Source organism: Citrobacter sp. Cpo109 (genome assembly GCF_030332565.1).
Classification (GTDB): Bacteria; Pseudomonadota; Gammaproteobacteria; order Enterobacterales; family Enterobacteriaceae; genus Citrobacter; species Citrobacter portucalensis.
Genome location: NZ_JAOWHQ010000071.1, coordinates 115343 through 173013 on the forward strand (window position 1 = coordinate 115343; position 57671 = coordinate 173013).

Annotated in this window: 49 protein-coding genes and 1 riboswitch (2 of these 50 running past the window's edge); of the genes, 18 read left to right on the top strand and 31 right to left on the bottom strand. The window is 53.7% G+C overall.

Annotated features, from left to right (window positions below; translation table 11 throughout):
• Together zapD and yacG are read left to right on the top strand one after the other, a co-directional pair.
• Positions 1-412, top strand: the 3' portion of a protein-coding gene (gene zapD, locus OGY71_RS21220; protein ID WP_003829513.1) for a cell division protein ZapD. The gene continues 332 nt to the left of window position 1, outside the view; only the last 412 of its 744 coding nucleotides appear in the window; the start codon falls outside the window, past its left edge; it ends in the stop codon at positions 410-412.
• Between the two features lie 9 nt (positions 413-421).
• Positions 422-616 (top strand): DNA gyrase inhibitor YacG, encoded by a 195-nt coding sequence (gene yacG, locus OGY71_RS21225; protein ID WP_003018740.1) that lies wholly within the window; start codon positions 422-424, stop codon positions 614-616.
• Between the two features lie 173 nt (positions 617-789).
• Here yacG and mutT read toward each other — a convergent pair whose 3' ends face one another.
• The 23 genes from mutT to leuO all read right to left on the bottom strand — a co-directional run bounded on the left by mutT (position 790) and on the right by leuO (position 28002).
• Positions 790-1179 carry an 8-oxo-dGTP diphosphatase MutT gene (gene mutT / locus OGY71_RS21230; protein ID WP_063941107.1) on the bottom strand — a complete coding sequence of 130 codons (390 nt, stop codon included), beginning with the start codon at positions 1177-1179 and terminating at the stop codon, positions 790-792.
• A 56-nt stretch (positions 1180-1235) separates the two neighbouring features.
• Entirely contained in the window at positions 1236-3941 is a 2706-nt protein-coding gene (secA, locus tag OGY71_RS21235; RefSeq protein ID WP_003829517.1) for a preprotein translocase subunit SecA, read from the bottom strand.
• Between the two features lie 60 nt (positions 3942-4001).
• The gene (gene secM / locus OGY71_RS21240) at positions 4002-4508 is read right to left on the bottom strand and encodes a secA translation cis-regulator SecM (protein ID WP_003829520.1); all 507 of its coding nucleotides are present in this window, start codon (positions 4506-4508) and stop codon (positions 4002-4004) included.
• 283 nt (positions 4509-4791) lie between these two features.
• Positions 4792-5709 (bottom strand): UDP-3-O-acyl-N-acetylglucosamine deacetylase, encoded by a 918-nt coding sequence (gene lpxC / locus OGY71_RS21245; protein ID WP_006686706.1) that lies wholly within the window; start codon positions 5707-5709, stop codon positions 4792-4794.
• Positions 5710-5809: 100 nt separating this feature from the next.
• A complete protein-coding gene (gene ftsZ, locus OGY71_RS21250; RefSeq protein WP_003018753.1) occupies positions 5810-6961 on the bottom strand; it encodes a cell division protein FtsZ in 1152 nt (383 codons plus the stop codon).
• Between the two features lie 62 nt (positions 6962-7023).
• A complete protein-coding gene (gene ftsA, locus OGY71_RS21255; protein WP_003018755.1) occupies positions 7024-8286 on the bottom strand; it encodes a cell division protein FtsA in 1263 nt (420 codons plus the stop codon).
• Entirely contained in the window at positions 8283-9116 is an 834-nt protein-coding gene (gene ftsQ / locus OGY71_RS21260) for a cell division protein FtsQ (RefSeq protein ID WP_003018758.1), read from the bottom strand. Before ftsQ ends, ftsA begins: the two co-directional genes overlap by 4 nt.
• A 1-nt stretch (position 9117) precedes the next feature.
• Positions 9118-10038, bottom strand: coding sequence for a D-alanine--D-alanine ligase (locus OGY71_RS21265; protein WP_284962140.1), 921 nt, complete (start codon positions 10036-10038; stop codon positions 9118-9120).
• Positions 10031-11506 carry a UDP-N-acetylmuramate--L-alanine ligase gene (gene murC, locus OGY71_RS21270; RefSeq protein WP_003018763.1) on the bottom strand — a complete coding sequence of 492 codons (1476 nt, stop codon included), beginning with the start codon at positions 11504-11506 and terminating at the stop codon, positions 10031-10033. The genes OGY71_RS21265 and murC overlap by 8 nt, the downstream gene beginning before the upstream one ends.
• A 51-nt stretch (positions 11507-11557) precedes the next feature.
• Positions 11558-12625, bottom strand: coding sequence for an undecaprenyldiphospho-muramoylpentapeptide beta-N-acetylglucosaminyltransferase (gene murG / locus OGY71_RS21275; protein ID WP_003829528.1), 1068 nt, complete (start codon positions 12623-12625; stop codon positions 11558-11560).
• Positions 12622-13866 carry a cell division protein FtsW gene (gene ftsW, locus OGY71_RS21280; RefSeq protein ID WP_003829529.1) on the bottom strand — a complete coding sequence of 415 codons (1245 nt, stop codon included), beginning with the start codon at positions 13864-13866 and terminating at the stop codon, positions 12622-12624. The genes murG and ftsW overlap by 4 nt, the downstream gene beginning before the upstream one ends.
• Positions 13866-15182, bottom strand: coding sequence for a UDP-N-acetylmuramoyl-L-alanine--D-glutamate ligase (gene murD, locus OGY71_RS21285; RefSeq protein ID WP_286613687.1), 1317 nt, complete (start codon positions 15180-15182; stop codon positions 13866-13868). The genes ftsW and murD overlap by 1 nt, the downstream gene beginning before the upstream one ends.
• 2 nt (positions 15183-15184) lie before the next feature.
• Positions 15185-16267 carry a phospho-N-acetylmuramoyl-pentapeptide-transferase gene (mraY, locus tag OGY71_RS21290; RefSeq protein ID WP_003018774.1) on the bottom strand — a complete coding sequence of 361 codons (1083 nt, stop codon included), beginning with the start codon at positions 16265-16267 and terminating at the stop codon, positions 15185-15187.
• Positions 16261-17619 carry a UDP-N-acetylmuramoyl-tripeptide--D-alanyl-D-alanine ligase gene (gene murF, locus OGY71_RS21295; protein WP_286613689.1) on the bottom strand — a complete coding sequence of 453 codons (1359 nt, stop codon included), beginning with the start codon at positions 17617-17619 and terminating at the stop codon, positions 16261-16263. Before murF ends, mraY begins: the two co-directional genes overlap by 7 nt.
• The gene (gene murE, locus OGY71_RS21300) at positions 17616-19103 is read right to left on the bottom strand and encodes a UDP-N-acetylmuramoyl-L-alanyl-D-glutamate--2,6-diaminopimelate ligase (RefSeq protein WP_286613691.1); all 1488 of its coding nucleotides are present in this window, start codon (positions 19101-19103) and stop codon (positions 17616-17618) included. The genes murF and murE overlap by 4 nt, the downstream gene beginning before the upstream one ends.
• A complete protein-coding gene (gene ftsI, locus OGY71_RS21305; protein WP_206160123.1) occupies positions 19090-20856 on the bottom strand; it encodes a peptidoglycan glycosyltransferase FtsI in 1767 nt (588 codons plus the stop codon). Before ftsI ends, murE begins: the two co-directional genes overlap by 14 nt.
• A 15-nt stretch (positions 20857-20871) precedes the next feature.
• A complete protein-coding gene (ftsL, locus tag OGY71_RS21310) occupies positions 20872-21237 on the bottom strand; it encodes a cell division protein FtsL (protein ID WP_000625651.1) in 366 nt (121 codons plus the stop codon).
• Entirely contained in the window at positions 21234-22175 is a 942-nt protein-coding gene (gene rsmH, locus OGY71_RS21315; RefSeq protein WP_003018789.1) for a 16S rRNA (cytosine(1402)-N(4))-methyltransferase RsmH, read from the bottom strand. The genes ftsL and rsmH overlap by 4 nt, the downstream gene beginning before the upstream one ends.
• A 1-nt stretch (position 22176) precedes the next feature.
• Complete coding sequence (mraZ, locus tag OGY71_RS21320; protein ID WP_003018792.1) at positions 22177-22635, bottom strand: division/cell wall cluster transcriptional repressor MraZ; 459 nt, start codon at positions 22633-22635, stop codon at positions 22177-22179.
• Between the two features lie 613 nt (positions 22636-23248).
• On the bottom strand, positions 23249-24253 hold the full coding sequence (cra, locus tag OGY71_RS21325; protein WP_003018794.1) for a catabolite repressor/activator: 1005 nt from the start codon (positions 24251-24253) through the stop codon (positions 23249-23251).
• A gap of 264 nt (positions 24254-24517) precedes the next feature.
• Complete coding sequence (ilvN, locus tag OGY71_RS21330) at positions 24518-25009, bottom strand: acetolactate synthase small subunit (RefSeq protein WP_003829566.1); 492 nt, start codon at positions 25007-25009, stop codon at positions 24518-24520.
• A 2-nt stretch (positions 25010-25011) separates the two neighbouring features.
• Entirely contained in the window at positions 25012-26736 is a 1725-nt protein-coding gene (gene ilvI / locus OGY71_RS21335) for an acetolactate synthase 3 large subunit (protein WP_003829567.1), read from the bottom strand.
• A 318-nt stretch (positions 26737-27054) separates the two neighbouring features.
• Positions 27055-28002 (bottom strand): transcriptional regulator LeuO, encoded by a 948-nt coding sequence (gene leuO / locus OGY71_RS21340; RefSeq protein ID WP_020996231.1) that lies wholly within the window; start codon positions 28000-28002, stop codon positions 27055-27057.
• Between the two features lie 654 nt (positions 28003-28656).
• Between leuO and leuL the strand changes: the two genes are divergently transcribed.
• From leuL to leuD, 5 genes are all read left to right on the top strand, one after another.
• Positions 28657-28743, top strand: coding sequence for a leu operon leader peptide (gene leuL / locus OGY71_RS21345; RefSeq protein ID WP_048998978.1), 87 nt, complete (start codon positions 28657-28659; stop codon positions 28741-28743).
• 90 nt (positions 28744-28833) lie between these two features.
• Positions 28834-30405 (top strand): 2-isopropylmalate synthase, encoded by a 1572-nt coding sequence (gene leuA / locus OGY71_RS21350; RefSeq protein ID WP_003829569.1) that lies wholly within the window; start codon positions 28834-28836, stop codon positions 30403-30405.
• Positions 30405-31496 carry a 3-isopropylmalate dehydrogenase gene (gene leuB / locus OGY71_RS21355; RefSeq protein ID WP_003829570.1) on the top strand — a complete coding sequence of 364 codons (1092 nt, stop codon included), beginning with the start codon at positions 30405-30407 and terminating at the stop codon, positions 31494-31496. The genes leuA and leuB overlap by 1 nt, the downstream gene beginning before the upstream one ends.
• A 2-nt stretch (positions 31497-31498) precedes the next feature.
• Positions 31499-32899: a 3-isopropylmalate dehydratase large subunit gene (gene leuC / locus OGY71_RS21360; protein WP_003829571.1), complete on the top strand. Its 1401-nt coding sequence runs from the start codon at positions 31499-31501 to the stop codon at positions 32897-32899.
• Positions 32900-32909: 10 nt separating this feature from the next.
• Positions 32910-33515, top strand: coding sequence for a 3-isopropylmalate dehydratase small subunit (gene leuD, locus OGY71_RS21365; RefSeq protein ID WP_003829572.1), 606 nt, complete (start codon positions 32910-32912; stop codon positions 33513-33515).
• Positions 33516-33560: 45 nt separating this feature from the next.
• On the opposite strand, the gene idnR is transcribed toward leuD, so the two are convergent.
• From idnR to sgrT, 5 genes are all read right to left on the bottom strand, one after another.
• The gene (gene idnR, locus OGY71_RS21370) at positions 33561-34553 is read right to left on the bottom strand and encodes a DNA-binding transcriptional regulator IdnR (RefSeq protein WP_032934258.1); all 993 of its coding nucleotides are present in this window, start codon (positions 34551-34553) and stop codon (positions 33561-33563) included.
• Positions 34554-34635: 82 nt separating this feature from the next.
• Entirely contained in the window at positions 34636-35919 is a 1284-nt protein-coding gene (locus OGY71_RS21375; RefSeq protein ID WP_003829574.1) for an MFS transporter, read from the bottom strand.
• Between the two features lie 57 nt (positions 35920-35976).
• Entirely contained in the window at positions 35977-36741 is a 765-nt protein-coding gene (gene idnO / locus OGY71_RS21380) for a gluconate 5-dehydrogenase (RefSeq protein WP_003829575.1), read from the bottom strand.
• Positions 36742-37019: 278 nt separating this feature from the next.
• On the bottom strand, positions 37020-38198 hold the full coding sequence (locus OGY71_RS21385; RefSeq protein WP_003829576.1) for a sugar efflux transporter: 1179 nt from the start codon (positions 38196-38198) through the stop codon (positions 37020-37022).
• Between the two features lie 108 nt (positions 38199-38306).
• Positions 38307-38435, bottom strand: coding sequence for a glucose uptake inhibitor SgrT (gene sgrT / locus OGY71_RS21390; protein ID WP_003829577.1), 129 nt, complete (start codon positions 38433-38435; stop codon positions 38307-38309).
• Between the two features lie 99 nt (positions 38436-38534).
• On the opposite strand from sgrT, the gene sgrR reads away from it, so the two are divergent.
• The 4 genes from sgrR to thiQ all read left to right on the top strand — a co-directional run bounded on the left by sgrR (position 38535) and on the right by thiQ (position 43617).
• Entirely contained in the window at positions 38535-40190 is a 1656-nt protein-coding gene (sgrR, locus tag OGY71_RS21395; protein ID WP_003829578.1) for an HTH-type transcriptional regulator SgrR, read from the top strand.
• Between the two features lie 47 nt (positions 40191-40237).
• A riboswitch (TPP riboswitch) is annotated at positions 40238-40335 on the top strand.
• 30 nt (positions 40336-40365) lie between these two features.
• Entirely contained in the window at positions 40366-41349 is a 984-nt protein-coding gene (gene thiB, locus OGY71_RS21400; protein WP_164563131.1) for a thiamine ABC transporter substrate binding subunit, read from the top strand.
• Positions 41325-42935 carry a thiamine/thiamine pyrophosphate ABC transporter permease ThiP gene (gene thiP / locus OGY71_RS21405; RefSeq protein ID WP_003829581.1) on the top strand — a complete coding sequence of 537 codons (1611 nt, stop codon included), beginning with the start codon at positions 41325-41327 and terminating at the stop codon, positions 42933-42935. Before thiB ends, thiP begins: the two co-directional genes overlap by 25 nt.
• Positions 42919-43617, top strand: a complete 699-nt coding sequence (thiQ, locus tag OGY71_RS21410) for a thiamine ABC transporter ATP-binding protein ThiQ (protein WP_003829583.1) — start codon at positions 42919-42921, stop codon at positions 43615-43617. Before thiP ends, thiQ begins: the two co-directional genes overlap by 17 nt.
• 85 nt (positions 43618-43702) lie before the next feature.
• Here thiQ and OGY71_RS21415 read toward each other — a convergent pair whose 3' ends face one another.
• Positions 43703-44470: a DedA family protein gene (locus OGY71_RS21415; protein ID WP_003829584.1), complete on the bottom strand. Its 768-nt coding sequence runs from the start codon at positions 44468-44470 to the stop codon at positions 43703-43705.
• Positions 44471-44589: 119 nt separating this feature from the next.
• Positions 44590-45435, bottom strand: a complete 846-nt coding sequence (gene araC / locus OGY71_RS21420) for an arabinose operon transcriptional regulator AraC (protein ID WP_003829586.1) — start codon at positions 45433-45435, stop codon at positions 44590-44592.
• Between the two features lie 339 nt (positions 45436-45774).
• On the opposite strand from araC, the gene araB reads away from it, so the two are divergent.
• From araB to rluA, 6 genes are all read left to right on the top strand, one after another.
• Positions 45775-47484: a ribulokinase gene (araB, locus tag OGY71_RS21425; protein ID WP_286613700.1), complete on the top strand. Its 1710-nt coding sequence runs from the start codon at positions 45775-45777 to the stop codon at positions 47482-47484.
• A 10-nt stretch (positions 47485-47494) separates the two neighbouring features.
• Positions 47495-48997 carry an L-arabinose isomerase gene (araA, locus tag OGY71_RS21430; RefSeq protein WP_003829590.1) on the top strand — a complete coding sequence of 501 codons (1503 nt, stop codon included), beginning with the start codon at positions 47495-47497 and terminating at the stop codon, positions 48995-48997.
• Between the two features lie 105 nt (positions 48998-49102).
• Complete coding sequence (gene araD / locus OGY71_RS21435) at positions 49103-49798, top strand: L-ribulose-5-phosphate 4-epimerase (protein ID WP_126319269.1); 696 nt, start codon at positions 49103-49105, stop codon at positions 49796-49798.
• Positions 49799-49888: 90 nt separating this feature from the next.
• On the top strand, positions 49889-52240 hold the full coding sequence (gene polB / locus OGY71_RS21440; RefSeq protein ID WP_286613702.1) for a DNA polymerase II: 2352 nt from the start codon (positions 49889-49891) through the stop codon (positions 52238-52240).
• 177 nt (positions 52241-52417) lie between these two features.
• Positions 52418-55324, top strand: a complete 2907-nt coding sequence (gene rapA, locus OGY71_RS21445) for an RNA polymerase-associated protein RapA (RefSeq protein ID WP_063941096.1) — start codon at positions 52418-52420, stop codon at positions 55322-55324.
• 11 nt (positions 55325-55335) lie between these two features.
• Positions 55336-55995 (top strand): bifunctional tRNA pseudouridine(32) synthase/23S rRNA pseudouridine(746) synthase RluA, encoded by a 660-nt coding sequence (rluA, locus tag OGY71_RS21450; RefSeq protein WP_003829598.1) that lies wholly within the window; start codon positions 55336-55338, stop codon positions 55993-55995.
• 95 nt (positions 55996-56090) lie between these two features.
• Here rluA and djlA read toward each other — a convergent pair whose 3' ends face one another.
• The gene (djlA, locus tag OGY71_RS21455; RefSeq protein WP_286613705.1) at positions 56091-56906 is read right to left on the bottom strand and encodes a co-chaperone DjlA; all 816 of its coding nucleotides are present in this window, start codon (positions 56904-56906) and stop codon (positions 56091-56093) included.
• A gap of 379 nt (positions 56907-57285) precedes the next feature.
• Between djlA and lptD the strand changes: the two genes are divergently transcribed.
• Positions 57286-57671: the 5' end (the start) of an LPS assembly protein LptD gene (lptD, locus tag OGY71_RS21460; RefSeq protein ID WP_003829601.1), read on the top strand. 1972 nt of this gene lie beyond the right edge of the window; only the first 386 of its 2358 coding nucleotides appear in the window; the start codon lies at positions 57286-57288; the stop codon falls past the right edge of the window.

A 57671-nucleotide genomic window follows, 5' to 3' on the forward strand; every position in this document is an offset into this window, starting at 1 on the left:
GCTGCGCGAAGATCGTCTGATTGGTCTCGTCCGTCAGCGTTTAAGTATTCCTGGCGGGTGCTGCAGTTTCGATCTGCCGACCCTGCATATCTGGTTACACCTGGCACAGTCGCATCGTGACGCGCAGGTTGAAACCTGGCTTGCCAGCCTGAATCCGCTCAATCAGGCGCTGTCGCTGGTACTGGATTTAATTCGCAACTCAGCGCCGTTTCGTAAGCAAACCAGCCTGAATGGTTTTTATCAGGACAACGGCGAAGATGCAGATCTGCTACGCTTGCAGCTGCCGCTTGATTCGCTGCTTTATCCGCAAATTTCTGGTCATAAGAGCCGTTTTGCCATCCGTTTTATGCCGCTGGATAGCGAGAATGGTCAGGTGCCTGAGCGCCTCGATTTTGAACTGGCGTGCTGTTAAGGAGTCAACATGTCTGAACAAACCATCGTCAACTGCCCAACCTGCGGCAAGCCTGTAGTATGGGCTGAGGTCAGTCCGTTTCGCCCATTCTGCAGCAAGCGCTGCCAGTTAATCGATCTGGGAGAGTGGGCCGCAGAAGAGAAACGCATCCCAAGCTCTGGCGATCTGTCAGAAAGCGACGACTGGAGTGAAGAACAGAAGTAATTCTGCTAAAACGATGGGTCGGATTAGGCAACGCCGCATCCGGCATTTTATGTTGTTTTGCCTGATGGCGCTGCGCTTATCAGGCCTACGAACTAAAACGTTGGGCGAGCATGCGTAGCGCCCCCGCCATAATTTGCCGGATGCGGCGTTGCCTTATCCGGCCTACAGCACCATTAGCCAGCTATCAGCTTTTCAATGACCGGTGCATTCGCGGGCGGGAAATCCTGCGCATTCAGAGCATCTTGCGCAATCCACTGCGCCGGTTGCCCCTCTTTTCCCCACGGCTCGCCTTCCCAGCTTTCAACCAGCCAGAACCACAGAGTGATATGCCTGTCCGGAAACTGATACTCCAGCTTTTCGAACAATGAGCTTTGAGTAGGCGTGATCCCCACTTCTTCCTGTAGCTCGCGAATCAGCGCCTGCTCCGGTGTTTCGCCCGCTTCAATTTTCCCGCCGGGGAACTCCAGCTTATTGGCCATGTGGGCATCAGCCGCACGCTGGGTGATAAAAATTTCATGTTGATGATTACGAATAATCCCGACGGCGATTTGCAGTATTTTCATCTTTATCGTCCATAAAAAAGGCGCAGAATTCTGCGCCTTTTCAGTAAGTTATTTTCTTAGCTCAGACGGCCGTGGCACTGTTTGTATTTTTTGCCAGAGCCGCAAGGACACGGATCGTTACGACCCACTTTACGATCGCCAGTTTGTGCTGCCAGCTCTTCTGCCGCGGCAGAATCGTCGCCTTTATGGCTCAATTGCTGCATCTGCGCTAAGCGCTCAGCTTCTTCACGACGCTGCTGCTCCATGGCTTCGACTTCTTCAGGCATACGCACCTGAACTTTGCTCAGGGTGCTGATCACTTCGTATTTCAGTGATTCCAGCATTGACGCAAACATAGAGAAAGATTCACGCTTGTATTCCTGCTTCGGATCTTTTTGCGCATAACCACGCAGGTGGATACCCTGGCGCAGATAGTCCATCGCAGCAAGGTGCTCTTTCCACAGGGAGTCGAGAGTTTGCAGCATCACGCCTTTTTCGAAGTGACGCATCATCTCCGCGCCCACAACTTCCTCTTTACGCTGATAAACTTCGATGGCGTTTGCCAGGATACGTTCACGCAGCGTTTCTTCGTGCAGCTCAGGCTCTTTATCCAGCCACTCTGAAATCGGCATCTCAAGATCGAAGTCGTTTTTCAGACGTTCCTGCAGACCCGGGATATCCCACATTTCCTCCAGAGACTGCGGCGGAATATAGGCATCAATAGTTGCTTTGAAGACATCTTCGCGGATGCTGTTGATGGTTTCGCTAACATCAGTTACGTCCAGCAGTTCGTTACGCTGGGTGTAGATAGCACGACGCTGGTCGTTGGCGACGTCATCATATTCCAGCAACTGCTTACGAATATCGAAGTTGCGGCTTTCCACTTTACGCTGCGCGTTAGCAATTGCTTTGGTCACCCATGGGTGTTCAATGGCTTCGCCAGGCTTCATACCCAGTTTACGCATCATGCCTGACACGCGGTCAGAGGCAAAAATACGCATCAGCGCATCTTCCATCGACAGATAGAAACGGGAAGAGCCCGCATCACCCTGACGGCCCGAACGACCACGCAGCTGGTTATCGATACGGCGAGATTCGTGACGCTCGGTACCGATAATATGCAAGCCACCGGCTGCTAATACCGCGTCATGGCGAACCTGCCACTCGGCTTTAATCTGCGCGATTTGTTCCGGAGTTGGGTTTTCCAGCTCGGCAACTTCCGCCTGCCAGCTACCGCCCAGCACGATATCGGTACCACGACCTGCCATGTTCGTCGCGATAGTCACGGCTGACGGATAACCCGCCTGGGCGACGATTGCAGCTTCGTTGGCGTGGAACTTGGCGTTCAGAACGTTGTGTTTGATACCCGCTTTGCTCAGCTCGTTAGACACTACTTCCGATTTTTCAATGGAGATAGTACCTACCAGTACCGGCTGGCCATTTGCAGTACGCTCTTTAATATCTTCAATGATCGCCTGAATTTTTTCCGCTTCGGTCATGTATACCAGATCCGGTAAATCCTTACGGATCATCGGACGGTTGGTCGGCACAACCACGGTATCCAGTTTGTAGATGGAGCTAAATTCAAACGCTTCAGTGTCGGCTGTACCGGTCATACCGGCCAGTTTTTCGTACAAACGGAAGTAGTTCTGGAAGGTAATAGATGCCAGCGTCTGGTTCTCGTTCTGGATCTCTACGCCTTCTTTAGCTTCAACAGCCTGGTGCAGACCATCGGACCAGCGACGCCCCTGCATGGTACGACCGGTGTGTTCATCGACGATGATAACTTCGCCGTCTTTCACGATGTAATCTACGTCGCGGGTAAACAGCACGTGCGCACGCAGTGCGGCAGTCACGTGGTGCATCAGCATAATGTTACCAGGAGAGTACAGTGACTCGCCCTCGTCCATAATGCCTTCGTTAACCAGCAGCTCTTCAATCAGTACCAGACCACGCTCGGTCAGGTTAACCTGGCGCGCTTTCTCATCAACAGAGAAGTGGCCTTCGCCCTGGAACGTGTCGGAATCTTCCTTCTCCTGACGGATCAGGTGCGGGATGATTTTATTAACTTTTTTGTACATTTCCGAGCTGTCTTCAGCCGGGCCGGAAATGATCAGCGGCGTACGCGCTTCATCGATCAGGATGGAGTCGACTTCATCGACCAGCGCATAGTGCAGTTTACGTTGAACACGCTCTTCCGGACTAAACGCCATGTTGTCACGCAGGTAGTCAAAGCCGTATTCGTTATTGGTACCGTAAGTAATATCGGCGTTATAGGCTTCACGCTTGGCTGGCGCAGGCAGGCCAGACATGTTGATACCAACGGTCATGCCGAGGAATTCAAACAGCGGGCGGTTATTTTCGGCATCACGCTGAGCCAGATAGTCGTTCACGGTAACCACGTGTACGCCCTTCCCGCTTAATGCGTTCAGGTAGGCTGGCAGCGTCGCGGTCAGGGTTTTACCTTCACCTGTACGCATTTCCGCGATGCAGCGATCGTTAAGCACCATACCGCCCAGCAGCTGAACGTCGAAGTGACGCATACCGAACACGCGCTTACTCGCTTCACGCACTACTGCGAACGCTTCCGGGATCAGGCTCTCAACGCTGGCACCTTTTTCCAGACGGGCGCGGAATTCAGCGGTCTTCGCTTTCAGTTCATCATCGGAGAGTTTTTCCATCTCCGGTTCCATCGCATTGATGACATTGACCACTTTACGCATACGACGCAGCGTACGCTCGTTACGGCTACCGAATACTTTCGTTAATAATTTGATTAGCATAATAAAATCTCAAACGCCCCGCGGTGCGGAGTCAAAAATTATAAGTTGGAAGGTTCTTTTTTAGCTGAGGCGTTGAGGACCAGCGCGGATACCCTGCAGCTGGCTAATCCAGACCGGAACGCTAAACGCGGCCTGAGAGGTAAAGTGTGCGTATGTCACGCGACTTACTGTCGCGGGCGGAGTGCCTTCTTGCGTCAGCATCGCGCTGAGCGTATTCAGTAACGCAAGATGGTGCGCCTGGATTGGCAATGGCTCTTCGGCAACGGGCAACGCCTGAGGTGCCATGGCAAAAGAAAGATGGCGGATAACCGTACGAATGGCATGTTGATGCCAGTAATCGACGGTAAAATTTGGGCGCCGATTGGTCGCTTCCAGCAAAGCAAGCTGGCTAAAGTTAACTTTAGCACCTTGATCGTGATTGCTGGCGGTCGCCTTCGCGGGAGTATTAGGTTCAGCAGCATTACCGAGCGCGGGCAGGCCAAAACTAGCCGCGACCATCCCCAACAGGAGATGCGGCCAGAAGTACCGTCTGCCTAACTGTCGCCAGCGCGTCAGTATTCCACTCACGTTATTGCCACCTGATATACCCTGCGTTTGGGGTTACAAATGCAAAACCATTTTTTGCGCACAAATCTTACCATTAATGCGTTCGCACCACAGCAGTAATGACAGCAAGTCGCGGGTAAATATGCTTAAGAAAGCAGCGATCGAACGGTATTTTAATCTACCTGTGGGGAAAAAGTCGCTTCAGATAAGGTGGTTTGCACTCGGAAGATAAAAAAACGACTGGCTCACCTGGCCGGAGAGAGTGCCAGATTTACCAGTCGAATTTATGCGACAGCGTATGTCGTTATGCCAGTACGGTCGATGGTGCTTTGAACGCCAACGGCAGTTCTGCATCGTCCTGGAAGGTCACATATTCCCAGGCTTCCTGTTTTGCCAGGACCGCCTGCAGCAGTTTGTTATTCAATGCATGACCGGATTTATACGCGGTAAATGCACCAATAATGTTGTGACCACACATGAACAAGTCACCGATCGCGTCGAGCATTTTGTGACGAACGAATTCATCTTCAAAACGCAGGCCGTCTTCGTTCAATACGCGATAATCGTCAACAACGATGGCACAATCGAAGCTGCCGCCCAGGCACAGGCCGCGGGACTGCAGATATTCGATATCACGCATGAAGCCGAAAGTACGCGCACGGCTGATCTGACGCATGAACGCATCCGCAGAGAAGTTCATCGCGTAGCGCTGCGTGCTGGAGTCGATCGCCGGATGGTTAAAGTCGATGGTGAAATCCAACGTAAAACCATTATACGGCTTAAACTCAGCCCACTTATCGCCATCTTCGACACGAACGGTCTCTTTGATGCGAACAAATTTTTTGGCGCTGCTCAGTTCTTCAATACCTGCATCAAGCAGCAGATAAACGAACGGAGCGGCACTGCCATCCATGATCGGGATTTCCGGTGCGTTAACTTCAATAACGATGTTATCGATACCTAAACCCGCCAGAGCAGCATTAAGGTGCTCTACGGTTGAAATCCGTACATCATGCTCATTGACCAGACACGTACAGAGCATGGTATCACGCACAGATTTGGCATCGGCCGGGAAATCTACCGGAGGATTCAAGTCGGTGCGACGATAGATGACCCCGGTGTTGGCCGGCGCAGGGCGTAATGTCAGGGTGACTTTTTTGCCGGTATGCAAACCGACGCCAGTCGCCTGAACGATACGTTTAAGAGTCCTTTGTTTGATCATCGTATAATCTCGCCAAATTACCTATCCAACCGAAGTGTACTATACATTCGGTGGGCCAGTTTAGCACAAAGAGCCACAATTCCCAAATTCCAGCTAATTCTTAATCAGCTTGCTTACGCAGGAATGCTGGGATATCCAGATAATCCGGCTCTTTGGTGGTTTGCGGCGTATTGTCGTTAACCACTTTCGCTACCGGTTTCTGCTCTTGCGTCAACGGCGCCATGCCGTGCTGCTGGTAACGATCCATTACCGGCTGCTGTACCTGCTTGTTGGTCACCAGAGTGATTTCAGGACGTTTGTCCATACCAATTCCAGTCGCAACAACGGTGACGCGCAGTTCGTCGTTCATATCCGGGTCCAGGGAGGTACCGATAACCACGGTCGCATTATCCGATGCAAAGGCACGAATCGTGTTACCGACGGTTTCGAACTCATCCAGACGCAGGTCGAAGCCCGCAGTAATGTTGACCAGCACGCCGCGCGCGCCAGACAGATCGATGTCTTCCAGCAGCGGAGAAGAGATAGCCATTTCAGCCGCTTCTTCTGCACGGTCTTCACCGCTTGCCACGCCTGAACCCATCATCGCGTAGCCCATTTCGGACATCACGGTGCGCACGTCTGCAAAGTCGACGTTCATCAGGCCCGGACGAGTAATCAGTTCAGCGATACCCTGGACTGCGCCTTTCAGCACGTCGTTCGCTGCGCCAAACGCATCCAGCAGGGAGATTCCGCGACCCAGCACTTTCAGCAGCTTGTCATTCGGAATAGTGATCAGAGAGTCCACATGTTTGGACAGCTCGGTGATACCCTGCTCCGCGAATGCCATACGCTTCTTACCTTCAAAGTTGAAAGGCTTAGTCACGACAGCAACGGTCAGAATACCTAAATCTTTTGCTACTTCAGCAACCACTGGCGCTGCACCGGTACCGGTACCGCCGCCCATGCCTGCTGCGATAAACACCATGTCTGCGCCGTCAAGCGCTGCACGCAGAGCTTCACGGTCTTCGTCTGCCGCATTACGGCCTACTTCCGGGTTTGCACCCGCGCCCAGACCTTTGGTGATGCCGCTACCAATCTGAATGGTCTGTCCAACCGCCGTTTTACGCAACGCCTGAGCGTCGGTATTCACCGCGAAGAATTCAACACCTTCGATGCGCTCGCGCACCATGTGTTCAACGGCATTACCGCCGCCGCCGCCGACGCCGATGACTTTAATCACCGCGTCATTGGTTAGTTCCATAGGTTCAAACATAGTTTCTCTCTCCGTTGTGCCTGTCGCCTGAGACCGTTAATGTGCGTTGGTCTCTTTAAAAATTAAAACTCTTTTCGCAGCCAGCTATTGAGTCGTTTGATCCACGAGCCAACTGATGCCGTAACGCGTTTTTCAACTTCAGCCTCACCACTCAAATGGGATTCTTTCCCGTAGTGAAGCAGCCCCACTGCCGTTGAATAATAAGGCTCCTGGGCATAATCCGTCAGACCAGTGATATTCAGCGGTGCGCCAATACGTACTTGCGTATGGAACACGCGCTGTGCGCAGGCCGCAAGACCTTCAATTTGCGCAGCGCCACCGGTTAACACAATCCCCGCCGCCAGATGATGTTTCACACCCTGCTGGCGAAGCTGTTCTTGTAATTGCAAAATTTCTTCGTTGACCAGGTTGAGCAGCTCGGTATAACGCGGCTCAATGACCTCTGCCAGGGTCTGACGTTGCAGGCTACGCGGTGGACGACCACCTACGCTTGGCACTTCAACGCTTTCGTCTTTACCCACGATGGAGCCCAGCGCGCATCCATGACGCACTTTGATGGCTTCAGCATCGCTCGGCGGCGTACCAAAGGCATACGCGATATCGCTGGTCACTACATTCCCTGCATAAGGGATCACTTTAGTGTGGCGCAACGCCCCGCCAGTATAAACGGCGATGTCCATTGTACCACCACCAATATCTACCACGCAGACACCCAGCTCACGTTCATCTTCCGTCAACACGGAATAACTGGCTGCCAACCCGGCAAAAATCAGTTGGTCAACTTTCAGACCACAACGTTCAACGGCTTTGACAATGTTCTTCGCCATGTCGTTGTGGCAGGTAATAAGATGGACTTTTGCCTGCATACGCACGCCGGAAAGACCGACCGGATTTTTAATGCCTTCCTGGTAGTCGATGGCGTATTCCTGCGGAATAACGTGCAGAACACGATGTTCATCGCGAACGCGTACGGATTTTGCCGTATGTACTACGTTTTCCACATCTTCCTGCGTCACTTCCTCTTCGGAAATGGGCACCATACCAATTTCATTTTGACAGCTAATATGTTTACCGGAAAGTGCCAGATACACCGAGGAAATCTGGCAATCTGCCATCAGTTCAGCCTGGTCAATGGCGCGCTGTACGCACTTCACCACTGACTCAAGGTCATTCACCCCGCCTTTATCCATACCTCGCGATGGGCAACTGCCCACGCCAATGATATTGACCATACCGTCGGGCAGAACTTCCCCTACTAAAGCGGCTACCTTCGCGGTGCCAATCTCCAGTCCAACTACCAGTTTTCTGTCCGTCGCCTTGATCATTGTTGTTCTGCCTGTGCCTGATTCTGTTGCTGATTAGATTCCTCAGGAGGCAAGGGAACCCAGCCTACTGCCGCTCCTGAGTCATAACGCAAATCAACGTAGCTAATCCGTTTGCCATCGGTTTGCGCCTGCTGCTGTAAAACCGGGTAGAGTTCCACAAAGCGAGCCAAACGTTTTATCGTATCGCCCCTGCCCAGATTCAGCTTAATATCGTTATTCAGCGTCAACTGCCAGGAACGACGAGCGGTCATCGCCGCTTCCTTCAGGGTGAATCTATCCTTAGCCAGCACCTGCCCCATATCGCGGAACCCTTGCAACACTTCACTTGCGCTGCCTTCCGGTCCATACAACATGGGTAATACCTGCTTATTGGCCCGACCGGTTGGAACACTGAACGTATTTCCTTCAGCATCCACCATATGTTGGTCATTCCAACGCGCAATGGGCACATATTCAACCAGATGAATCTTCAATTCATCGGGCCATTGCTTTCTGACGCTCGCCTGTTTAATCCAGGGGAGGCGTTCAATTTGACTCTGAATGATGTTCACATCCTGAGTCATAAAGGTTCCCGGAGCGCCCAGCGCCAGAATGGACTGACGAATATCGTCATTGCGCGTGTAATGCCGTTCGCCGGTTAACACCAGTTTCGATAAAGGCAAACGTTGCGCATCTTCCATCCATCCCAACACTACCCAGCCGCTGACAAACACGGTGCACAGCACCGTCAGCAGGAACAATATTCCTGCAAGACGCGTTCCATTATTGCGGCGTGAGGAGTTTACTTCTTCTTCATCACCGTTTCGCGTGTTCAGCGCAGCCTGCGACATATCAGTCCGCCAACTCCAGAATTCTTACCACCAACTGCGAGAAGCTCAGGCCCGCCTGACGCGCCGCCATCGGCACCAGACTGTGGCTGGTCATACCCGGAGAGGTATTCACTTCCAGCAGATAAAACTGGCCATCGCTGTCCAGCATGACGTCAATGCGACCCCAACCTTTACAGCCCAATGCGGTCCACGCTTTCAGGACTAATTCCTGTAAACGGGCCTCTTGTTCGACTTCCAGACCAGCAGGGCAGAAATATTGTGTCTCATCAGAGAGATACTTCGCCTCATAATCATAGAAGGTTCCCGCGGGTTGGATACGTATTGACGGTAAAATTTCTTCACCAAGCATCGCAACTGTAAATTCCGGGCCACTGAGCCATTTTTCGATCAGTACTTCTTCATCATGCTGAAAAGCCAATGCTAATGCACCATGCAAAGCATTTTCTTCTTCAACTTTTGACATCCCTACGCTTGAGCCTTCACGGCTTGGCTTCACAATCAGCGGCAAACCTAACGCAGAAATCTCCGTAACCACCTCATCGCTAAGACCTTTTTCGAATTCAGCGCGAGTCAATGCGACCCAAGGCGCGACCGGTAAACCAGCCCCCTGCCACAACAGTTTGCTGCGCAGTTTGTCCATCGAAATGGCAGAAGCCATGACGCCACTACCGGTATACGGCAGACCAATCAGCTCCAGCATGCCCTGCAACGTGCCATCTTCACCACCACGACCGTGCAGCGCAATAAACACCTTTTGAAAACCCATCGATTTCAAAAGCGTGACATCAACCTCTTTTGGGTCAATTGGATGAGCATCCACACCACCTTCGCGTAACCCTGCCAGTACGGCCGCGCCGGAATTCAGCGAAACGTCACGCTCTGCGGAGGTTCCCCCTAACAGGACCGCGATTTTATCAGCCATGTTGTTCTTCCTCCGGGTTTTGCGGCTTCAGTTTGATTTCAGCTAAGGAACGCGCGATTTTGCCGATATTTCCAGCGCCCTGCACCAAAATCAGATCGTTGCCGGTTAATACCGGCGCCAACATGTCTGCCACCTGAGCCGGATCGGATACCAGAATCGGGTCGATCTTACCGCGACCACGGATCGTACGGCACAGCGAGCGGCTGTCAGCCCCCGGAATCGCAGCTTCACCCGCGGCGTATACATCCAGCATCAACAGCGCATCGACCTGAGTCAGCACGTTGGCAAAGTCGTCATACAAATCGCGTGTACGCGTAAAGCGGTGCGGCTGGAACAGCATTACCAGATTTTTGTCCGGCCAACCCGCGCGAGCAGCTTTAATCGTGGCATCCACTTCCGTTGGGTGATGACCATAATCATCCACCAGCATCGCCGTCCCGGCTTTACCGTTTACCGGCTCCAGCGGGAATTCGCCGAGGAAGTCAAAACGTCGTCCGGTGCCCTGGAAACTTTCCAGCGCGCGCAGAATTGCGTCGTCTTCAATGCCTTCTTCTGTTGCCACTGCCACCGCCGCCGCCGCGTTCAGCGCATTGTGACGGCCCGGTGCGTTCAACGTCACGCGTAAATCGGCCATCCCCTGACGCAGCAGCGTGAAGTGTCCTTGTGGACCAATCTGCTGGTAATCTTCGACGCGCACATCAGCATCATCGCTGAAACCATAGGTTGTGGTTTGACGACCAACTCGCGGCAACAACTCGCGGATCACCGGATCGTCAACGCACATCACCGCACGACCATAAAACGGCAAGTTGTGCAGGAAATTAATAAACGTCTGCTTTAAATTTTCGAAGTCGCCATGGTAGGTATCCATATGATCGGCTTCGATATTGGTAACAATCGCTACCATCGGCTGCAAATGCAGGAACGACGCATCGCTCTCATCCGCCTCCGCAATTAAATAACGGCTATGACCCAGACGCGCATGGACGCCTGCGGCCTTCACCAGACCGCCGTTGACAAACGTCGGATCCAGCCCCGCTTCTGCGTAGATACTGGAGACCATCGCTGTGGTCGTGGTTTTACCGTGCGTCCCGGCAATGGCGATACCGTGACGAAAACGCATTAACTCCGCCAGCATTTCAGCACGACGGATCACCGGAATACGCGCTTCATGCGCCGCAACAATTTCCGGGTTATCCGCAGAAATCGCGCTGGATACCACCACCACGCTCGCATCACGCACATTTTCAGGGCGATGGTTGAAGAAAATCGTGGCGCCCAGATTCGTCAACTGCTGCGTCACCGGGTTCGGCGCCAGGTCAGAACCACTGATCTGATAACCTTCGTTGGCCAAAACTTCGGCAATACCGCCCATACCAGCACCACCGATGCCGACAAAGTGAATGTGCCGAACGCGACGCATTTCGGGCACGATGGAACGCAGTTTTGCCAGTTGTTGTGTATTCATTCTTTAGCCATTAACTTCTTAGTTCATGCGATGCAAAAGGCATCACCACAATTACGCCCGGGCAGCCCGGCTCACTTCATTAGCAACACGCTCTGTGGCATCCGGTATGGATGCGGCGCGCGCACGTTCTGCCATGGTTAATAAGGTTTCTCGCGACCACCCGGAAAGGGTGTTCGCGACGGCATCCACAGTAAACTGCGGCTGCTCAAGAATTTTAGCGGCGCCCGCTTTCTCAAGCGGCAGCGCATTCCAGTACTGCTGTCGGTCTTTGTGCTGGAAAGGCACAAACAGCGCAGGCAAACCCGCAGCGGCAATTTCGCTTACCGTCAGCGCGCCGGAGCGACAAACTACGACATCCGCCCACGCGTAGGCGGCTGCCATATCATCAATAAACTCAGTGACCTTGTGCTGCGGTTGTCCCGCGTCGGCATACGCCTGTTCAACGGTTTGCTGCGCGCCTTTGCCACTCTGATGCCAGATAGTCACCGCGTCACCAAGCTTTGCGGCAACCTGCGGCATCGTCTGGTTCAATACGCGTGCGCCCTGAGATCCCCCGACGACCAGCACGCGAACCGGGCCTTCACGCCCCGCCAGACGCGCTTCGGGCAACGGCAGCGCCAGAACGTCGGTGCGTACCGGGTTACCCACCACTTCCGCATTCGGGAAAGCGCCAGGAAAAGCCTGCATCACCTTCGTTGCAATCTTCGCCAGCCACTTGTTGGTTAATCCCGCAATGCCGTTCTGCTCATGCAGGACAACCGGGATGCCTAATGACCAGGCAGCCAGACCGCCAGGGCCGGACACATAGCCGCCCATCCCCAGCACCACATCAGGCTTAAACTGCTTCATAATGGCGCGCGCCTGACGCCAGGCATTAAAAATACGCACGGGGGCGGCAAGCAGCGCGTTGACACCTTTACCACGCAAACCGGAGATGCGAATAAAGTCAATTTCAATGCCATGCTTCGGCACTAAGTCCGCTTCCATACGATCGGCGGTGCCCAGCCAACGAACCTGCCAGCCCTGGGCCATTAAATGGTGCGCGACCGCCAGCCCCGGGAACACATGCCCACCGGTACCGCCTGCCATCACCATTAACCGCTTCGGTTGACCACTCATCGTGCACCTCGTGTAAACGCCTGGGCTTTTTCCAGACGCGTTTCATAATCAATACGTAACAAAAACATGATGGCCGTCGACATAATCAACAAACTGGAACCACCATAACTGATCAGCGGTAACGTCAGACCTTTTGTTGGCAGCATACCTGCTGCCGCGCCGACGTTTACCAGGGCCTGGAAGCTGAACCAAATCCCGATGGAGCAGGCTAAAAAGCCTGAAAAACGGTGGTCAATTTCCAGTGCTTTGCGACCGATCGACATCGCGCGAAAAGCGACGAAGAATACCATTAAAAGTGCCAATACCACACCGATATAACCCAGCTCTTCCCCAATGATGGCGAAGATGAAGTCGGTGTGCGCTTCCGGTAAATACTCCAGTTTTTGCACTGAATTACCTAACCCCTGACCCCAAACCTCACCGCGACCAAAAGCCATCAGCGATTGCGTTAACTGGTAGCCGCTGCCAAACGGATCTTCCCATGGGTTCCAGAAGGAGGTTACGCGGCGAATACGATACGGTTCGGCAAGGATTAGCAGCACCACCGCCGAAATCCCCATGCCGATAATGGCAATGAACTGCCACAGTTTCGCACCAGCGAGAAACAGCATCGCCAGCGTCGTGACAAACAGCACCACTACCGTACCAAGGTCAGGCTGCGCCAGCAGTAAGACTGCCAGCACCAGAATCACACCCATCGGTTTTAAGAAGCCGCGCAGGTTGTTACGCACTTCATCGACTTTACGCACCAGGTAGTTAGCGAGATAACAGAACAGCGACAGCTTGGTGAATTCCGCAGGCTGAATACGCAGCGGCCCCAGCGCGATCCAACGCGATGCCCCGTTAACGGAGCTCCCCACCACCAGAACGATCAACAACATGATGATCGAGGCGATCAGCATCGTCGTGCTGTACTTCTGCCAGAACTCCATCGGCAGACGCAGCGTCACCATCGCCAGACAGAACGCGAGGAAGATATACAGCGCGTCACGCTTAGCAAACAGGAAGGGATCGCCCGCCAGACGTTGCCCTACGGGCATTGATGCCGATGTCACCATCACAAAACCGATCGCTGCCAGACCAAAAGTCAGCCACAGCAGCATGCGGTCATACATGATCAGGCTGTCCGCGTCTTTATCACGCGAAGCCATCACCCAGCCTTTAAGTGCCGCGAAGATCCACGCCAGGACACCCAGTCCCGGTACGCGCGGCATTTTCAGACGAGGGAGAGAGAATCGCATCAACCCAACTCCTTCGCTAAACGGGTAAAGACGTCACCGCGTTGCTCAAAGTTCTTGAACTGGTCAAGGCTGGCGCAGGCTGGCGACAGCAGCACCATATCACCCGACTTCACACGCGGTGCGAGCAGACGCATTGCCTGCTCCATGGTTTCAGTGTGTTCCGTAACCTCAGGACGCAGAGCGGCAAGCTGCGCGCCATCGCGACCAAAGCAGTACAGACGAATGCTGTTGCCAGTCAGGTAGCGTTGCAGCGGCGTAAAGTCGGCCGATTTCCCATCGCCGCCCAGCAGCAGGTGCAACGTACCGTCAACGTGCAGACCATTCAGTGCCGCTTCTGTGCTGCCAACGTTGGTGGCTTTTGAATCGTTAATCCAACGCACACCGTTATGATTCAGTACCAACTGGAAACGATGCGCCAGACCGGTAAAGGTAGTCAGCGCTTTCAGGCTGGATGCCCGCGGCAGACCCGCAGCATCCGCCAGCGCCAGCGCAGCCAGTGCGTTGGTATAGTTATGCTGGCCGGTAAGCGTCATCTCTTTCACGTTCAGGACTTTTTCGCCCTTCACCCGCAGCCAGGTTTCACCCTGCTGACGATTGAGATGATAGTCACCCATGTTGATGCCAAAGCTCACGCAGCGCTCATCCGCCCCGCGAATCGGCATGGTCAGCGCATCATCGGCATTAACCACACACACTTTCGCATTCTCATAGACGCGCAGTTTGGCCGCACGGTACTGCTGCAAGCCAAACGGATACCTGTCCATATGATCTTCGGTGACGTTCAAAATGGTGGCGGCTACAGCCTGTAAGCTGGAGGTTGTCTCCAGCTGGAAGCTCGACAGCTCCAGTACATACAGCTCACGTTCGTCATCCAGCAGCATCAGCGCGGGCAGGCCGATATTTCCGCCAACACCCACGTTCACACCAGCCGCTTTCGCCATTTCTCCCACCAACGTGGTGACGGTGCTTTTCCCGTTGGAACCGGTGATCGCGACGATCGGCGCCTGCGCTTCACGACAGAACAGCTCGATGTCACCGACAATTTCGATCCCTGCATCAGCAGCGGCGCTCAGCGAAGGATGCGCCAGGGCAATACCAGGGCTGGCGACGATGAGATCGGCGGCCAGCAGCCAATCATCATTCAGGCTGCCAACATGACGCTCAACCGCTTCCGGCAATTTATCCAGGCCAGGTGGCGTTGCGCGGGTATCCATCACACGCGGCGTCACACCACGCGCCAGAAAGAAATCCACGCATGACAGCCCGGTCAATCCCAGACCGATAATGACGACTTTTTTACCCTGGTAATCAGCCATGATTAACGTACCTTCAGCGTTGCCAGGCCAATCAGCACCAGCATCAGCGAAATAATCCAGAAGCGCACAATTACGCGCGGTTCCGGCCAGCCTTTCAGTTCATAGTGATGGTGAATCGGCGCCATACGGAAGATGCGCTGTCCGCGCAGCTTAAAGGAGCCAACCTGCAAAATGACCGACAGCGTTTCCACAACAAATACGCCGCCCATGATTACCAGCAGGAACTCCTGACGCAGCAGCACGGCAATAATACCCAGCGCGCCGCCCAGCGCCAGCGAACCGACGTCGCCCATAAAGACCTGCGCCGGATAGGTGTTAAACCACAGGAAGCCTAACCCCGCGCCGACAATCGCCGTACAGACGATCACCAACTCACCGGCATGGCGTAAATAGGGAATGTGCAGATAGTTGGCAAAGTTCATGTTACCGGTCGCCCATGCCACCAGCGCAAAACCCGCTGCCACGAACACGGTCGGCATAATCGCCAGACCATCCAGGCCATCGGTGAGGTTTACCGCGTTGCCAGTACCCACAATCACGAAGTACGCCAGCAGCACGTAGAACAGCCCCAACTGCGGCATGACATCTTTAAAGAACGGCACCACCAGCTCGGTAGCCGGGGTATCTTTACCGGCGAGGTACAGCGCAAAGGCTACACCCAGCGCAATCACCGACATCCAGAAGTACTTCCAGCGGGCAATCAGGCCCTTGGTATCTTTTCGCACCACTTTGCGGTAGTCATCGACAAAACCGATAATGCCGTAGCCAATCAATACCACCAGCACGCACCATACGTACGGGTTCGACGGATATGCCCACAACAGAACGGAGATAACAATCGCGGTGAGGATCATGATCCCGCCCATGGTTGGCGTACCACGTTTACTAAAGTGCGATTCAGGACCGTCGTTACGTACAACCTGTCCAAAGGACATTTTTTGCAAGCGGGCAATCATGCGCGGGCCCATCCACAAAGAGATGAACAGCGCGGTCAGCAGGCTGACGATGGCGCGAAACGTCAGATAGGAAAAGACGTTAAAGCCGGAATAATATTTGACCAAATGTTCGGCCAGCCAAACTAACATGTCCCATTCTCCTGTAATGCGCGTACTACCTCTTCCATGGCGGCACTACGTGAACCCTTCACTAAAATCGTCATGACCTGATGTTCTGCAATCAATGCTTTAAGATGCGCGGCCAGCGCGCTTTTATCCGCAAAATGTTCGCCAACGCCACTGGCGTCGCTAATTGCCTGACTCAGTTTTCCTGTACTCAGTACACGGTCGATACCTGCTGCTTTCGCAGCAACACCTACCTGTACATGGCATGCTTCACTTTCTGCGCCAAGCTCTGCCATATCGCCAACGACCAGTACGCGATAGCCCGGCATTTCAGACAGCACCTGCACCGCTGCGGTCATCGAACCGACGTTCGCGTTATAGGAGTCGTCCAGCAGCAGCTGATTTTCTGCGAGTTGAATCGGGAACAGACGTCCTGGTACCGCCTGCAGATCTTTCAAACCCGCTTTGATCGCCTCGTGCGTCGCGCCTACCGCCATAGAAAGCGCCGCCGCCGCAAGGGCGTTAGCGATATTGTGGCGACCCGGCAACGGCAGCAGGACATCAATGCTTCCGGTCGGCGTTTGCAGAGAAAATTCCGTGCCATGCGAGGTCACATGAACGTTGGTCGCAGAAAAGTCGCTGTTGGCCGCATTCGGGGAGAAGCGCCAGACTTTGCGATCGCCGATGATGCTTTGCCAGTTCAACCAGTCGTTGTTGTCGGCATTCATAATGGCGATACCGTTCGCAGACAGGCCGGTAAAAACCTCACCTTTTGCCTTCGCAACGCCCGCCAGAGAGCCGAAGCCTTCCAGGTGCGCGGCGGCCAGGTTGTTCACCAGCGCCGCTTCCGGACGCGTCAGGCCGACGGTCCAGGCGATTTCGCCCTGATGGTTGGCGCCGAGCTCAATCACGGCATAGTCGTAATCGTTATTTAAGCGCAGCAGCGTCATCGGTACGCCGATGTCGTTATTCAGATTGCCCGCGGTATATAGGGTGTTACCACACTGGCTCAGAATGGCAGCCGTCATCTCTTTGACGGACGTTTTACCGGATGAGCCGGTCAGCGCGACAACGCGCGCCGGAACCTGAGCGCGAACCCACGCCGCCAGTTCACCAAACGCCAGACGTGTATCTTTAACAATGAGCTGCGGCAGGTTGGTGTTCAACGGGCGGCTGACCAGCAGCGCACCCGCCCCGCTCTCTTGCGCTTCGTCTGCAAAATCATGGGCATCAAAGCGTTCGCCTTTCAGCGCCACAAACAGGCAGCCCGGCGTCACTTTACGCGTATCGGTTGTTACGGCATCAAGGGTCAGATCGGCCCCTTTCAGTTCGCCACGGAGGATCTCCGCCAGTTGGCTGAGCGTTACGCTAATCATGCGATAACCCCCAGCAGACGCGCTGCGGTCACGCGGTCAGAATAGTCGAGACGCTGCGAGCCAACGATCTGGTAATCTTCGTGACCTTTCCCGGCCACCAGCACCACGTCGTTTTCTTTCGCCTGCATAATGGCGTTTGTCACGGCTTCTGCGCGCCCTTCCATCACCTTCGCCTGTCCGGCATCCAGCATACCCGCCAGAATGTCGTTAATAATGGCGCGTGGCTCTTCGGTACGTGGGTTGTCATCAGTCACCACGACAACATCTGCAAACTGCTCGGCGATTGCGCCCATCAAAGGACGTTTGCCTTTGTCGCGATCGCCGCCGCAGCCAAAGACGCACCACAGTTTGCCTGTACAGTGCAAACGTGCCGCCTGCAGCGCTTTTTCCAGCGCATCTGGCGTATGGGCGTAATCAACCACCACGGTGGTTTTACCCGGCGCGCTGAACACTTCCATACGTCCGCAAACCGGCTGCAATTGTGTCGCCGTTTTCAGTAAATCAGCTAACGGATAGCCCAGTGCCAACAGCGTTGCCAGCGCCAGCAGAAGATTGCTGACGTTAAACGCCCCCATCAGGCGGCTTTCAATTTCGCCGTCGCCCCATGAGGAGGTAAAACGAATCGTTGCCCCGCTGTCGTGATACTTCACGTCAACCGCTTTTAACCAACGACCATGACAGTTCGGGTTGATGTGGTCTTCCATCGAAACGGCAACCGCATCCGGGAGTTTCGCCAGCCAGCGACGACCGACGTCATCATCCGCATTGACGATGGCCTGACCGCAACGGTGCGTGGAATACAGCAGCCATTTCGCGGCTTCGTAATGTTCCATGTCGCCGTGGTAGTCGAGATGGTCACGGCTTAAGTTAGTAAATACTGATGCGGCAAACTTCAGCGCCGCCACGCGATGCTGAACCAGACCGTGTGAAGAGACTTCCATCGCGCCAACCGTTGCGCCCTGCGCTGCCAGCCCCGCCAGCACATGCTGGACATCAACTGCTGAACCGGTGGTATTTTCCGTCGGGATCACTTTGCCCAGCAGGCCATTGCCTACTGTTCCCATTACCGCGCTGGTTTCGCCAAGCAGTTGGCTCCACTGTGCCAGCAATTGGGTGGTGGTAGTTTTACCGTTGGTCCCGGTCACACCGACCAGACGCATTTTCTCAGAAGGCTCGTGGTAAAAACGGCCTGCCAGTGCAGATAAACGTTCGTTAAGCTGACTGAGATAGATGACCGGAACGCCGTGCATTTCACGGATTTCACCATCAGTAGCTTCATCTTTTGCTTCTGCAATAATGGCAGCCACACCTTGCGCTATCGCCTGCGGGATATACCGACGCCCGTCCGCCTGATGACCCAATACTGCGACAAAGAGATCGCCCGATGCAGCCACACGGCTGTCAAGCGTCATCTCCCGCAGTGCTCGCTCCGGTGCACCCGGCACCCATGGAGCAAGAAGGTCGCGCAAATTACGATCTGCCACCTGTTGCCTCGCCTTGATTATTCACAAATTCATTTTTATCGCCCGTTGTCAGCGCATCCGGCTCGATGTTCATGGTACGCAGTACGCCGCCCATGATGGCACCAAAGACCGGCGCGGAAACGGCGCCACCGTAGTATTTACCCGCCTGCGGATCGTTGATAACAACAACCAGCGCGAAGCGCGGCTGACTCGCAGGCGCAACACCTGCGGTATAAGCAATGTATTTGTTGATGTAGCGGCCATCTGGCCCTACTTTTTTCGCTGTACCGGTTTTAATGGCGATACGATAGCCTTTAATCGCCGCCTTCACGCCGCCGCCGCCGGGCAGCGCCACGCTTTCCATCATATGCACGACGGTACGCACGGTATCTTCCGGGAAGATACGCTCGCCCGGAACAGGAGGGTCAACTTTGGTAATCGACAGTGGACGATAAATGCCGTAGCTGCCGATCGTTGCATAGACTCGTGCTAACTGTAACGGTGTTACCATTAGCCCGTAGCCGAAAGAGAAGGTGGCCCTCTCTATGTCAGACCACCGTTGTTTTTGAGGATATAAGCCACTGCGTTCTCCGACCAACCCCAAATTGGTCGCTTTTCCCAGCCCAAAACGTGAGTAAGTATCTACTAACGCTGAGGACGGCATCGCTAACGCCAGCTTGGAAACACCGACGTTACTCGACTTCTGCAAAACCCCGGTGAGGGTTAATTCGCTATAACGCGCCACGTCTTTGATTTCGTGACCATTAATTCGGTAAGGGATAGTGTTGAGGACGGTATTTTCGCGTACCACGCCACGCTGCAGCGCGGTCATCACCACCATCGGTTTAACGGTAGAACCCGGTTCAAACACGTCGGTGATGGTACGGTTACGCATCGCGTCTTTTGGCGTACCGGTGAGATTGTTCGGGTTGTAGGACGGACTGTTGGCCATGGCCAACACTTCACCGGTGTTTACATCCACCAGTACCGCACTGCCTGACTCCGCCTTGTTGAACGCCACGGCGTTATTCAGTTCGCGGTAAACCAGTGCCTGTAAACGCTCATCAATGCTCAACGCGAGGTTATGCGCCGCCTGGCTGTCGGTAGAGGAGATATCTTCAATGACGCGGCCATAACGGTCTTTACGTACAATACGTTCACCCGGTTGTCCGGTGAGCCACTTATCGAAGCTCTTCTCAACGCCTTCAATCCCCTGGCTGTCGACGTTAGTAAAACCGATGAGGTGAGCAGTCACTTCTCCGGAAGGATAGTAACGGCGGGATTCTTCGCGCAGGTGGATACCCGGCAGCTTCAGTTTCTTGATGTAGTCGGCCATGTCAGGGTTTACCTGACGCGCCAGATAGATAAAGCGCCCTTTCGGGTTGGCGTTAATGCGGGAAGCCAGTTGATCGAGCGGGAGATTCAGCGCGGTTGACAGCGCTCTCCAGCGTTCGCCAACGCTCACGCCGCCTGCATCATGTACTTCTTTCGGGTCGGCCCATATCGCTTTAACCGGAACGCTCACCGCCAGCGGGCGACCAGAGCGGTCGGTAATCATTCCGCGTGATGTAGACACTTCCTGGACGCGTAGAGAGCGCATATCACCCTGACGCACCAGCATGTCCGGCGCGATGATTTGCAGCCAGGCAACGCGCCCCAGCAGAAAACCCAGTGCCAGCAAAATACAGCCGCACAGTAACGCAAAACGCCAACTGATAAAGTTGGCTTGTTCTTCCTGGCGTTTTGGTTTGTGCGTTTTTGCCGCTGCTTTCATGCGTCGCGTTTATCCTTATTTTTGTACTACGATATTTTCTTGTGAGGGATCGACATGCTGCATTTGCAGCTTTTCCGTTGCGATCCGTTCAACACGGCTATGGTCGCCGAGCGCGTTCTCCTCAAGGATCAAGTTACGCCATTCGATATCCAGCGCATCTCGCTCCAGAACCAGCTGCTCACGCTGCGCGGTCAGTAACCGCGTATGGTGGGCTGTTGTCACGACGGTAACCGCCGTCAAAATAATGCAAATGAACAGGCAGAGTGGCAGCTTCCCGAACCGCAAAAGATCGTCACCGATCACGCCAGGCAAGGCATGGCGCTCGTTGCTTCCTATCGATCCTTTAACTTTGCTTAGGGCTTCTGTCACTCTGCTGATCATGCGTTCGTCCTCTCTGCGATACGCAGAACTGAACTACGGGCACGAGGATTCTCAGCTACCTCTTCTTCACCCGGCATCATCTTGCCTAGTGCTCTTAACTCACGACCGCCCAGCTTTTTGATCTGCGCTTCGGTCATCGGTATTCCAGCCGGTACCTGAGGGCCACGGCTTTGTTCACGCATAAAGCGTTTCACAATGCGGTCTTCAAGCGAATGGAAACTGATGATCGAAAGGCGACCACCTGGAGCCAGCACGCTGAGCGAGCTTTTTAGCGCCTGCTCTATCTCCTCCAGTTCACTGTTCACCCAAATGCGCACCGCCTGGAAGGTACGGGTCGCGGGATGTTTGAATTTGTCCTTCACCGGCATTGCCGCCGCAATGACTTCCGCCAGCTCTTTGGTGCGGGTCATCGGTTCGATGCGGTTGCGCTCGACGATGGCGCGCGCAATGCGTTTGCCGAAGCGCTCTTCGCCAAAGGTTTTAATCACCCAGGCAATGTCTGCTTCATCGGCGGTTTGCAGCCATTCGGCCGCTGACTGACCGCGTGTTGGGTCCATACGCATGTCTAACGGACCGTCACGCATAAACGAGAAACCGCGCTCTGCGTCATCGAGCTGCGGTGAAGAAACGCCCAGATCGAGTAGAATCCCGTCGATCTTACCGGTCAGTCCACGCTCGGCGACATAGTCAGCCAGCGCAGAGAAAGGTCCATGTACGATGGAGAAACGGGGATCGGTAATCGTTTTTGCAACGGCAATAGCCTGCGGATCGCGATCGATTGCCAGTAAACGTCCCTCTTCGCCAAGCTGGGAGAGGATCAGACGTGAGTGACCACCGCGACCAAATGTCCCGTCAATGTAGATGCCGTCTGGACGAATATTCAGGCCGTTTACGGCTTCATCCAGCAACACCGTTGTATGTTTATAATTTTCCGTCATTTTATAGAGACAAATCCTGCAATCGTTCCGACAACGCGCCAGTAACAGACTGCTCAGCGTCGATATCTTCCTTGACCTGTTGATACCAGGTCGTTTCATCCCACAGCTCAAACTTATTGAACTGCCCAACCAGCATCACTTCTTTCGTTAGCCCTGCGTGTTGCCGCAGAATGGGTGCTATCAGTAATCGACCAGCGTTATCCATCTGACATTCGCTGGCATGACCCAACAATAAGCGCTGTACGCGACGCTCAACTGGATTCATGCTCGACAGACGCGATAGCTTCTGCTCGATTATTTCCCATTCAGGCAGGGGGTACAGCAGCAGGCACGGGTGATGGATGTCAATGGTGCAAACCATTTGACCGGTAGCGCTCTCAAGCAGTTGATCCCGATAACGGGTAGGCACGGATAAGCGCCCTTTACTGTCGAGATTAACTAACGTTGCTCCCCGGAACATGCCAGTCTCACCCCCAATTACCACTTTACCCCACAAATTCCCACTTAAAGGAGTTTACGGAGCGGAGGAAAACCTTGTCAAGCAAGTCACGGCGCTTAGCGGAGCAAAAAACCCATTGTTTACGGCTAATATCAGCGTTGAACAAATTCCGTACAGCAAACGAAGCAAATTAACGTCATGAATATTTGTAAGAAAAAAATCCAACAACTCATCATTGTTTAAAACAACTGAATATCATCCAAAGAAAATATAAAGTGTCAGTTTGCGACGCGAGCGGCATTTTAGGACAATATGCAGCGAGTTAACAGTACCAGTTAATCGGTCTGTACGCCGCGCAGAGTCGAGGTAAGCACCAGATGGCCGCAATACGAGAGCAAAGTGTTTGTTAATTCGGCAAATCCATACAAGCATGTAACAAAATAATACAAGCGTAACGCGTCGTTACGTATCAATAACCCAAAAATGGATAGTTGCATTTTTAATTCGGGGTATTTCAAGAATGAATTTCAGATAATTCTAAAGAATATTCTTAAATATAATGCGGTTATTTCTGAGAATAGAAAAATTGAAGACGTCAGAGGCTTATCCCGCCGACGTCATCAATTGAGGAAACTTAGTTACGGCTGAGAATACCACGACGGTACAGATTACGCCGTATACGCGTTAAACCTGGTTTTGGTTTACGCGGTTCGTCCAGACTTGCCAGTACAATCTCCAGCACGCGTTCTGCGACATCGCGATGGCGCTGTGCCACTGCCAGTACCGGGCACTGTAGGAAGTCGAGCAGTTCGTGATCGCCAAAAGTCGCAATCGCTAAATCAGACGGCAGTTGCCCATCACGACGCAGGGTCACATCCATCACGCCCTGCAACAGGGCAAACGACGTGGTAAACAACGCCTGAGGCATTGGGTGCGTTTCCAGCCATTTATCAAACAACTGCGCAGCTGCTTCCCGCTCATAGCTGTTGGCGTACAGGAAATGGACTTCACGCGGATCGTCCTTCCACGCGGTACGAAAACCCTGCTCGCGCAGGAAACTGACGGATAATTCAGGAAGCGCGCCCAGATAGAGGACGGTTTCAGCAGGGAATTTGCGTAACTCCTCTGCCAGCATTTCCGCATCATCCTGATCCGCACCCACAACGCTGGTAAAATGTTCGCGGTCCAGTGCACGGTCCAGCGCCACAATCGGGAATGAACTGTTTGCCCAGCGTTGGTAGAACGGATGCTCAGGCGGCAAAGAAGTCGACACAATAATGGCATCGACCTGGCGCTGTAAAAGATGCTCAATACAGCGCATTTCGTTATCCGGCTGATCTTCAGAGCAGGCAATCAACAGCTGATACCCACGCTGACGCGCCTGGCGTTCCAGATAGTTTGCGATCCGGGTATAGCTTGTGTTCTCAAGATCCGGGATCACCAGCCCGATAGAACGTGTGCGTCCAGCACGCAGCCCGGCCGCCACGGCATTCGGGTGGTAATTATGCTCACGCACCACCGCCATGACTTTTTCAACCGTTTTGTCGCTTACGCGATATTGCTTTGCTTTGCCATTAATAACGTAGCTTGCAGTCGTTCGCGAAACGCCGGCCAACCGAGCGATTTCATCCAGTTTCACAATTGCCCCTTGCGTAAAATGTACAAACCATAACCTTTTAGATGGCATGGGTTAAACTTCTTAACATCTAAGCGCAGAATAATGACTGCGGCAACCGCTTTTGTCTCTGGTTACTGCTGATTTCGCAAAAAAAAACGCAGCAGGTAGCATCAGCGCAAACGGGTACGTTACATGTAGGCCGGATAAGACGTTTATGCCGCTATCCGGCATGACCTCCACGATGAGGTCTGATATCGCTGTGCTTACCAGGCCTACGGTTGACGATTAGCGCATAATTTTATCGCCACGGGAGAGTCCCACCACACCGGAACGAGCAACTTCCACAATTTTGGCGACTTCACGTAGGGTTGCCAGAAACGCATCCAGCTTGTCGCTGGTGCCCGCCAGTTGTACTGTGTAGATAGACGGCGTCACGTCGATGATTTGCCCGCGGAAAATCTCCGTGTTGCGTTTCACCTCCTCCCGGCCATAACCGCTGGCCTGGATTTTCACCAGCATGATTTCTCGTTCAACGTGGGCACCCTGCCCCAGCTCGCTAACGCGCAGAACATCCACCAGTTTGTGGAGCTGCTTTTCGATCTGCTCAAGGACTTTCTCGTCCCCTACCGTCTGAATCGTCATCCGCGATAAGGTCGGGTCATCGGTCGGCGCGACGGTCAGGCTTTCAATGTTGTAACCACGCTGGGCGAAGAGGCCAATCACCCGCGATAATGCACCCGACTCGTTTTCCAGCAATACTGATAATATCCGGCGCATAATCAGGTCCTCTCCGTTTTGCTTAGCCACATTTCATCCATCCCACCCCCACGAATCTGCATCGGGTAGACATGCTCACTGCCGTCGACGGTGACGTCGACAAACACCAGGCGATGGTTACGCACATGCTCCAGCGCTTCACCCAGCTTGCTCTCCAGTTCATCTGGATGATTAATCTGGATACCGATATGCCCATAAGCCTCAGCAAGGCGCACAAAATCGGGCAGCGACTGCATGTAAGACTGGGAGTGACGCCCGGAGTAGATCATGTCCTGCCATTGTTTGACCATGCCGAGATAACGGTTGTTAAGGTTGAGCACCAGCACCGGCAGTTCATACTGCAGCGCCGTCGACAGCTCCTGGATATTCATCTGAATGCTGCCATCCCCGGTGACGCACACTACCGTTTCATCCGGCAACGCCATTTTCACCCCTAACGCCGCGGGTAAACCGAATCCCATCGTGCCGAGGCCGCCTGAGTTAATCCAGCGACGCGGTTTATCGAACGGATAATAAAGTGCGGCAAACATCTGATGCTGGCCAACGTCAGAGGTCACATACGCCTCCCCTTTCGTCAGACGCCAGATGGCTTCAATCACCGCCTGCGGCTTAATGCTTTCGCTTTGCGTGTCATATTTCAGACACTGACGGGCGCGCCAGTGCTCAATCTGTTGCCACCAGTCACGGTTATCATCCAGTGGCTGCTGTGATTTCTCCTGCTCCAGCAGTTCGAGCATTTGATCCAGCACCAGACGGGCATCACCCACAATCGGAATATCCGCAGTAACGGTTTTAGAAATAGAGGTCGGATCGATGTCGATATGCAGCACGGTCGCATTCGGACAATATTTTGCCAGGTTATTCGTCGTTCGATCGTCAAAGCGAACGCCGACAGCAAAGATCACATCGGAATGATGCATGGTCATATTCGCTTCGTAGGTACCGTGCATCCCTAACATACCCAGCGCCTGACGATGCGTGGCCGGAAACGCGCCCAACCCCATTAGCGAGGAGACAACCGGCAGATTCAGCGCTTCAGCAATCTGAGCTAACTGCTCATGGCAAGCAGCATTGACCGCTCCACCGCCCACATAGACAACCGGTTTCTTCGCCGCGACCAGCGTCTGTAGCGCCCGTTTGATCTGTCCCTTATGTCCCGTCGTCGTCGGATTATACGAGCGCATACTCACCGAGTCCGGCCAGCTATAAGGCAGTTTCTTCGCCGGATTCAGAATATCCTTCGGCAAATCCACCACCACCGGTCCTGGGCGACCGCTTGCTGCCAGCCAGAAGGCTTTTTTCAGCACCTGTGGGATATCTTCCGTTTGTTTGACCAGGAAGCTGTGTTTTACCACCGGGCGGGATATACCTACCATGTCGCACTCCTGGAAGGCATCGTAGCCAATCAGCGACGTTGCGACCTGTCCGGAGAGGATCACCAGCGGAATGGAATCCATGTAAGCCGTTGCGATTCCGGTAATCGCGTTGGTCGCCCCCGGTCCGGAGGTAACTAATACAACACCCACTTCTCCCGTGGCGCGCGCAAGGCCATCAGCCATATGTACCGCAGCTTGTTCATGGCGAACCAGCACATGATCAATACCGCCGACCGTATGCAGCGCATCATAAATATCGAGAACGGCCCCCCCGGGATAACCGAATACCTGCTTCACACCCTGATCGATGAGCGATCGGACGACCATCTCGGCTCCAGACAACATCTCCATGGCTTGCCTCACTCTTATAATGAATTACGGTTTAACAACACATTAACCGCTGACGATGACGCATGGCAATTGACTCCGAAGGGGTGGCACTGGAGTAAATAAGAATAAAAAGGAGGAAAGACGCGAATAAACGGAGAATTAAACCAGCATAAGCAATCAGTATGATAAAAAATCGCTTAAAAATGGGAGCTTACAGCAATTACTCTATTTTTTGACACTTTTGGACAGACGTAAAAAATAGAGTTCAGCATAAAATTTCAGTTATAAACTTAAAAGCAGAATAAACAGGATGTACCGCCCGGTTTACTCTGCCAAATGCTACTGCTTACAAACGGAGACTAACAGCTCTTCCATCCATTGATGCCCTTTATCCCGGCCTGCGGCTTCATGCCATGAAAGATAGCATGTGCGGCTGTTCAATTTTAACGGTAAAGGCAAGATCTGTAGTTCTAAAGAATCGGCAAATTCTTCTGCTAACCAACGTGGCGCAATAGAGACCAAATGCGTTTGCGACACAATATTAAGAACGCTAATTAATGCCATGCCCTGATAAGCCACGCAGGATTGTTTATCCGGTGTGTCATACCACGGTTGGCTGAATGATGCGAAGCGATCAAGTGACACCACCGCATGCTGTTCATTATAGACATCACTTTCCAGTAAAGGGCCGCTAATGCGCGGATGCTTTTTACTTGCCACTAACACCATTTCGTCATTGAATAACGGAATACTAGTAAATTCAGGACGTCGGAACTCTTCATAGCTAATAACGAATTCAGTTTCCTGGTAACGTAATTGATGCTCTGTATTTTGATTGAGTGAAGATTTAAATACGACATGAATGTTTGGTGCAACTTGCTCAACCCGATTATAAATCAATGACGTCAGGATATTATCCAATGGGCTGCACACGCAAAGATTGAATACGCGTTCGCTGCTGGCTGGTTCAAAGCCCGATCCAGGCAGTTCATTTTGCACTAATTGCAATGCCTGGCGAACAGAACCAAATAGCTGGAAGGCTCTTGCTGTCGGCTGGATACCGCGTCCATAACGAACAAAAAGCTCATCATTAAACATCACTTTCAGGCGCGCAACCGCATTACTGACAGCGGGTTGCGACATCCCCAAAGTATGCGCGGCACGGGTAATGTTTTGTTCTTGCATCACCGCATCAAAGACGGTTAATAAATTAAGATCAACCATGCGAAGCTGTGGCTTCCCCATATCTATAATATTTGTTTTATCTATTATTTTTACTTCTGGCATATTTAACTCCACTGTCACTCTAAACTCCCTTTTCCCAGACGGAGTGAAGAAATAATCTCCGTTAATATGATTTACCATACATATAAGATGAGAAAAAGAAAAAACATTAAAATTAGGAAAACATAAAGGCACAAACCTAAATGAACAAAAGACCAATGCGAGCGCAGTGTGGCAGGTGTCACTGCACGGTGATTCATATGTTTAAATTTCAAAAACAATATAACCATAAGCGCGGCGAATACACAATCATACATACAGTGAATGTATATTTAAGTTTTAATTAAATGTTTATATTATTAATACATTAAAAGTTAACATTAATTTATCAATTATGTGGTATCACACCGTTCCAACCCATTCATAGTCACTATAAAAACAAATAAATCATGAGGATAAAAAATCCCAGAGGCGGAGTTTTCTCCAGTTCGCCGTTACAATAAATGCAAATAATTATGCTCAAATATGTCAAACCATGAAAAACATGTACAACCATCAACTGATTAATTTTATGTACCCCAAAAAATTCAGCACAATTCGCTTAAGTTTTGCCGAAACTTCCCCCCTCAAGTGAGGCATTTGCTAGGGTGAGGGTTGACATCAGTCTTCATATCCAGTACCACTAAAAGCATATCGCATTCGCCTGGAGCTTAATTGATGACTTACATTGCTCGTTTCAACGGTCTACTACTACTAAACGCATCTTCATTGCGCGGTAGACTGGTGGACGACATTCAGCATTAAGTCAGCTCCAGTTAAGACAAAAACCCGCGCCGTTGCGCGGGTTTTTTTATGCTCGAAGCAAGGCGCCCTAAGAAACCAAGGACCTAAACCATGAGCCAGCAAGTCATTATTTTCGATACCACCTTACGCGATGGTGAACAAGCGTTACAGGCAAGCCTGAGTGTGAAAGAAAAACTGCAGATTGCGCTGGCCCTTGAGCGTATGGGCGTTGACGTGATGGAAGTGGGTTTCCCCGTTTCTTCACCGGGCGACTTTGAGTCAGTTCAGACCATTGCTCGTCAGGTTAAAAACAGCCGCGTTTGCGCCTTAGCACGCTGCGTAGAAAAAGATATCGATGTTGCCGCAGAATCGCTGAAAGTTGCTGAAGCTTTCCGTATTCATACCTTTATCGCCACCTCGCCGATGCACATCGCGACGAAATTACGCAGTACGCTGGATGAGGTCATTGAGCGCGCGGTCTACATGGTTAAGCGTGCGCGTAATTATACCGATGACGTGGAGTTCTCCTGCGAAGATGCAGGCCGTACCCCTATCGCCGATCTGGCTCGCGTTGTTGAAGCTGCTATTAACGCGGGTGCCAAAACCATTAACATCCCCGATACCGTCGGTTACACCATGCCTTTCGAATTTGGGGCAATCATTTCTGGCCTGTATGAACGCGTACCAAATATCGATAAAGCCATCATCTCCGTACACACCCATGATGATTTAGGTTTGGGCGTCGGCAACGCGCTGGCAGCCGTTCACGCCGGAGCGCGTCAGGTGGAAGGCGCGATGAACGGTATCGGCGAACGCGCCGGTAACTGCTCACTGGAAGAAGTGATCATGGCGATCAAGGTGCGTAAAGATATCCTGAATGTACAGACCCGCATCAATCACCAGGAGATCTGGCGTACCAGTCAGTTAGTCAGCCAAATCTGCAACATGCCTATTCCGGCAAACAAAGCCATTGTCGGTAGCGGCGCCTTTGCCCACTCCTCCGGCATCCATCAGGACGGCGTACTGAAAAACCGTGAAAACTACGAAATCATGACGCCAGAATCCATCGGCCTGAACCAGGTACAGCTGAACCTGACCTCCCGTTCCGGACGCGCCGCGGTGAAACACCGTATGGACGAGATGGGATATAAAGAAAATGAATACAGCCTGGACAACCTGTATGACGCATTCCTGAAACTGGCGGATAAAAAAGGTCAGGTATTTGATTACGACCTGGAAGCGCTGGCCTTCATTAATAAACAGCAGGAAGAGCCAGAGCATTTCCGTCTGGATTACTTCAGCGTGCAGTCCGGCTCAAACGACATCGCCACCGCCTCCGTCAAGCTGGCCTGCGGTGAAGAAGTTAAAGCCGAAGCGGCGAACGGTAACGGTCCAGTCGATGCTATTTATCAGGCTATCAACCGTGTAACTGAGTACAACATCGAACTGGTGAAATACAGCCTGACCGCCAAAGGGCACGGTAAAGATGCTCTGGGTCAGGTGGATATCGTTGCCAACTATAACGGTCGTCGTTTCCACGGCGTCGGTCTGGCGACAGATATCGTCGAATCTTCTGCTAAAGCGATGGTGCATGTGCTGAACAACATCTGGCGCGCCGAAGAAGTCGAAAAAGAATTGCAACGCAAAGCTCAGAACAACGAGAACAACAAGGAAACCGTGTGATGTCGAAGAATTATCATATTGCTGTTTTGCCGGGTGACGGTATTGGCCCGGAAGTGATGGCGCAAGCCCTGAAGGTACTGGACGCAATCCGCAACCGCTTTAATATGCGCATTACCACCAGCCACTACGACGTGGGTGGTGCCGCTATCGATAACCACGGTCAGCCGCTGCCACCTGCAACGGTTGAAGGCTGTGAACAAGCTGACGCCATTCTGTTTGGCTCCGTTGGCGGCCCGAAATGGGAAAACCTGCCGCCAAACCAGCAGCCAGAGCGTGGCGCACTGCTGCCATTGCGTAAACACTTCAAATTATTCAGCAACCTGCGCCCGGCTAAGCTCTACCAGGGGCTGGAAGCGTTTTGCCCTCTGCGCGCAGATATTGCCGCGAACGGTTTCGACATCCTGTGCGTACGCGAACTGACTGGCGGGATTTACTTCGGTCAACCAAAAGGCCGCGAAGGCAGCGGACAACATGAAAAAGCCTTTGATACCGAGGTTTATCACCGTTTCGAGATCGAACGTATTGCGCGTATCGCGTTTGAATCCGCTCGCAAACGTCGCCGTAAAGTTACGTCGATTGATAAAGCTAACGTACTGCAAACGTCTATTCTGTGGCGCGAAATTGTCAATGAAATTGCTAATGAATACCCGGACGTTGAACTGGCGCATATGTACATCGACAACGCGACTATGCAATTAATTAAAGATCCATCCCAGTTCGACGTGTTGCTGTGCTCTAACCTGTTTGGTGACATTCTGTCTGATGAGTGCGCCATGATCACCGGTTCAATGGGCATGTTACCGTCCGCCAGCCTGAATGAGCAGGGTTTTGGTTTGTACGAGCCTGCTGGCGGTTCAGCTCCGGACATCGCCGGGAAAAACATTGCCAACCCTATCGCCCAGATCCTGTCGCTGGCGCTGTTGCTGCGCTACAGCCTGGATGCCAATGATGCGGCAACCGCAATTGAGAGCGCCATCAACCGCGCATTAGAAGAAGGCATTCGCACCGGTGACTTAGCCCGTGGCGCTGCCGCAGTCAGTACCGATGAAATGGGCGACATCATTGCCCGTTACGTCGCAGAAGGGGTGTAATCATGGCCAAAACGTTGTACGAAAAATTGTTTGATGCGCACGTCGTCTTTGAGGCGCAAAACGAAACCCCACTGTTGTACATCGACAGGCATCTGGTGCATGAAGTGACCTCTCCGCAGGCGTTTGATGGTCTGCGCGCGCATGGCCGTCAGGTGCGCCAGCCAGGTAAAACCTTTGCCACCATGGATCACAACGTCTCTACCCAGACCAAAGATATCAACGCGTCGGGTGAGATGGCACGCATCCAGATGCAGGAGCTGATTAAGAACTGTAACGAATTTGGCGTCGAGCTGTACGACCTGAACCATCCGTATCAGGGTATCGTTCACGTGATGGGGCCAGAACAAGGCGTGACGTTGCCGGGTATGACCATCGTCTGCGGCGATTCCCACACCGCTACACACGGCGCGTTCGGCGCACTGGCGTTTGGCATTGGCACCTCTGAAGTTGAACACGTTCTGGCGACGCAGACCCTGAAACAGGGGCGCGCCAAAACCATGAAGATTGAAGTCAACGGTAAAGCAGCCGCTGGCATTACCGCCAAAGATATCGTGCTGGCGATTATCGGTAAAACCGGTAGCGCAGGCGGTACCGGACACGTGGTTGAGTTTTGTGGCGAAGCCATCCGTGCATTGAGCATGGAAGGCCGGATGACCCTGTGCAACATGGCCATTGAAATGGGCGCCAAAGCGGGTCTGGTCGCACCGGATGAAACGACATTTAACTATGTTCAGGGTCGTTTACACGCACCGAAGGGCGAGGATTTTGACCACGCGGTTACATACTGGAAAACCCTGAAAACCGACGACAACGCGACGTTTGATACCGTCGTTACCCTGCAGGCAGAAGAGATCGCTCCGCAGGTCACCTGGGGAACAAACCCGGGTCAGGTCATCTCGGTGAACGATAATATTCCCGACCCGGCGTCATTTGCCGATCCCGTTGAGCGTGCATCAGCTGAAAAAGCGCTGGCGTATATGGGGCTGAAACCGGGTATTCCGTTAACGGAAGTGACTATCGATAAAGTGTTCATCGGTTCCTGCACCAACTCGCGTATTGAAGATTTACGCGCCGCGGCAGAAATCGCCAAAGGGCGCAAAGTTGCGCCGGGTGTGCAGGCACTGGTGGTGCCGGGCTCTGGTCCAGTGAAAGCGCAGGCGGAAGCAGAAGGTCTGGATAAGATCTTTATCGAAGCCGGTTTTGAATGGCGTTTACCGGGCTGTTCCATGTGCCTGGCGATGAACAATGACCGCCTGAACCCAGGCGAACGCTGCGCATCCACCAGCAACCGTAATTTTGAAGGTCGTCAGGGCCGCGGTGGTCGCACGCATTTAGTCAGCCCGGCCATGGCCGCCGCTGCCGCCGTAACCGGTCATTTTGCCGACATTCGCAGCATCAAATAAGGAAACTACCATGGCAGAGAAATTTACCCAGCATACCGGCCTGGTTGTCCCACTGGATGCCGCCAACGTTGATACCGACGCAATTATCCCTAAACAGTTTTTGCAGAAGGTTACGCGCACCGGTTTTGGCGCCCATCTGTTTAACGACTGGCGTTTCCTGGACGAAAAGGGCCAACAGCCGAATCCTGAGTTCGTTTTAAACTTCCCGGAATATAAAGGGGCATCAATTCTGCTCGCACGGGAAAACTTTGGCTGCGGCTCTTCACGCGAACATGCGCCGTGGGCACTGACCGATTACGGCTTTAAAGTTGTTATCGCACCAAGCTTCGCCGACATCTTCTACGGCAACAGTTTCAATAACCAACTGTTGCCGGTGACCCTGAGCGACGCGCAGGTAGATGAAATGTTCGCGCTGGTGAAAGCCAATCCGGGCATTAAATTTGAAGTGGATCTGGAAGCGCAGGTGGTGAAAGCAGGCGATAAGTCCTACAGCTTTAAAATTGACGACTTCCGCCGCCACTGCATGCTGAACGGTCTGGACAGCATCGGGCTGACGCTGCAGCATGAAGCGGCCATCACCGAGTACGAAGACAAGCAGCCAGCGTTTATGCAGTAATCTCTTCCGCTGGTCACCGCACTGTGGCCAGCCCTTTCTCTTCGCCTAAAGCGTATCGCCGTAATAGATTTGGTAGCCAAGATTGACGCTGCCCGGCGCATCTTTCCCGTTCAAACGCTTAATCAGAATATCCGCCGCCGTTTTGCCAATCTCAAAGCGTGGCGTAATCACGCTGGCGATTTTTTGCAGCCGCGCACGACCAATTTCCAGCCCGTGGAAACCGGCAATCGCCATTTTTCCCGGCACATCGTACTGCTGTGCCTGACACTCCAGCAGCGCGCCAACCGCCAGGTCATCGTTGGTACAGAAAATAGCGTCAATATCCGGCTTTTCCCCCATCGCCTGCTGGAACATCTTGCGTCCCAGCGCCACCGACGAAATAGTTTTTGGCGCCAGGTGGTACGCTTCCAGTCCCTGCGCCGCCAGCGCTTTCTCGGTGCCGCGAAAACGGCTGAGGTCTCGGGGGTCATCCATCGAGCCAAAGAAAGCAATGCTGCGTTTACCGCTGTCAATAAAAGCCTGCGTCATTTCAAACGCGGCTTTTTCGTTATCAAACCCAACCTGTATATCAAGATACTGGCCGCTAATATCCATCAGTTCCGCCACCGGTACGCCGCTGGCGCGCACGTACTGGATCATCCGCTCGGTATGCAGCTTTCCCGTGAGGATCAGGCCGTCGATATTGTAAGAGAGCAAGTTCAGCACCTCACGTTCTTCACGCTCGGCATCATATTCGTAGTTGGCGATCAGCGTCTGGTACTGGCAGGCCGAGGTGACGGATTCAATCCCCGCCAGCACGTCGGCAAAGATCTGATTACGAAACGAGGGGATCAGCACACCAATGGTTTTGCTGCGTGCGTTGAGCAGAATTTCCGGGGCGCGGTTGGGGATGTAGTTGTTCTCTTCCATCACTTTCGAAATCAATTCGCGGCTGCGTTGCGACACCTGATTCGGGTCACGCAGATAACGGCTGACCGTCATCTTATTCAGCCCGGCCAGATTAGCGATATCCTGTAATGTCATCCGATTGTTTTTCATGAGGTTCTCTACGACCAACAGCCCATTATGCTCGCAGAGAACCTTATCACAGCCGGTTAGCGACTGCACTCCTCTCTCAACCTTAACGCGTAGCCATCTCAGCCGACGGCGACGTGGTTTCATTTTGCGCACGAACGCAGTACATCAGCACCACCGACGCCAGCAGAGCAATCGCCATGAAGGTGTAGGAGACGCCCGGCCCGCCGGTCACGCCGTTGAGGTAACCCACCAGCCACGCGCCGAGGAATGCCCCTAACGCGCCAAAACTGTTGATCATCCCCATCGACACGCCGGAGACGTTGCGTGGCAGCAGTTCGGGGATCAGCGCAAAGAACGGCCCGTAAGGCGCATACATACAGGCGGCGGCCACAACCAGCAGCGCGTAGGAGAGCCAGAAGGACTGGTTGCCCAACAGCCACGAGGCAAAGAACGCGATAGCGGCAATCAACAGCAGCGGCCAGATAAACAGTTTACGGTTCTGGAACTTATCGGACAGCCAGGAGACGGTCAGCATCAGGCAAATCGCCGCCAGATACGGCACCGCTGCCAGCCAGCCCACCGCCACGATGTCCATCTGAGCTGCATTTTTGAGGATTGACGGCATCCACATCATGAAGCCATACACCCCGATGCTCCACAGCGCATGCACCGCGCAAAGCATAATGACGCTGCGTGAACGCATCGCTTCACCGTAGTTACGCATCGGTTTGATGTCGCGCTGCTCGCGATCCATCGCCTGCTGTAATGCCTGTTTCTCCTGCTCGCTCAACCAGCCCGCATCCGCCGGTTTGTCGCGTACCAGAATCACCCAGCAGAACGCCCAGATCACCGCCGGGATACCTTCGATAATAAACATTTCGCGCCAGCCCCAGGCTTCAATCAGGTAGCCGGAGACTATCGACATCCACAGCACTGTGACCGGGTTGCCGAGAATTAAAAAGGTGTTGGCGCGCGAGCGTTCAGTTTTGGTAAACCAGTTGCTGATATAAATCAGCATCGCGGGCATCACCGCCGCTTCGACGATGCCGAGAATAAAGCGGATCGCCATCAGCGTTGGGATATTGCTGACAAAGCCGGTCGCCGCGGCACAAAGCCCCCAAAGGATCAGGCTGTAAAAAATCATTTTGCGCACGCTATGCTTAACGGCGTACATCGCGCCCGGCACCTGGAAAAAGAAGTAGCCCAGGAAGAATAACGCGCCAATTAACGATGCAGTTCCCTGAGTAATCCCCAAGTCATGTTCAATACCCGCGGCAGCGGCAAAGCCGTAATTGGCGCGGTCAAGATAAGCTAAGCTGTAGGTAATAAAAATAATCGGCATTAAATACCACCAGCGACGTGCTGGCAGTTTTGCGAGCATATTCATACTCACTCCTTGGATTATTGTTTTCGCTGGCAAGCCACGACTGCGGCCCATTATTTATCAGACCGCGGCGAGCATGCCGCCGTCCACAAACAGAAGATGCCCATTCACAAAGTCAGAAGCGGGCGCGGCAAGATAAACCGCCGCGCCGATCAGCTCCTCCGGGTTACCCCAGCGAGCGGCGGGCGTGCGCTGGAACAGCCACGCGGAGAATGCTTCATCGTTGACCAGCGCGGTGGTCATGTCGGTGGCGAAATAGCCGGGAGCAATGCCGTTGACCTGAATATTGTATTCCGCCAGTTCCACGCACATGCCACGGGTTAACATTTTGACCGCGCCTTTTGACGCCGCGTATGGGGTAATGGTTTTACGACCTAATTCGCTTTGCATTGAGCAGATATTAATAATCTTCCCGCGGCGGCGTTGCACCATGTAGCGGGAAACCTGCTGCGACACCAGAAAGACCGATTTCTGGTTTACATCAATCACTTTGTCCCATTCAGCCTCCGGGAATTCGGTGAAGGGATAACGACGCTGAATTCCGGCGTTGTTAATTAAAATATCAATGGCCCCAACTTCCTTTTCGATTTGCGCGATGGCGCGCGCCACCTCTTCCCCGTTGGTGACATCAAATCCATAGCCAACGGCGCGATAGCCTTCGGCCACCAGTTTGTCCGCCGCCGCCTGAGCACGCTGCTGGGTAATATCGTTAATCACAATCTCAGCACCGTGCGCCGCCAGACCGTTGGCCAGCAGGTTACCAATGCCCTGCGCGGAACCGGTAATCAGCGCGCGTTTACCGGTCAGGTCGAATAGGTTTTTCATAAAAAACTCCTTTTTTAATAACTGTTACGCGTAACTGTATACGCGTAACAGTAGAAAAAAGAAGATCCAGGAAGAGGAAAATGATCGTTATGTGATCAACATTACATTTACGTGCAAGATGAAAAAAAGAGGGATAGACCTGATAAGCGTAACGCGATCAGGCCGTAAGGAGAGGTTACCGGATGGCGGCGTAAACGCCTTATCCGGCCTACAAAAACGACAAAAGCGAATACGAAATGTCGTCCGGTCGAGCACAGCGACGCCGGGATTGCACCGGACTAAACATCCTTCACCCGCCCGGTCATCCACAGCGTCACCACCGAAATCACCGCAATTACCCAATAGACGGCATAGTGACCGTAGCTTTGCGCAACAGCCCCCTGAATCACCCCTGCCAGAATGACTCCCGTTGAAATACTGTTGGTAAATAATGTGGTCGCTGATCCCGCACGTCCGGGCATCAGATCCTGAAACCACAGCATGCCTATCCCGGCGATAATACCGATAAATACCGCGTTAAACAGTTGCAGCACCAGCAGCGCCGTACGGCTGTGAAAGAAGATCAAACCAAGATAAAACAGCACGCCTGCCGCGACGGCCGCGATCATCATTCGCCGTTTGCCAAAGCGCTTCACGTAATAGCCCGCAAGAATCATCGCCGGAATTTCCAGTCCAGCTGCCGTCCCCATTAGAATCCCGGCCAGCTTGTCCGGCAAGCCCAGTTCGAGGCTTATCCACAGCGGCATATCGATGATGTACATGGTGTTGCAGGTCCACATCAGCGTGGAGGCAATAAACAACATACGCACATTTTTGTCCTGCCAACCGCCGGTCTGTTCCAGCGGCACGTCTACAGGCTGCTCCACCCGGGCAACTGACGGCAGTATCAGCGCAATCAGCACCAGGCTAATGGCAAAAATCCCTGCGGCAATGGAAAACATCGCCGTAAAGCCGTAATTCAGCGCCAGCATAAAAGCCAGCGGAGGGCCAATTACCCAGGCCAGTGAAAGCTGCGCACGCATCACCGAGCTAAACATCACCACTTCACGCGCGGAGTTATCAGCATATTCCCGCGCCAGCGCAAACAGCTGCGGCATGGCGGTATTCGCCAGCGAGGCCAGCAGCACACCGCAGGTGATCAGCGTAAGATAGTGACGATTAAAGGCAAACAGCAACGCATTGCCAATTGCCATCAGGCAGCAGAACATGATCAACTTACGTCGATCGCCCTGGCTGTCAGATCGTTTCGCAAGGCCAAGGCTGACGACGATCCCGACAATCGCATTGACGGTGTAAAACAGCCCGACCCAAAATGGCTGCGCCCCGACTTCACGGCTCAGGAACAGACTCAGCGTGGGTGCCTGCAATGCCCCCGCCACGCCCATCATAAAAGCGACCAGCATAAATGCCGCGTAAACGCCGTTGAGGCGCCGTCCCATGGTCATAATCCAGAGCATATCTTTCCTTTTAAGCGCAGCTGAAACGAAAAAAGCCAGCAGATAATACCTGCTGGCGCGGCGATTAACACCAATACTCAGTCACACATGATGTCTGCAATTTCCAATTCAGGAGTCAGATGTCATCTCCCACTGCATCAGCTCTTCGAGCATCTTTAAGCGCTGCGGGGCACTCGGGCAAGCCAACCAGGACGATTTTTCTGTCGCGGTAAAGTACTTCAACCAGAACTGACGCATAGATGACCCCTTCGTTGTCTCATCGCTTCATCGGAATCTATTATTGGCTTAATATAGGGATTATAAAATTGCTGAGTTTTCCGCAGGAGTTCCCCTTTTATGTCTTCTGGTCGTTTGCAACAACAGTTCATCCGTCTGTGGCAATGCTGTGACGGTAAGACGCAAGACACGACGCTCAACGAGCTGGCGGATCTACTGAGCTGCTCGCGTCGCCATATGCGTACGCTGCTTAATACCATGCAGGATCGTGGCTGGTTGACGTGGGAAGCTGAAGTTGGACGAGGTAAACGCTCGCGACTGACATTCCTCTATACCGGGCTGGCGCTCCAGCAGCAGCGCGCGGAAGACCTACTGGAACAGGATCGTATCGATCAACTGGTGCAGCTTGTCGGTGACAAAACGGCCGTCCGGCAAATGCTGGTCTCCCACCTTGGCCGCAGCTTTCGCCAGGGTCGGCATATCATGCGCGTTCTCTATTATCGCCCGATGCACAACCTGCTCCCCGGTACGGCATTACGCCGCTCCGAAACCCATATCGCCCGCCAAATCTTCAGTGCCTTAATTCGGGTAAATGAGGAAAATGGGGAACTGGAAGCGGACATTGCCCATCACTGGCAGCAAATTTCACCTTTGCATTGGCGATTCTTCCTGCGCCCGGGGATCCATTTTCATCATGGCCGCGAGCTGGAAATGGAAGATGTTATCGCCTCGCTGAGGCGCATTAACACCCTGCCACTGTACTCACACATCACGCAAATAGTTTCTCCCACGGCCTGGACGCTGGATATCCATCTGGCCCAGCCAGACCGCTGGCTTCCCTGGCTATTGGGGCAGGTCCCGGCCATGATCCTGCCGCGAGAATGGGAAACGCTAAACAACTTTTCCAGCCACCCGATTGGTACCGGTCCGTATGCGGTAATGCGCAACACCAATAACCAACTGAAAATTCATGCATTTGATGATTACTTTGGCTACCGGGCGCTAATCGACGAAGTTAATGTTTGGGTATTACCCGATATCGGAGAAGAGCCTGGCGGCGGGTTGACGCTAAAAGGTCCCACAGAGGATGAAAAGGCGATCGAAAGCCGCCTCGAAGAAGGCTGCTACTACCTGATGTTTGATGCGCGTAGCCACCGTGGCGCTAATCAGGAGGTTCGCGAGTGGGCAAGCCGCGTTCTCTCGCCAACAAATTTAATCTGCCACGCCGATGAACAGTACCAGCGGTTGTGGTTTCCCGCCTACGGTTTGCTTCCCCGCTGGCATCACGCCAAACCTGGCCATGGTGAAAAACCCGCCGGGCTGGAAACGCTGACGATCACCTACTATCGCGATCATATCGAACACCGGATTATCGCGCAGATCATGAAAACGTTGCTGGCGCAGCATCAGGTACAGTTGAATATTCAGGAGATCGACTACGATCAATGGCATGCAGGTGAAATCGTCAGCGATATCTGGCTCAACAGCGCCAACTTTACCCTCCCGCTGGACTTCTCACTGTTCGCCCATTTGTGCGAAGTCCCTTTGCTGCAAAACTGTATCTCGCGGGACTGGGAAAACGATGCGGCTCGCTGGCGAACGGGCGAAATGAGCCTGGCAGCATGGTGCCAACAGCTGCTCGCCACAAAGGCCATTGTGCCATTAATCCACCACTGGCTGATCATTCAGGGACAGCGCAGTATGCGCGGGCTGCGCATGAATACCCTCGGCTGGTTTGATTTTAAATCGGCGTGGTTTGCGCCGCCGGATCCATAAGAGCCAGCTCTTAATTGCTGCCCGGCAACAAAATCACTACACTAACGCCGTTCTCAACGGGGTGCTATGCAATATGCTGGCTGAGAGATACCCGTCGAACCTGATCCGGATAATGCCGGCGAAGGGATTTGAGGCTTATCTCAAGTCCTTTGCCACCCAACTCTTGAGGTGCAAAGTGTTTAAAAAATGTCTTCCGCTTTTACTGCTATGCGCAGCGCCTGCCTTCGCTAAACCTGTACTGACCGTCTATACCTACGACTCGTTCGCAGCTGACTGGGGCCCGGGCCCGACAATCAAAAAAGCCTTTGAAGCTGACTGCAACTGCGAGCTAAAACTGGTCGCGTTGGAAGATGGCGTCTCGCTGCTTAACCGCTTGCGCATGGAAGGAAAAAACAGCAAAGCCGACGTCGTGCTGGGTCTGGATAACAACCTTCTGGAAGCCGCCACACAAACCAAACTGTTTGCCAAAAGTGGTGTTGCAAACGACGCCGTTAACGTACCCGGCGGCTGGAAAAACGATACCTTCGTTCCGTTTGACTACGGCTATTTCGCCTTCGTTTATGATAAGAACAAGCTGAAGAATCCGCCCAAAAGCCTGAAAGAACTGGTAGAGAGCGACCAAAAATGGCGCATCATTTATCAGGATCCGCGCACCAGCACGCCTGGATTGGGTCTGCTGCTATGGATGCAGAAAGTCTATGGCGATAAAGCGCCAGAGGCGTGGCAGAAACTGGCAGCCAAAACCGTCACCGTCACCAAGGGCTGGAGCGAAGCCTACGGCCTGTTCCTGAAAGGTGAAAGCGATCTGGTGCTCAGCTACACCACCTCTCCGGCCTATCACATCATCGCCGATAAAAAAGACAACTACGCCGCAGCCGACTTTAGCGAAGGCCACTATTTGCAGGTGGAAGTCGCCGCCCGTACTGCGGCCAGCAAGCAGCCGGAACTGGCCGAGAAATTCCTGAAGTTTATGGTGTCCCCGGCATTCCAGAATGCGATTCCGACCGGCAACTGGATGTATCCCGTGACGCAAGTCGCCCTGCCGCCAGGATTCGAGCAACTGAATAAACCGGCCACCGCGCTGGAATTTACGCCGCAGCAGGTTGCGACTCAACGTCAGGCATGGATTAGCGAATGGCAACGCGCCGTCAGCCGTTAATCCCCGGCTGGTTGGTTCCAGGGCTTACCGCCGCCACGCTGATGGTGGCCGTTGCCCTGGCCGCATTTCTGGCACTGTGGTTTAACGCCCCGCAGGGAGAGTGGCTCTTGCTGTGGCAAGACGACTACCTGTGGCACGTGGTGCGCTTTTCTTTCTGGCAGGCTTTTTTATCCGCTGTGCTGTCGGTTGTCCCGGCGATTTTCCTCGCCAGAGCGCTCTATCGTCGTCGTTTTCCAGGACGTCTGGCGCTACTGCGTCTGTGCGCGATGACGTTAATCCTGCCGGTGCTGGTCGCGGTATTCGGTATTCTTAGCGTCTACGGCCGCCAGGGTTGGCTGGCTTCGCTCTGGCATACATTCGGGCTGGAGTGGACGTTTTCGCCATACGGTTTGCAGGGCATTCTGCTGGCGCATGTCTTTTTCAATCTACCGATGGCCAGCCGCCTGCTGTTACAGTCGCTGGAGAATATTCCCGGCGAACAGCGGCAGTTAGCCGCTCAGTTGGGTATGCGTGGCTGGCATTTTTTCCGTTTTGTTGAATGGCCGTGGCTGCGTCGTCAGATCCTGCCCGTCGCGGCACTCATCTTTATGCTGTGCTTCGCCAGCTTCGCCACCGTTCTGTCGCTTGGCGGCGGGCCACAGGCCACCACCATCGAGCTGGCTATCTACCAGGCGCTGAATTTTGATTACGATCCTGCCCGCGCAGCCATGCTGGCGTTGATCCAGATGGTTTGTTGTTTGGCGCTGGTGCTCCTCAGTCAACGTCTGAGCCGGGCAATTGCTCCCGGCGCTACCCTGGTACAAGGCTGGCGCGATCCCGACGATCGCCTGCACAGCCGACTGGCTGACGCAATCCTGATTATTCTTGCCCTGTTGCTGTTACTGCCGCCGTTGCTGGCGGTGATTATCGATGGCTTAAACCGCCATGTTCTGGATGTACTGATGCAGCCAGTGCTGTGGCAGGCGCTGGGAACCTCGCTGCGCATCGCATTAGCAGCAGGAGCGTTATGCGTCGTACTCACCATGATGCTGTTATGGAGCAGTCGTGAACTTCGTGCCCGACAGCAACTGCTGGCAGGTCAGATGCTGGAGTTGAGCGGCATGATGATCCTCGCCATGCCGGGCATCGTGTTAGCTACCGGCTTCTTTCTGCTGCTCAATAACACCATTGGGCTTCCCGAATCTGCCGACGGTATTGTTATTTTTACCAATGCGTTGATGGCGATCCCTTACGCGCTGAAAGTGCTGGAAAACCCAATGCGTGACGTCACTGCGCGCTATAGTATGTTGTGCCAGTCGTTGGGCATTGAGGGATGGTCGCGCCTGAAAGTGGTTGAACTGCGCGCCCTGAAGCGCCCGCTGGCGCAGGCGATGGCGTTTGCCTGCGTCCTGTCGATTGGCGATTTTGGCGTAGTGGCGTTATTTGGTAATGAGGATTTCCGTACCCTGCCATTTTATTTATATCAGCAGATTGGCTCTTATCGCAGTCAGGATGGCGCGGTTACGGCGTTATTACTGCTGATCCTGTGCTTTACGCTGTTTACCGTTATTGAGAAATTGCCGGGTCGAAATGTTAAAACTGATTGATATCACATGGCTTTATCACCATCTGCCCATGCGCTTTACGCTGTCGGTCGCGCGCGGCGAGCAGATTGCAGTGCTCGGCCCCAGCGGCGCCGGGAAAAGTACGCTTTTGAATCTGATTGCCGGCTTCCTCACGCCTGCCAGCGGTACCATGATGATTGACGGTGAAGATCACACCACCACGCCGCCCTCACGCCGTCCCGTTTCCATGTTGTTTCAGGAAAATAACCTGTTCAGCCACCTGAGCGTACAGCAAAATATTGGCCTGGGCCTGAATCCGGGATTGAAGCTGAACGCATCGCAGCGGGAGAAAATGCACCACATCGCCCAACAAATGGGGATCGACTCACTGCTGGAGCGACTCCCCGGCGAGCTTTCCGGCGGGCAGAGACAGCGCGTGGCGCTGGCGCGTTGCCTGGTGCGGGAACAACCTATTTTACTGCTTGATGAACCATTCTCTGCGCTCGATCCTGCGCTGCGCCAGGAGATGCTAACGCTGGTCGCCGAGGTCTGTCGTGAGAAGCAGTTGACGTTACTGATGGTTTCTCACAGCGTAGAAGATGCGGCGCGAATTGCGTCCCGCTCGATTGTGGTCGCCGATGGGCGCATCGCGTGGCAGGGCAAAACGGACGATCTGTTAAGCGGCAACGCCAGCGCCTCGGCGCTATTGGGCATTAAAGCATAATGCGTTGCCGGATGACGGCGTGAACGCCTTATCCGGCCTGCAGGTCGCACATTTTGTAGGCCGGATAAGGCAAGCAAAGGTATCGTCAGTAACCCACCACTTTGCGCAGAATATCGATATACACCGGCATCAGCGGATGGCGCAGTAACGCCACCAGCGCGACCACGCCGATCCCGAGCGTTAACGGCGCCAGATACAGCAAACGGCTGCGGGGGAAATACGCCGTTAAGCGATCAACAGCCGCTTTGCCACTGCGCCACAGCCGCCAGCAAAACCACCCGCCCACCCAGAGCAACACCGCCGTCGCCAGCAGCAACCATTTAAAATCCCCGCTCTGCATATCAGAAGGGATATCAATTGCCGCTCCCGCCAGGATCCCCGGCAGGAAGTAGAACGGTGGCCACAGCACGCAGCCAATAATATTCGGGACGATAAATTTAGCGACAGGCAGATCCAGCATGCCTGCTACCATCGGCACCAGCGGGCGCGTCGGTCCGACAAAACGCCCCACCAGAATAGTAAACATGCTGTGCTGATGCAGGGCATGCTCGGTTTTATCCAGCAACGCCTTGTTCTTTTTCATGAACGACCAACGGTGCAATGGCTTTTTAAAGCGCCAGCCCAACCAGAAGGAGATCCAGTCCCCCAACAGACAGCCGACGATGCCCGCAAGCCAGGCATGCCAGAAGTTCAGTTCGCCGCTGCCAATCAGCGCGCCCAACCCCGCCATCATCACGGTCCCGGGCAGAATCAGACCAACCAGCGCCAGCGACTCCAAAAAAGCCACCAGAAGTACGGCGATCAGAGAGTACAGGGCGGACTGGAGAATAAAGTGTTCCAGCAATGCTTGCATAATGTGTCCGTCAAATTTACGAAGCAGGGATTTTGATAACCCCTCTCAACTTCGTCAAGCCATCAATTGTCTGAATAGATTGCGAGTTATGACAACTTTCAGGATACATCATTCACTTTTTATTCACATCCTGCACGAAACTCGCTCGGACTGGCACCGGTACATTTTTTGAAAACACGAGAGAAATAGAGCTGATCGTCAAAGCCAACATTGCGACCTACGGTGGCGATAGGCATACGTGTGGTACTCAGCAGTAGCTTCGCCTGGCTGATGCGCTGGTCCTCGCGCCAGCTTAATACGCTGATCCCCAACTGCTGACGGAACAGATGCGACAAACGGGAAGGCGACAGGCAGACGTGCTGCGCGACGCTGGCGATATCAAAATTGCTGTCCGCCAGGTGATCGCTGATGTACTGGCAGGCATCGCGGACGCGGTTGTCCATGGGCGGGTGTAGCGATTCATTGATGGCTTCCATACGTCGGAGCAACAACTGCTCCAGTAAATTAATCGCCAGCAGTTCGGAATAACGACCCTCTCCCTGCCCAGCGTTAATTATTTGCCCAAACAGCTCGTTAAAATGCGGCTGATGTGCTTCATCCGGGCGGAAAAAACCGGTCTGGCCAAAAATGGCCGGCCAGGTCAGCCACTCCTGCCAGTAGGCGCGCGGGCGAAAGTAAACCCACTGGTGATACCACTCGCTGGCATCAGGATGGCGCCCGTAGTGGTGAATTTCTCCAGGTGGAAACAACAGAATATCGCCAGGCCGGCAGACAAACTGCTTGCCCTGATTATTGATAACCCCTTCGCCACGGATGGTGAGATTGAGGATATAACCCTTCATACCCAGCGGCCTGTCGATAAAAAAATCCAGGTATCCGTTCGCCTCGATGGGGGTTAATCCGGCCACCAAATGCGCGTTAAACGAATAACCTGGCAACAGGGGATCGTTTTGCGTTTCAGCCATAATTTCAATACTCCCTACGTCCTGCCAAGAAACAATTTGTCCATATTACGCCAGACATCATCGCTGTCGCCCCTGCGGGCCGCTGTATTTGCGGCAATGGACCACCAACCCCGCTTGTGAAAAGCTCTTTGTAAAAAACATGTACTACGCCAACGTCAAAACCGGCTAACAAAAGTGTCTATAACTACGGCAGAAATGTCCACATTGATTATTTGCACAGCGTCACACTTTGTGATGCAACAGCATTTTAGTCCATAAGATTAGCGGATCCTGCCTGACGGTTTTTATCGCTACTCACTACTGTTTATCCATACCCGTATTTTTGGATGGAGTAAGACGATGGCGATTGCAATTGGCCTCGATTTTGGTAGTGATTCAGTACGCGCTTTGGCGGTGGAATGTGCCACCGGCGAAGAGATCGCCACCAGCGTTGAGTGGTACCCACGTTGGCAGGAAGGGCAATATTGCGATGGCCCAAACAACCAGTTTCGCCATCATCCGCGCGACTACATTGAATCCATGGAAGCGGCGCTGAAAACCGTACTGACCGAACTGAGCGCTGAGCAGCGCGCGGAAGTGGTCGGTATTGGCGTTGACAGTACCGGCTCAACCCCGGCCCCCATCGATGCAGACGGTAATGTACTGGCGCTGCGTCCGGAGTTCGCGGAAAACCCGAATGCGATGTTTGTCCTGTGGAAAGATCACACCTCAGTAGAAGAAGCCGAAGAAATCACCCGCCTGTGCCATACACCGGGCAAGATCGATTACTCCCGCTATATCGGCGGCATTTATTCCAGCGAATGGTTCTGGGCCAAAATCCTGCATGTAACTCGTCAGGACCACGCAGTTGCCGAAGCTGCGGTTTCGTGGATTGAGCTATGCGACTGGGTTCCGGCCCTGCTCTCCAACACCGTACGCCCACAGGATATTCGTCGCGGTCGCTGCAGCGCCGGGCATAAATCTCTGTGGCATGAAAGCTGGGGTGGTCTGCCGCCAGCCAGTTTCTTTGACGAACTCGACCCCATCCTCAACCGCCATCTGCAATACCCAATGTTTACCGATACCTTCACCGCGGATCTGCCGGTTGGCACCCTATGCGCCGAGTGGGCACAGCGTCTGGGACTACCGGAAAGTGTGGTGATTGCAGGCGGTGCTTTTGACTGCCATATGGGCGCGGTCGGCGCAGGTGCACAGCCTAACACGCTGGTGAAAGTCATCGGCACGTCAACCTGCGACATTCTGATTGCCGATAAGCAAAGCGTTGGCGAGCGTGCGGTGAAAGGTATTTGCGGCCAGGTTGATGGCAGCGTGGTGCCGAATTTTATTGGCCTCGAAGCTGGTCAGTCTGCATTCGGTGATATCTATGCCTGGTTTAGCCGCGTGCTGAGCTGGCCGCTGGAACAGCTTGCCGTACAGCATCCGGAACTGCAGACCCAGATTAAAGCCAGTCAAAAACAGCTGCTGCCTGTACTCACCGAAGCATGGGCGAAAAATCCATCACTGGAGCATCTGCCGGTCGTGCTCGACTGGTTCAACGGTCGCCGTACGCCCAATGCCAACCAGCGTTTGAAAGGGGTGATTACCGATCTGAACCTGGCAACCGACGCGCCAGCGCTGTTCGGTGGTCTGATTGCCGCCACCGCCTTTGGCGCGCGCGCCATTATGGAATGCTTCACCGAACAAGGCATTGCGGTTAACAACGTGATGGCGCTTGGCGGTATCGCGCGCAAGAACCCGGTCATCATGCAGGCCTGCTGTGACGTGCTGAACCGTCCGCTACAGATTGTCGCTTCAGACCAGTGCTGCGCACTCGGTGCGGCTATCTTCGCCGCCGTTGCCGCGAAAGTACACGCCGATATCCCTGCCGCTCAACAGCAGATGGCAAGCGCCGTGGAAAATACGCTGCAACCTCGCCCAGAGCAGGCTCAACGTTTTGAACAGCTTTACCGCCGCTATCAGCAGTGGGCAGTAAGCGCTGAACAGCAATACCTTCCGACTGCCGCTCCGGCGCAACAAGCCCCGGTAGACCTGGCAACCCTGACACATTAAGGACACGACAATGACGATTTTTGATAACTATGAAGTGTGGTTTGTGATTGGTAGCCAGCATCTGTATGGCCCTGAAACCCTGCGTCAGGTAACCCAACATGCCGAGCACGTCGTTAACGCACTGAATACTGAAGCCAAACTGCCCTGCAAGCTGGTATTAAAACCGCTAGGCACTTCCCCTGATGAGATTACCGCTATCTGTCGTGACGCGAATTACGACGATCGCTGTGCAGGGATGGTGGTCTGGCTACATACCTTCTCACCGGCAAAAATGTGGATTAACGGCCTGACTATTCTCAACAAGCCGCTGATGCAGTTCCACACCCAGTTCAACGCCGCCCTGCCGTGGGACAGCATTGATATGGACTTTATGAACCTGAACCAGACTGCGCACGGCGGTCGTGAGTTCGGCTTCATCGGCGCGCGTATGCGTCAGCAGCATGCCGTGGTCACCGGTCACTGGCAGGATAAACAAGCGCACGAACGCATTGGCTCCTGGATGCGCCAGGCCGTGTCCAAACAGGATACCCGCCACCTTAAAGTCTGCCGTTTTGGCGACAACATGCGTGAAGTTGCGGTCACCGATGGCGATAAAGTCGCTGCGCAGATCAAGTTCGGCTTCTCGGTAAACACCTGGGCCGTGGGCGATCTGGTGCAGGTAGTGAACGCAATTAGCGACGGCGAAATCAACGCGCTGATCGATGAGTACGAAAGCACCTACACCATGACTGCGGCGACGCAAGTCCACGGTGAAAAACGTCAGAACGTCCTGGAAGCGGCCCGTATTGAACTGGGGATGAAGCGCTTCCTGGAACAGGGCGGATTCCACGCCTTCACTACCACATTTGAAGATTTACACGGCCTGAAACAGCTCCCTGGTCTGGCCGTACAGCGTCTGATGCAGCAAGGCTACGGCTTTGCGGGCGAAGGCGACTGGAAAACCGCCGCTCTGCTTCGCATCATGAAGGTGATGTCAACCGGTCTGCAGGGCGGCACCTCATTTATGGAGGATTACACCTACCACTTCGAGAAAGGCAACGATCTGGTGCTCGGCTCGCACATGCTGGAAGTGTGTCCGTCCATCGCGGTGGAAGAGAAACCGATCCTCGACGTACAGCACCTCGGCATTGGTGGTAAAGACGATCCTGCCCGTCTGATCTTCAACACCAAAACCGGCCCGGCAGTGGTTGCCAGCCTGATCGATCTCGGCGATCGCTATCGCCTGCTGGTTAACTGCATCGACACGGTACAAACGCCGCACTCCCTGCCAAAACTGCCTGTCGCTAACGCGCTGTGGAAAGCTCAACCGGATCTGCCAACCGCTTCTGAAGCCTGGATCCTGGCCGGTGGCGCGCACCACACCGTGTTCAGCCACGCGCTGGATCTGAACGATATGCGCCAGTTTGCTGAAATGCACGATATCGAGATCGCGGTGATCGATAACGATACCCGTCTGCCGGCCTTTAAGGACGCGCTGCGCTGGAACGAAGTGTATTACGGCTTCAAACGTTAACAACTGCCGGATGACGGCGTAAACACCTCATCCGGCCTACAAGAATGTGCGATTTGTAGGCCGGATAAGCGTAGCGCCATCCGGCAAGATTCATCGGAGAGCATCATGTTAGAAGATCTCAAACATCAGGTACTGGAAGCCAATCTGGCGTTGCCTAAGCACAATCTGGTCACCCTGACCTGGGGGAATGTCAGCGCCGTCGATCGCGAGCGCGGCGTGTTTGTGATTAAACCTTCGGGAGTCGATTACAGCGTAATGACCGCCGACGATATGGTGGTAGTCAGTATCGCCACGGGTGAAGTTGTTGAAGGTACGAAGAAACCTTCCTCAGATACCCCAACACACCGTTTGCTGTATCAGGCATTCCCGACCATTGGCGGTATTGTTCACACCCATTCGCGTCATGCAACCATCTGGGCGCAGGCGGGTCAGTCGATTCCGGCAACGGGGACCACCCATGCGGACTATTTCTACGGTTCGATTCCCTGCACACGGAAAATGATCGACGAAGAAATCAACGGCGAATATGAATGGGAAACCGGCAACGTGATCGTTGAAACCTTTGAGAAACAAGGTATTGACGCCGCGCAGATGCCTGGCGTGCTGGTGCACTCTCACGGTCCGTTTGCCTGGGGAAAAAATGCCGAAGACGCGGTGCATAACGCCATCGTGCTGGAAGAAGTCGCCTATATGGGGATCTTCTGTCGCCAGCTCGCGCCGCAATTGCCGAATATGCAGCAAACCCTGTTAGATAAACATTATCTGCGTAAACACGGTGCTAAAGCGTATTACGGGCAGTAACCTCTTCTGAGCATGACAACTGTATAAAATCACAGCTAATCTATCAGAACCAGGCTATAATAATGCCTGGTTTTTTGATGGATACGCAGCGTGGCGCAAGCAGGTTTTATTTTAACCCGGCACTGGCGGGACACCCCGCAGGGAACTGAGGTCTCATTCTGGCTGGCTACAGACAATGGGCCGCTGCAGGTCACGCTCGCTCCTCAGGAGTCGGTCGCGTTTATTCCCACCAGTCAGGTTCCTCGCGTGACGCCATTATTACGCACTGAAAACGGCTATCGCCTGACGCCGCTGCAATTGCAAGACTTCCACCGCCAACCCGTTTCCGGACTGTATTGCCGCTCACATCGCCAGCTCATGCGGTTGGAAAAATTGCTGCGCGAAAACGCAGTCACCGTCTATGAGGGCGACGTACGCCCACCTGAGCGGTATCTGATGGAGCGCTTTATCACCTCCCCTGTTTGGGTCGAAGGCGACAGACATAATGACATGCTGGTCAATGCCCGCCTGAAGCCGAACCCTGACTATCGACCACCGCTAAAATGGGTATCGCTGGATATCGAAACCACGCGCCACGGCGAACTCTATTGCATCGGTCTGGAAGGCTGCGGGCAGCGTATTGTCTACATGCTCGGCCCGGCAAATGGCGACGCCTCTACGCTGGATTTTGAACTTGAGTACGTTGCAAGCCGCCCGCAGTTGCTGGAAAAACTCAATGACTGGATTGCCCGTCACGATCCTGATGTGATAATCGGCTGGAACGTCGTGCAATTCGATTTACGCGTCCTGCAACAGCACGCCGAACGTTACCGCATTCCCCTGCGTTTTGGCCGTGATAGCAGCGAGCTTGAGTGGCGCGAGCATGGCTTCAAAAACGGCATATTCTTCGCTCAGGCTAAGGGGCGCCTGATTATCGACGGTATTGAGGCGCTAAAATCCGCGTTCTGGAATTTCTCGTCATTTTCACTGGAAACGGTGTCACAGGAGCTGCTGGGCGAAGGGAAGTCGATTGATAATCCGTGGGACAGAATGGACGAAATCGACCGTCGATTTGCCCAGGATAAGCCCGCGCTTGCCACCTACAATCTCAAAGACTGTGAACTGGTCACGCGCATTTTTCACAAAACCGAGATCATGCCATTTCTGCTGGAACGATCGACGGTCAACGGTCTGCCGGTCGACCGGCACGGTGGTTCAGTTGCCGCCTTCGGACATCTCTACCTGCCACGAATGCACCGGGCGGGTTATGTGGCGCCGAATCTGGGTGAAGTCCCCGCGCACGCCAGTCCCGGCGGCTACGTGATGGACTCACGCCCAGGCTTATACGACTCGGTACTGGTGCTGGATTACAAAAGCCTGTATCCCTCAATAATTCGTACTTTTTTAATCGATCCGGTGGGGCTTATCGAAGGGATGGCGCAGCCGGATCCGGAACACAGCACCGAAGGTTTCCTTGACGCCTGGTTTTCACGCGAAAAGCACTGCCTGCCTGAAATCGTTACTCAGATCTGGCACGGGCGCGAAGAAGCAAAACGCCGTGGCAATAAGCCACTCTCGCAGGCGTTGAAAATCATCATGAACGCATTTTACGGCGTGCTGGGCACCACTGCCTGTCGCTTTTTCGACCCGAGACTGGCCTCGTCCATTACCATGCGCGGCCATGCGATCATGCGCCAGACCAAAGCGTTAATTGAGGCTCAGGGTTACGATGTCATTTATGGCGATACCGACTCGACCTTTGTCTGGCTGAAAAAGGCGCACTCAGAAGACGATGCAGCCCGAATTGGTCGGGAACTGGTGAGCTACGTCAACACCTGGTGGGCGCAATCGCTGAAGCAACAAAATCTGACCAGCGCGCTGGAACTGGAATTTGAAACCCATTTTTGTCGCTTTCTGATGCCGACCATTCGCGGTGCAGATACCGGCAGTAAAAAACGCTATGCGGGGATGATTCAGGACGGTGCTGAGCAACGTATGGTGTTTAAGGGACTGGAAACGGTACGAACCGACTGGACGCCGCTGGCCCAACAGTTTCAGCAGGAGCTATACCTGCGAATTTTTCGTAACGAACCTTATCAGGAGTTTGTTCGCGAGACTATTGACCGTCTGATGGCCGGTGAAATGGATGAACAACTGGTGTACCGCAAGCGCCTGCGTCGCCCGTTAAGTGAATACCAGCGAAATGTTCCACCACACGTTCGCGCTGCGCGGTTAGCCGATGAGCAGAATGTAAAGCTGGGGCGTCCGCCACAGTATCAGAATCGCGGAACCATAAAATATGTCTGGACGGTCAATGGCCCAGAACCTGTTGATTATCAGCTATCTGTGCTCGATTACGAGCATTATCTGACCCGCCAGATCCAACCCGTTGCCGAGGGAATTCTTCCCTTTATTGACGATAATTTTGCTACACTACTCACAGGACAACTGGGGTTATTTTGACGCGTGACGAAACCGCCGCCATCCAGTACCATAGCGCCCTTTCCATTCCTGGACCCATTTAACACCACTACCACTGATTTATTAGCCTGGTAGCGGGGTCGTATGCTCTCAATAACGGGGACTAGCCCGGAAAATGACGAGTATTGCCTGCAATTAAAGATATAGAGCCGAACATATATGCCTTTTACACTTGGTCAACGCTGGATCAGCGATACAGAAAGCGAATTGGGACTTGGTACTGTTGTCGCCATGGATGCGCGAACCGTCACTTTACTTTTCTCATCGACGGGCGAAAACCGTCTGTATGCGCGCAGTGATTCCCCCGTGACCCGCGTGATGTTCAATCCTGGCGATACGATAACAAGCCATGAAGGCTGGCAACTGCATGTCGATGAAGTAAAAGAAGAAAACGGCCTGCTTGCCTATATCGGAACCCGCCTGGATACCGAAGAAACCGGTGTCACGCTGCGTGAAGTACTGCTCGACAGCAAACTGGTATTCAGTAAACCACAAGATCGCCTGTTTGCCGGCCAGATTGACCGTATGGATCGCTTTGCTCTGCGCTATCGCGCACGTAAATTTCAGAGCGAACAATACCGTATGCCGTGGAGTGGTTTGCGTGGTCAACGTACCAGCCTGATTCCTCACCAGCTGAACATTGCCCATGATGTTGGCCGTCGTCATGCCCCTCGCGTTTTACTGGCAGATGAAGTGGGTTTAGGTAAAACCATTGAAGCCGGGATGATCCTGCATCAACAACTGCTGTCCGGCGCCGCAGAGCGCGTGCTGATCATCGTCCCAGAGACATTACAGCACCAGTGGCTGGTCGAAATGCTGCGCCGCTTCAACCTGCGTTTTGCACTGTTTGATGATGAGCGTTATGCAGAAGCGCAGCACGACGCCTACAACCCGTTTGAAACCGAACAACTGGTCATCTGCTCGCTGGACTTTGCCCGTCGTAATAAACAGCGTCTGGAGCATCTGTGTGACGCCGAGTGGGATCTGCTGATTGTCGATGAAGCCCATCACCTGGTATGGAGCGAAGACGCGCCCAGCCGCGAATATATGGCCATTGAACAACTGGCAGAACGTGTGCCGGGCATCCTGCTGCTAACCGCTACACCGGAACAGCTGGGCATGGAAAGTCACTTCGCGCGCCTGCGCCTGCTGGACCCGAGCCGTTTCCACGATTTCGCCCAGTTTGTTGAAGAGCAAAAAAATTATCGTCCGGTCGCCGACGCCGTCGCGATGCTACTGGCAGGCAACAAGCTGAGTAACAATGAGCTGAACATGTTAGGCGACATGATTGGCGAGCAGGACATTGAGCCGCTATTGCAGGCGGCAAACAGCGACAGCGAAGACGCACAGAGCGCGCGTCAGGAGCTGGTTTCGATGCTGATGGACCGCCACGGCACCAGCCGCGTCCTGTTCCGTAACACCCGTAACGGCGTGAAAGGCTTCCCGAAACGCGAACTGCATACCATCAAGCTGCCGCTGCCGACCCAATACCAGACGGCGATTAAAGTCTCCGGCATTATGGGCGCGCGTAAAAGTGCAGAAGACCGGGCGCGCGACATGCTCTACCCGGAACAGATTTATCAGGAATTCGAAGGCGACACCGGCACCTGGTGGAACTTTGACCCGCGCGTGGAATGGCTGATGGGCTACCTGACCAGCCACCGCTCGCAAAAAGTGCTGGTTATCTGCGCGAAAGCCACTACCGCGCTTCAGCTGGAGCAGGTTCTGCGCGAGCGCGAAGGTATCCGCGCCGCCGTATTCCATGAAGGGATGTCGATCATTGAGCGTGACCGCGCCGCAGCATGGTTTAGCGAAGAAGATAGCGGCGCCCAGGTAATGCTGTGCTCTGAAATCGGCTCCGAAGGGCGTAACTTCCAGTTCGCCAGCAATCTGGTGATGTTTGACCTGCCGTTCAACCCGGATCTGCTGGAACAGCGTATTGGCCGTCTGGACCGTATTGGTCAGGCGCATGATATTCAGATTCACGTTCCGTACCTGGAAAAAACCGCGCAATCTGTGCTGGTGCGCTGGTACCACGAAGGTCTGGATGCGTTCGAACACACCTGCCCGACCGGCCGTACCATCTATGACACGGTCTATAACAATCTGATCGGCTACCTGGCTGAACCAGAAAATACCGAGGGCTTTGACGATCTGATCAAAACCTGCCGCGAACAGCATGACGCGCTGAAAGCACAGCTGGAGCAAGGTCGCGATCGCCTGCTGGAGATCCACTCTAACGGCGGCGAAAAAGCGCTGGCACTGGCTGAGAGTATTGAAGAACAGGACGACGATACCAGCCTGATCGCCTTCGCCATGAACCTGTTTGATATCGTCGGTATTAATCAGGATGACCGTGGCGACAATTTGATCGTGCTGACGCCGTCCGATCATATGCTGGTGCCGGATTTCCCTGGGCTGCCGGAAGATGGCTGCACCATTACGTTCGAGCGCGATGTCGCCCTGTCGCGTGAAGATGCACAATTTATTACCTGGGAGCATCCGCTGATCCGCAATGGTCTGGATCTGATCCTCTCCGGCGACACCGGAAGCAGCACTATTTCGTTGTTGAAAAACAAAGCATTACCTGTTGGTACACTGCTGGTTGAGCTGGTCTATGTTGTTGAAGCGCAAGCACCGAAACAACTGCAGCTAAACCGCTTCCTGCCACCAACGCCGGTACGCATGCTGCTGGATAAAAACGGCAATAACCTTGCTGCACAGGTGGAGTTCGAAACCTTTAACCGTCAGCTCAGCGCCGTTAACCGCCACACCGGCAGCAAACTGGTCAACGCCGTGCAGCAGGATGTTCATGCCATTCTGCAACTCGGTGAAGCGCAGGTGGAAAAATCAGCCCGCGCGCTGATCGACGCAGCGCGTAAAGAAGCTGACGAGAAGCTGACGGCAGAACTTTCCCGTCTCGAAGCGCTGCGTGCCGTTAACCCGAACATCCGTGATGACGAACTTAGCGCAATCGAAAGCAACCGTCAGCAGGTGATGGAAAGCCTGGATCAGGCGGGCTGGCGTCTCGATGCCCTGCGCTTGATCGTCGTGACGCATCAGTAACGGAGCCATACATGGGGATGGAAAACTACAATCCGCCGCAGGAACCCTGGCTGGTCATCCTGTATCAGGATGAACACATTATGGTGGTCAACAAGCCGAGCGGCTTGTTGTCTGTGCCAGGTCGTCTGGATGAGCACAAAGACAGCGTGATGACGCGTATTCAGCGCGATTATCCGCAGGCTGAATCCGTGCATCGTCTGGATATGGCCACCAGCGGCGTGATTGTAGTCGCGCTAACCAAAGCGGCAGAGCGCGAGCTAAAACGCCAGTTTCGCGAGCGCGAACCGAAAAAGCAGTATGTTGCACGCGTCTGGGGGCATCCCGCTCCGGCCGAGGGTCTGGTTGATTTGCCGCTGATTTGCGACTGGCCAAACAGGCCAAAGCAAAAAGTGTGTTATGAGACCGGGAAATCGGCGCAGACAGAGTATGAAGTCGTGGAGTTTGCAGCGGATAACACCGCCCGGGTGGTGCTCAAACCTATTACCGGACGCTCCCACCAGCTGCGTGTGCATATGCTGGCTTTAGGGCATCCGATCCTGGGCGACCGCTTCTATGCTCCGCCGGAAGCTCTGGTGTTAGCGCCGCGCCTGTTGCTGCATGCAGAGATGTTAACCATCACGCATCCCGAATACGGCAACAGTATGACGTTTAAAGTCCCGGCGGATTTTTAAATTCTGAGCCAATTTATGCCGGGGGCGCTTCGCTTGCCCGGCCTACATTCATTAACGTAGGCCGGATAAGGCGCTAGCCGCATCCGGCAATTCAATCACTTGAATCCTTTTTGATCCTTAATCAGCTCGTAAGCTTTTTGGATTTCCTGCGCTTTTTGCTTCGCCATTTCCATCATCTCTGGCGGCAGACCTTTCGCAACCAGTTTGTCCGGATGGTGCTCGCTCATCAGCTTACGGTAAGCCCGCTTTATGGTAGTCGCATCGTCGGTCGTTTTCACACCCAGCACATTGCAGGCGTCTTCCAGCGTCGGGCCACGTTGCGCCTGCTGCCAGCCACCGCTGCCAGACTGCTGCTGATATCCGCCGCCAAAGTGTGCGCCGCCCTGCATCATGCGCAGGAACTGATCAAATTGGGTGCGTGAGATCCCCAACTCTTCAGCAATCACATACAGCACTTCACGTTCGTTAGGATGCAACGACCCATCGGCAAATGCCGCCTGGATCTGAATCTCCAGAAACATGCGGATCAGATCGAATCGACCAAAACAGACGCTGCGAAACTGACGCATCTTTTCACGTAATGGGTAATTATCCGATTTTCCTACCCGGAAGGCATGTTGTGCTGCCGTTCGCGAGTCACCGTGCAAATTCATCCGATCCATCAACTGGCTGGCGATATGAATATCGGCTTCCGTGACGCGACCTTTGGATTTGGTCAGATGTCCCATCACCTCAAAAGTGGTGGCAAAAAACAGCGCCTGGCGTTCACGTTGGTTGGCAAACCACGCCATTTTGCGCATGCGGGCTTTGTCGAACATGTGGCCAACTAACAGCCCCAGAACCACACCCCAGAAGCCGCCGCCCATCATTAAGGCCACGGCTACACCAATTATCTTTCCCCAATACTGCATAGACTCCCCAAATCTTTCCGCTCTCAGCCAGGCTATGTCCCACAATATAAGGTGCTTTTACCGATTTACGGCTGCGGTCAATTGTGGGACATCGCCTATAATTTGCATTATCATACCTGTCATTCAATGCCGTGCCTAACACCACAAACGCTATACCCGTTGGATTTCGAGTTGCAGCAAGGCGGCAACGTAGTGAGTCCCCTGGAGCTTACCCATGTAAGTGACTGGGGTGAACGAGGAAGACAACGAAGATGCAGCTTGAAAGGTGGTAGGTATAAAATGGGCAGGATTAATACTAGCGAAGTGAAGATGAGATAAGTTAGGCTGTGACCGTTTGTCACGCGCGACGCTACTGATGATGGAACAATAAATACAACGTATGAAAAAACGTATTCCCACTCTTCTGGCCACCATGATTGCCAGCGCCCTCTATAGCCATCAGGGCCTGGCAGCCGATCTCGCCTCACAGTGTATGCTGGGCGTGCCGAGCTATGACCGTCCTCTGGTACAGGGCGAGACTAATGAGTTACCCGTCACCATCAATGCCGACAACGCAAAAGGGAATTATCCCGATGACGCGGTGTTTACCGGCAACGTGGATATCGCACAGGGTAACAGCCGCCTGCAGGCCGACGAAGTGCAGCTTCATCAGAAGCAGGCTGAAGGCCAGCCGGAGCCAATTCGTACCGTCGATGCGCTGGGCAATGTCCATTATGACGACAATCAGGTTATTCTGAAGGGGCCGAAGGGCTGGTCCAATCTGAA

Bases quoted from the DNA above. Each gene is read 5' to 3' on its own strand.
- yacG (WP_003018740.1), top strand. From the start codon at position 422: ATGTCTGAACAAACCATCGTCAACTGCCCAACCTGCGGCAAGCCTGTA.
- mutT (WP_063941107.1), bottom strand. From the start codon at position 1,179: ATGAAAATACTGCAAATCGCCGTCGGGATTATTCGTAATCATCAACAT.
- secA (WP_003829517.1), bottom strand. From the start codon at position 3,941: ATGCTAATCAAATTATTAACGAAAGTATTCGGTAGCCGTAACGAGCGT.
- lpxC (WP_006686706.1), bottom strand. From the start codon at position 5,709: ATGATCAAACAAAGGACTCTTAAACGTATCGTTCAGGCGACTGGCGTC.
- ftsZ (WP_003018753.1), bottom strand. From the start codon at position 6,961: ATGTTTGAACCTATGGAACTAACCAATGACGCGGTGATTAAAGTCATC.
- ftsA (WP_003018755.1), bottom strand. From the start codon at position 8,286: ATGATCAAGGCGACGGACAGAAAACTGGTAGTTGGACTGGAGATTGGC.
- ftsQ (WP_003018758.1), bottom strand. From the start codon at position 9,116: ATGTCGCAGGCTGCGCTGAACACGCGAAACGGTGATGAAGAAGAAGTA.
- OGY71_RS21265 (WP_284962140.1), bottom strand. From the start codon at position 10,038: ATGGCTGATAAAATCGCGGTCCTGTTAGGGGGAACCTCCGCAGAGCGT.
- murC (WP_003018763.1), bottom strand. From the start codon at position 11,506: ATGAATACACAACAACTGGCAAAACTGCGTTCCATCGTGCCCGAAATG.
- murG (WP_003829528.1), bottom strand. From the start codon at position 12,625: ATGAGTGGTCAACCGAAGCGGTTAATGGTGATGGCAGGCGGTACCGGT.
- ftsW (WP_003829529.1), bottom strand. From the start codon at position 13,866: ATGCGATTCTCTCTCCCTCGTCTGAAAATGCCGCGCGTACCGGGACTG.
- murD (WP_286613687.1), bottom strand. From the start codon at position 15,182: ATGGCTGATTACCAGGGTAAAAAAGTCGTCATTATCGGTCTGGGATTG.
- mraY (WP_003018774.1), bottom strand. From the start codon at position 16,267: ATGTTAGTTTGGCTGGCCGAACATTTGGTCAAATATTATTCCGGCTTT.
- murF (WP_286613689.1), bottom strand. From the start codon at position 17,619: ATGATTAGCGTAACGCTCAGCCAACTGGCGGAGATCCTCCGTGGCGAA.
- ftsI (WP_206160123.1), bottom strand. From the start codon at position 20,856: ATGAAAGCAGCGGCAAAAACGCACAAACCAAAACGCCAGGAAGAACAA.
- ftsL (WP_000625651.1), bottom strand. From the start codon at position 21,237: ATGATCAGCAGAGTGACAGAAGCCCTAAGCAAAGTTAAAGGATCGATA.
- rsmH (WP_003018789.1), bottom strand. From the start codon at position 22,175: ATGACGGAAAATTATAAACATACAACGGTGTTGCTGGATGAAGCCGTA.
- mraZ (WP_003018792.1), bottom strand. From the start codon at position 22,635: ATGTTCCGGGGAGCAACGTTAGTTAATCTCGACAGTAAAGGGCGCTTA.
- ilvN (WP_003829566.1), bottom strand. From the start codon at position 25,009: ATGCGCCGGATATTATCAGTATTGCTGGAAAACGAGTCGGGTGCATTA.
- ilvI (WP_003829567.1), bottom strand. From the start codon at position 26,736: ATGGAGATGTTGTCTGGAGCCGAGATGGTCGTCCGATCGCTCATCGAT.
- leuO (WP_020996231.1), bottom strand. From the start codon at position 28,002: ATGCCAGAAGTAAAAATAATAGATAAAACAAATATTATAGATATGGGG.
- leuL (WP_048998978.1), top strand. From the start codon at position 28,657: ATGACTTACATTGCTCGTTTCAACGGTCTACTACTACTAAACGCATCT.
- leuA (WP_003829569.1), top strand. From the start codon at position 28,834: ATGAGCCAGCAAGTCATTATTTTCGATACCACCTTACGCGATGGTGAA.
- leuB (WP_003829570.1), top strand. From the start codon at position 30,405: ATGTCGAAGAATTATCATATTGCTGTTTTGCCGGGTGACGGTATTGGC.
- leuC (WP_003829571.1), top strand. From the start codon at position 31,499: ATGGCCAAAACGTTGTACGAAAAATTGTTTGATGCGCACGTCGTCTTT.
- leuD (WP_003829572.1), top strand. From the start codon at position 32,910: ATGGCAGAGAAATTTACCCAGCATACCGGCCTGGTTGTCCCACTGGAT.
- idnR (WP_032934258.1), bottom strand. From the start codon at position 34,553: ATGAAAAACAATCGGATGACATTACAGGATATCGCTAATCTGGCCGGG.
- OGY71_RS21375 (WP_003829574.1), bottom strand. From the start codon at position 35,919: ATGAATATGCTCGCAAAACTGCCAGCACGTCGCTGGTGGTATTTAATG.
- idnO (WP_003829575.1), bottom strand. From the start codon at position 36,741: ATGAAAAACCTATTCGACCTGACCGGTAAACGCGCGCTGATTACCGGT.
- OGY71_RS21385 (WP_003829576.1), bottom strand. From the start codon at position 38,198: ATGCTCTGGATTATGACCATGGGACGGCGCCTCAACGGCGTTTACGCG.
- sgrT (WP_003829577.1), bottom strand. From the start codon at position 38,435: ATGCGTCAGTTCTGGTTGAAGTACTTTACCGCGACAGAAAAATCGTCC.
- sgrR (WP_003829578.1), top strand. From the start codon at position 38,535: ATGTCTTCTGGTCGTTTGCAACAACAGTTCATCCGTCTGTGGCAATGC.
- thiP (WP_003829581.1), top strand. From the start codon at position 41,325: ATGGCAACGCGCCGTCAGCCGTTAATCCCCGGCTGGTTGGTTCCAGGG.
- thiQ (WP_003829583.1), top strand. From the start codon at position 42,919: ATGTTAAAACTGATTGATATCACATGGCTTTATCACCATCTGCCCATG.
- OGY71_RS21415 (WP_003829584.1), bottom strand. From the start codon at position 44,470: ATGCAAGCATTGCTGGAACACTTTATTCTCCAGTCCGCCCTGTACTCT.
- araC (WP_003829586.1), bottom strand. From the start codon at position 45,435: ATGGCTGAAACGCAAAACGATCCCCTGTTGCCAGGTTATTCGTTTAAC.
- araB (WP_286613700.1), top strand. From the start codon at position 45,775: ATGGCGATTGCAATTGGCCTCGATTTTGGTAGTGATTCAGTACGCGCT.
- araA (WP_003829590.1), top strand. From the start codon at position 47,495: ATGACGATTTTTGATAACTATGAAGTGTGGTTTGTGATTGGTAGCCAG.
- araD (WP_126319269.1), top strand. From the start codon at position 49,103: ATGTTAGAAGATCTCAAACATCAGGTACTGGAAGCCAATCTGGCGTTG.
- rapA (WP_063941096.1), top strand. From the start codon at position 52,418: ATGCCTTTTACACTTGGTCAACGCTGGATCAGCGATACAGAAAGCGAA.
- rluA (WP_003829598.1), top strand. From the start codon at position 55,336: ATGGGGATGGAAAACTACAATCCGCCGCAGGAACCCTGGCTGGTCATC.
- djlA (WP_286613705.1), bottom strand. From the start codon at position 56,906: ATGCAGTATTGGGGAAAGATAATTGGTGTAGCCGTGGCCTTAATGATG.